The 55,672-nt window shown below is 70.5% G+C and carries 57 protein-coding genes (2 of these 57 running past the window's edge); 29 read left to right on the forward strand and 28 right to left on the reverse strand.

The annotated features are described in order from the left end of the window. The 6 genes from H7694_RS16400 to H7694_RS16425 form a co-directional block, all read left to right on the forward strand. A protein-coding gene (locus tag H7694_RS16400; RefSeq protein WP_193597492.1) for a lactonase family protein crosses the window boundary here: on the forward strand, positions 1-33 show its final stretch. The gene continues 1,065 nt to the left of window position 1, outside the view; the window shows 33 of its 1,098 coding nt (coding positions 1,066-1,098); its start codon lies off the left edge, out of view; its stop codon occupies positions 31-33. Between the two features lie 240 nt (positions 34-273). Beyond that, a complete protein-coding gene (locus H7694_RS16405) occupies positions 274-1,683 on the forward strand; it encodes a dihydrolipoyl dehydrogenase family protein (protein ID WP_193597493.1) in 1,410 nt (469 codons plus the stop codon). Between the two features lie 183 nt (positions 1,684-1,866). Then, the gene (locus H7694_RS16410; RefSeq protein ID WP_193597494.1) at positions 1,867-2,841 is read left to right on the forward strand and encodes an ABC transporter ATP-binding protein; all 975 of its coding nucleotides are present in this window, start codon (positions 1,867-1,869) and stop codon (positions 2,839-2,841) included. Next, positions 2,838-3,539, forward strand: coding sequence for an ABC transporter permease (locus H7694_RS16415; protein ID WP_193597495.1), 702 nt, complete (start codon positions 2,838-2,840; stop codon positions 3,537-3,539). Before H7694_RS16410 ends, H7694_RS16415 begins: the two co-directional genes overlap by 4 nt. After that, entirely contained in the window at positions 3,536-4,285 is a 750-nt protein-coding gene (locus H7694_RS16420; RefSeq protein ID WP_193597496.1) for an ABC transporter permease, read from the forward strand. The genes H7694_RS16415 and H7694_RS16420 overlap by 4 nt, the downstream gene beginning before the upstream one ends. Positions 4,286-4,330: 45 nt before the next feature. Further along, complete coding sequence (locus H7694_RS16425) at positions 4,331-5,251, forward strand: ABC transporter substrate-binding protein (protein WP_193597497.1); 921 nt, start codon at positions 4,331-4,333, stop codon at positions 5,249-5,251. 30 nt (positions 5,252-5,281) lie between these two features. Here H7694_RS16425 and H7694_RS16430 read toward each other — a convergent pair whose 3' ends face one another. Continuing rightward, positions 5,282-6,514, reverse strand: coding sequence for an AI-2E family transporter (locus H7694_RS16430; RefSeq protein ID WP_193597498.1), 1,233 nt, complete (start codon positions 6,512-6,514; stop codon positions 5,282-5,284). 70 nt (positions 6,515-6,584) lie between these two features. Between H7694_RS16430 and H7694_RS16435 the strand changes: the two genes are divergently transcribed. Further along, positions 6,585-6,908, forward strand: a complete 324-nt coding sequence (locus H7694_RS16435; protein ID WP_193597499.1) for a chorismate mutase — start codon at positions 6,585-6,587, stop codon at positions 6,906-6,908. A gap of 254 nt (positions 6,909-7,162) precedes the next feature. Here H7694_RS16435 and H7694_RS16440 read toward each other — a convergent pair whose 3' ends face one another. The 4 genes from H7694_RS16440 to H7694_RS16455 all read right to left on the reverse strand — a co-directional run bounded on the left by H7694_RS16440 (position 7,163) and on the right by H7694_RS16455 (position 12,550). Continuing rightward, positions 7,163-9,544, reverse strand: coding sequence for a CHAT domain-containing protein (locus H7694_RS16440; protein WP_193597500.1), 2,382 nt, complete (start codon positions 9,542-9,544; stop codon positions 7,163-7,165). Between the two features lie 171 nt (positions 9,545-9,715). Further along, complete coding sequence (locus H7694_RS16445; protein WP_193597501.1) at positions 9,716-11,323, reverse strand: S8/S53 family peptidase; 1,608 nt, start codon at positions 11,321-11,323, stop codon at positions 9,716-9,718. A 103-nt stretch (positions 11,324-11,426) separates the two neighbouring features. Further along, positions 11,427-11,954, reverse strand: coding sequence for a hypothetical protein (locus H7694_RS16450; protein ID WP_193597502.1), 528 nt, complete (start codon positions 11,952-11,954; stop codon positions 11,427-11,429). Further along, complete coding sequence (locus H7694_RS16455) at positions 11,951-12,550, reverse strand: RNA polymerase sigma factor (protein ID WP_227468191.1); 600 nt, start codon at positions 12,548-12,550, stop codon at positions 11,951-11,953. The genes H7694_RS16450 and H7694_RS16455 overlap by 4 nt, the downstream gene beginning before the upstream one ends. 174 nt (positions 12,551-12,724) lie before the next feature. Between H7694_RS16455 and H7694_RS16460 the strand changes: the two genes are divergently transcribed. The 5 genes from H7694_RS16460 to H7694_RS16480 all read left to right on the forward strand — a co-directional run bounded on the left by H7694_RS16460 (position 12,725) and on the right by H7694_RS16480 (position 17,526). Further along, positions 12,725-13,618 carry an SIS domain-containing protein gene (locus H7694_RS16460; protein ID WP_193597504.1) on the forward strand — a complete coding sequence of 298 codons (894 nt, stop codon included), beginning with the start codon at positions 12,725-12,727 and terminating at the stop codon, positions 13,616-13,618. A 4-nt stretch (positions 13,619-13,622) separates the two neighbouring features. After that, positions 13,623-14,609, forward strand: coding sequence for an ROK family protein (locus H7694_RS16465; RefSeq protein ID WP_193597505.1), 987 nt, complete (start codon positions 13,623-13,625; stop codon positions 14,607-14,609). 175 nt (positions 14,610-14,784) lie between these two features. Next, on the forward strand, positions 14,785-15,843 hold the full coding sequence (locus H7694_RS16470; RefSeq protein WP_193597506.1) for a 1-phosphofructokinase family hexose kinase: 1,059 nt from the start codon (positions 14,785-14,787) through the stop codon (positions 15,841-15,843). Continuing rightward, entirely contained in the window at positions 15,840-16,745 is a 906-nt protein-coding gene (locus H7694_RS16475; RefSeq protein ID WP_193597507.1) for a class II fructose-bisphosphate aldolase, read from the forward strand. Before H7694_RS16470 ends, H7694_RS16475 begins: the two co-directional genes overlap by 4 nt. Positions 16,746-16,749: 4 nt before the next feature. Continuing rightward, positions 16,750-17,526 (forward strand): DeoR/GlpR family DNA-binding transcription regulator, encoded by a 777-nt coding sequence (locus H7694_RS16480; protein ID WP_193597508.1) that lies wholly within the window; start codon positions 16,750-16,752, stop codon positions 17,524-17,526. Positions 17,527-17,588: 62 nt separating this feature from the next. Here the strand turns inward: H7694_RS16480 and H7694_RS16485 are convergent, their stop codons facing one another. Then, positions 17,589-18,128 (reverse strand): Lrp/AsnC family transcriptional regulator, encoded by a 540-nt coding sequence (locus H7694_RS16485; RefSeq protein ID WP_227468192.1) that lies wholly within the window; start codon positions 18,126-18,128, stop codon positions 17,589-17,591. A gap of 108 nt (positions 18,129-18,236) precedes the next feature. Between H7694_RS16485 and H7694_RS16490 the strand changes: the two genes are divergently transcribed. Next, positions 18,237-19,460, forward strand: a complete 1,224-nt coding sequence (locus H7694_RS16490; protein ID WP_193597510.1) for an NAD(P)/FAD-dependent oxidoreductase — start codon at positions 18,237-18,239, stop codon at positions 19,458-19,460. 231 nt (positions 19,461-19,691) lie between these two features. Here H7694_RS16490 and H7694_RS16495 read toward each other — a convergent pair whose 3' ends face one another. Next, complete coding sequence (locus H7694_RS16495) at positions 19,692-21,047, reverse strand: MFS transporter (RefSeq protein ID WP_193597511.1); 1,356 nt, start codon at positions 21,045-21,047, stop codon at positions 19,692-19,694. A gap of 89 nt (positions 21,048-21,136) precedes the next feature. Here H7694_RS16495 and H7694_RS16500 point away from each other — a divergent pair, with 89 nt between their 5' ends. Further along, positions 21,137-21,730, forward strand: a complete 594-nt coding sequence (locus tag H7694_RS16500; RefSeq protein ID WP_193597512.1) for a winged helix-turn-helix domain-containing protein — start codon at positions 21,137-21,139, stop codon at positions 21,728-21,730. A 21-nt stretch (positions 21,731-21,751) separates the two neighbouring features. On the opposite strand, the gene H7694_RS16505 is transcribed toward H7694_RS16500, so the two are convergent. Beyond that, positions 21,752-22,222 (reverse strand): SRPBCC family protein, encoded by a 471-nt coding sequence (locus H7694_RS16505; RefSeq protein WP_193597513.1) that lies wholly within the window; start codon positions 22,220-22,222, stop codon positions 21,752-21,754. A gap of 16 nt (positions 22,223-22,238) precedes the next feature. Between H7694_RS16505 and H7694_RS16510 the strand changes: the two genes are divergently transcribed. After that, entirely contained in the window at positions 22,239-22,568 is a 330-nt protein-coding gene (locus H7694_RS16510) for an ArsR/SmtB family transcription factor (RefSeq protein ID WP_193597514.1), read from the forward strand. A gap of 89 nt (positions 22,569-22,657) precedes the next feature. Here the strand turns inward: H7694_RS16510 and H7694_RS16515 are convergent, their stop codons facing one another. The 7 genes from H7694_RS16515 to H7694_RS16545 form a co-directional block, all read right to left on the reverse strand. Then, positions 22,658-23,344, reverse strand: a complete 687-nt coding sequence (locus tag H7694_RS16515) for a hypothetical protein (protein ID WP_193597515.1) — start codon at positions 23,342-23,344, stop codon at positions 22,658-22,660. Beyond that, on the reverse strand, positions 23,344-24,300 hold the full coding sequence (locus tag H7694_RS16520; RefSeq protein ID WP_193597516.1) for an ABC transporter ATP-binding protein: 957 nt from the start codon (positions 24,298-24,300) through the stop codon (positions 23,344-23,346). The genes H7694_RS16515 and H7694_RS16520 overlap by 1 nt, the downstream gene beginning before the upstream one ends. Then, entirely contained in the window at positions 24,297-24,692 is a 396-nt protein-coding gene (locus tag H7694_RS16525) for a GntR family transcriptional regulator (protein ID WP_193597517.1), read from the reverse strand. Before H7694_RS16525 ends, H7694_RS16520 begins: the two co-directional genes overlap by 4 nt. Positions 24,693-24,884: 192 nt before the next feature. Next, on the reverse strand, positions 24,885-26,810 hold the full coding sequence (locus tag H7694_RS16530) for a DUF5107 domain-containing protein (RefSeq protein WP_193597518.1): 1,926 nt from the start codon (positions 26,808-26,810) through the stop codon (positions 24,885-24,887). 56 nt (positions 26,811-26,866) lie between these two features. After that, a complete protein-coding gene (locus H7694_RS16535) occupies positions 26,867-27,925 on the reverse strand; it encodes an IS110 family transposase (RefSeq protein ID WP_193597519.1) in 1,059 nt (352 codons plus the stop codon). Positions 27,926-28,153: 228 nt separating this feature from the next. Further along, positions 28,154-28,954 carry an ABC transporter permease subunit gene (locus H7694_RS16540; protein ID WP_193597520.1) on the reverse strand — a complete coding sequence of 267 codons (801 nt, stop codon included), beginning with the start codon at positions 28,952-28,954 and terminating at the stop codon, positions 28,154-28,156. Further along, the gene (locus H7694_RS16545; RefSeq protein ID WP_193597521.1) at positions 28,951-29,916 is read right to left on the reverse strand and encodes an ABC transporter ATP-binding protein; all 966 of its coding nucleotides are present in this window, start codon (positions 29,914-29,916) and stop codon (positions 28,951-28,953) included. Before H7694_RS16545 ends, H7694_RS16540 begins: the two co-directional genes overlap by 4 nt. A gap of 171 nt (positions 29,917-30,087) precedes the next feature. Between H7694_RS16545 and H7694_RS16550 the strand changes: the two genes are divergently transcribed. The 5 genes from H7694_RS16550 (at position 30,088) to H7694_RS16570 (ending at position 35,107) form a co-directional block, all read left to right on the forward strand. Beyond that, a complete protein-coding gene (locus H7694_RS16550; RefSeq protein ID WP_193597522.1) occupies positions 30,088-30,339 on the forward strand; it encodes a DUF4242 domain-containing protein in 252 nt (83 codons plus the stop codon). A gap of 22 nt (positions 30,340-30,361) precedes the next feature. Beyond that, on the forward strand, positions 30,362-31,531 hold the full coding sequence (locus H7694_RS16555) for a class I SAM-dependent methyltransferase (RefSeq protein ID WP_193597523.1): 1,170 nt from the start codon (positions 30,362-30,364) through the stop codon (positions 31,529-31,531). 328 nt (positions 31,532-31,859) lie between these two features. Beyond that, positions 31,860-33,182: a quaternary amine ABC transporter ATP-binding protein gene (locus H7694_RS16560; RefSeq protein ID WP_193597524.1), complete on the forward strand. Its 1,323-nt coding sequence runs from the start codon at positions 31,860-31,862 to the stop codon at positions 33,180-33,182. Further along, the gene (locus H7694_RS16565; protein ID WP_193597525.1) at positions 33,182-34,114 is read left to right on the forward strand and encodes an ABC transporter permease; all 933 of its coding nucleotides are present in this window, start codon (positions 33,182-33,184) and stop codon (positions 34,112-34,114) included. Before H7694_RS16560 ends, H7694_RS16565 begins: the two co-directional genes overlap by 1 nt. A gap of 72 nt (positions 34,115-34,186) precedes the next feature. Then, on the forward strand, positions 34,187-35,107 hold the full coding sequence (locus H7694_RS16570; protein WP_193597526.1) for a glycine betaine ABC transporter substrate-binding protein: 921 nt from the start codon (positions 34,187-34,189) through the stop codon (positions 35,105-35,107). A 129-nt stretch (positions 35,108-35,236) separates the two neighbouring features. Here H7694_RS16570 and H7694_RS16575 read toward each other — a convergent pair whose 3' ends face one another. The 4 genes from H7694_RS16575 to H7694_RS16590 are packed head-to-tail and all read right to left on the reverse strand — an operon-like array spanning position 35,237 to position 38,039. Further along, entirely contained in the window at positions 35,237-35,686 is a 450-nt protein-coding gene (locus H7694_RS16575) for a rhodanese-like domain-containing protein (protein ID WP_193597527.1), read from the reverse strand. Beyond that, complete coding sequence (locus tag H7694_RS16580; RefSeq protein WP_227468193.1) at positions 35,683-36,297, reverse strand: bifunctional 4-hydroxy-2-oxoglutarate aldolase/2-dehydro-3-deoxy-phosphogluconate aldolase; 615 nt, start codon at positions 36,295-36,297, stop codon at positions 35,683-35,685. The genes H7694_RS16575 and H7694_RS16580 overlap by 4 nt, the downstream gene beginning before the upstream one ends. A 43-nt stretch (positions 36,298-36,340) precedes the next feature. Further along, entirely contained in the window at positions 36,341-37,261 is a 921-nt protein-coding gene (locus H7694_RS16585; protein ID WP_193597529.1) for a sugar kinase, read from the reverse strand. 55 nt (positions 37,262-37,316) lie between these two features. Continuing rightward, complete coding sequence (locus H7694_RS16590) at positions 37,317-38,039, reverse strand: transcriptional regulator (RefSeq protein WP_193597530.1); 723 nt, start codon at positions 38,037-38,039, stop codon at positions 37,317-37,319. Between the two features lie 92 nt (positions 38,040-38,131). On the opposite strand from H7694_RS16590, the gene H7694_RS16595 reads away from it, so the two are divergent. The 5 genes from H7694_RS16595 to H7694_RS16615 all read left to right on the forward strand — a co-directional run bounded on the left by H7694_RS16595 (position 38,132) and on the right by H7694_RS16615 (position 43,857). Continuing rightward, complete coding sequence (locus H7694_RS16595) at positions 38,132-38,641, forward strand: hypothetical protein (protein WP_413782946.1); 510 nt, start codon at positions 38,132-38,134, stop codon at positions 38,639-38,641. Between the two features lie 61 nt (positions 38,642-38,702). Then, positions 38,703-40,157, forward strand: a complete 1,455-nt coding sequence (locus H7694_RS16600; protein WP_227468194.1) for an alanine racemase — start codon at positions 38,703-38,705, stop codon at positions 40,155-40,157. A gap of 8 nt (positions 40,158-40,165) precedes the next feature. Further along, complete coding sequence (locus tag H7694_RS16605; protein WP_193597532.1) at positions 40,166-41,761, forward strand: N-acyl-D-amino-acid deacylase family protein; 1,596 nt, start codon at positions 40,166-40,168, stop codon at positions 41,759-41,761. A gap of 44 nt (positions 41,762-41,805) precedes the next feature. Next, entirely contained in the window at positions 41,806-42,189 is a 384-nt protein-coding gene (locus tag H7694_RS16610) for a RidA family protein (protein WP_193597533.1), read from the forward strand. Positions 42,190-42,342: 153 nt separating this feature from the next. Beyond that, positions 42,343-43,857, forward strand: coding sequence for a lipase maturation factor family protein (locus H7694_RS16615; protein ID WP_193597534.1), 1,515 nt, complete (start codon positions 42,343-42,345; stop codon positions 43,855-43,857). A gap of 80 nt (positions 43,858-43,937) precedes the next feature. On the opposite strand, the gene H7694_RS16620 is transcribed toward H7694_RS16615, so the two are convergent. The 5 genes from H7694_RS16620 to H7694_RS16640 form a co-directional block, all read right to left on the reverse strand. Beyond that, a complete protein-coding gene (locus tag H7694_RS16620; RefSeq protein WP_193597535.1) occupies positions 43,938-44,882 on the reverse strand; it encodes a Gfo/Idh/MocA family protein in 945 nt (314 codons plus the stop codon). A gap of 75 nt (positions 44,883-44,957) precedes the next feature. Next, positions 44,958-45,794, reverse strand: a complete 837-nt coding sequence (locus H7694_RS16625; RefSeq protein ID WP_193597536.1) for a hypothetical protein — start codon at positions 45,792-45,794, stop codon at positions 44,958-44,960. Between the two features lie 73 nt (positions 45,795-45,867). Then, positions 45,868-46,488: an NADPH-dependent F420 reductase gene (locus H7694_RS16630; RefSeq protein WP_193597537.1), complete on the reverse strand. Its 621-nt coding sequence runs from the start codon at positions 46,486-46,488 to the stop codon at positions 45,868-45,870. After that, positions 46,485-47,717 carry an FAD-dependent monooxygenase gene (locus H7694_RS16635; protein ID WP_193597538.1) on the reverse strand — a complete coding sequence of 411 codons (1,233 nt, stop codon included), beginning with the start codon at positions 47,715-47,717 and terminating at the stop codon, positions 46,485-46,487. The genes H7694_RS16630 and H7694_RS16635 overlap by 4 nt, the downstream gene beginning before the upstream one ends. Before the next feature lie 36 nt (positions 47,718-47,753). Then, complete coding sequence (locus tag H7694_RS16640; RefSeq protein WP_193597539.1) at positions 47,754-49,130, reverse strand: MFS transporter; 1,377 nt, start codon at positions 49,128-49,130, stop codon at positions 47,754-47,756. Between the two features lie 151 nt (positions 49,131-49,281). On the opposite strand from H7694_RS16640, the gene H7694_RS16645 reads away from it, so the two are divergent. Then, entirely contained in the window at positions 49,282-50,214 is a 933-nt protein-coding gene (locus H7694_RS16645; RefSeq protein ID WP_193597540.1) for a LysR family transcriptional regulator, read from the forward strand. Between the two features lie 38 nt (positions 50,215-50,252). On the opposite strand, the gene H7694_RS16650 is transcribed toward H7694_RS16645, so the two are convergent. After that, complete coding sequence (locus H7694_RS16650) at positions 50,253-50,957, reverse strand: SGNH/GDSL hydrolase family protein (RefSeq protein ID WP_193597541.1); 705 nt, start codon at positions 50,955-50,957, stop codon at positions 50,253-50,255. Positions 50,958-51,095: 138 nt separating this feature from the next. Beyond that, positions 51,096-52,334 carry a D-mannonate dehydratase ManD gene (gene manD / locus H7694_RS16655; protein WP_193597542.1) on the reverse strand — a complete coding sequence of 413 codons (1,239 nt, stop codon included), beginning with the start codon at positions 52,332-52,334 and terminating at the stop codon, positions 51,096-51,098. 101 nt (positions 52,335-52,435) lie between these two features. On the opposite strand from manD, the gene H7694_RS16660 reads away from it, so the two are divergent. Next, entirely contained in the window at positions 52,436-53,140 is a 705-nt protein-coding gene (locus H7694_RS16660; RefSeq protein ID WP_193597543.1) for a GntR family transcriptional regulator, read from the forward strand. A 114-nt stretch (positions 53,141-53,254) separates the two neighbouring features. Here the strand turns inward: H7694_RS16660 and H7694_RS16665 are convergent, their stop codons facing one another. Both H7694_RS16665 and H7694_RS16670 read right to left on the reverse strand, forming a co-directional pair. Then, positions 53,255-53,614 (reverse strand): TraR/DksA family transcriptional regulator, encoded by a 360-nt coding sequence (locus H7694_RS16665; RefSeq protein WP_193597544.1) that lies wholly within the window; start codon positions 53,612-53,614, stop codon positions 53,255-53,257. A gap of 44 nt (positions 53,615-53,658) precedes the next feature. Then, on the reverse strand, positions 53,659-54,246 hold the full coding sequence (locus H7694_RS16670; protein ID WP_193597545.1) for an NADPH-dependent FMN reductase: 588 nt from the start codon (positions 54,244-54,246) through the stop codon (positions 53,659-53,661). A 187-nt stretch (positions 54,247-54,433) separates the two neighbouring features. Here H7694_RS16670 and H7694_RS16675 point away from each other — a divergent pair, with 187 nt between their 5' ends. Next, on the forward strand, positions 54,434-54,847 hold the full coding sequence (locus H7694_RS16675) for a helix-turn-helix domain-containing protein (protein WP_319805259.1): 414 nt from the start codon (positions 54,434-54,436) through the stop codon (positions 54,845-54,847). Positions 54,848-54,932: 85 nt separating this feature from the next. Continuing rightward, on the forward strand, positions 54,933-55,672 hold the 5' portion of the coding sequence (gene gnd / locus H7694_RS16680; RefSeq protein ID WP_193597546.1) for a phosphogluconate dehydrogenase (NAD(+)-dependent, decarboxylating). It continues 316 nt past the right edge of the window; only the first 740 of its 1,056 coding nucleotides appear in the window; the start codon lies at positions 54,933-54,935; its stop codon lies beyond the right edge, outside the window.

Here is a 55,672-nt window from a genome sequence, read left to right on the forward strand (position 1 = left end):
CCGACGCCGACGGTCATCCTGCCCATGCGCTGAGGCGGGTTCGCCGGCGACCGCGGTCGGGCGCGATCAGGCCCCGCGGATGGAAAACGCATATTCCCGGCACCCCGTGGCGACGTTTTCGATCCGTGAGCTCGCGCCGCGGATGCAGAACGCATGCTCGCGGCATCCCGTGGCGGCGTTTTCCATCCGTGACGGCGTGCAGCACCGGAGCATCCCAGCACCCTGCGCCCCCGCGCCCGGCCCCCGCACGAGTCGGCGCGTAGGCTCGGCCGCATGAGCGACGAATACGACCTGATCGTGCTGGGAGCGGGACCGGTCGGCGAGAACGTGGCCGACCGGGCGGTGCAGGGCGGGCTGACCGCCGTGATCATGGAGAGCGAGCTGGTCGGCGGCGAATGCTCGTACTGGGCGTGCACGCCGTCGAAGGCGCTGCTGCGTCCGGCGCAGGCGCTGCGCGCCGCCCAGCATGTGCGTGGCGTCACCGGCGGCGAGCTCGACCCGTCCGCCGTGCTCGCCCGCCGTGACTCCTTCACGGCCGGATGGTCGGATGCCGGGCAGGTCGACTGGCTGCGCAGCGCCGGGATCGACCTGGTGCGCGGTCACGGTCGCCTGACCGGGGAGCGCGAGGTCACGGTCGCCACCGACCAGGGCGAGCGGATGCTGCGTGCCCGGCACGCGGTCGCCGTCTGCACCGGCACGGATGCCGCGATCCCCGGCATCCCGGGCCTGGCCGAATCCGCACCGTGGACGAGCCGCGAAGCGACCAGCGCCGAGGAGGTGCCCGAATCGCTCGTGATCATCGGCGGGGGAGTGGTCGGGGTCGAGATGGCCACCGCCTACGCCGGACTCGGCTCAGCTGTCACCCTGCTCGCCCGCGGCGGGCTGCTCGAGCGCATGGAGCGCTTCGCCGGCGAACAGGTCGCCGAGGGACTGCGCGACCTCGGCGTCGACGTGCGCCTGCACACGACGACCGCCGAGGTGCGGCGCGACGCTGACGGCGTGACGGTGACCACCGGCGACGGCGAGTCGATCACGGCATCCGAGGTGCTCGCCGCCACCGGCCGCACCCCGCGCACCGGTGACATCGGGATCGAGACCGTGGGGCTGGAGCCCGGCCGGTCGATCGACGTCGACGACACGCTGCGGATACCCGGGGTGGACTGGCTGTACGCGGTCGGCGATGCTAACGGGCGCGCGCTGCTGACGCACCAGGGCAAGTACCAGGCCCGCGCGGCGGGCGATGTGATCGCGGCGCGCTCGCGCGGCGAGGTGATCGCCGACGACGCGTGGGGCCGGCACGTCGCGACGGCCGACCACTCCGCCGTGCCGCAGGTGGTCTTCTCCGCCCCGGAGGTCGCCTCGGTGGGGATGACGGCGGATGCTGCGCGCGAGGCAGGCCGTGCGACCGAGGTCGTCGATCACGACCTGGGCTCGGTCGCCGGTGCCGGACTGCACGCCGACGGCTACCGCGGCCAGGCGCGCATGGTCGTCGACACCGAGCGCGAGGTGGTGCTGGGCGTCACCTTCGTCGGAGCCGACGTGGCCGAGCTGCTGCAGGCGGCCACGTTCGTCGTCGCCGGCGAGGTGCCGATCAGCCGGCTCTGGCACGCGGTGCCGGCCTATCCGACGATGAGCGAGATCTGGCTGCGGCTGCTGGAGCGGTACGGGCGGCAGTCGGCCTGAGCGATCCGCTTCGGCGAGATCGGGGGTGCCGGGAAGTTTCCGCGATCCTCTCCGGTTGTCGGAGGAGTCCCCTACGCTCGAAGGGATGCCAGGAGGTACGTGCATGAGAGCTGTACTCGCAGCAACCGGGCCGTCGCGCGTTCGACACGCCCGCCCACAGTCGGCAGGCGCCGCGCAGAGCTGATGATCGAGTTCACTTCGGTTTCGAAGCGTTTTCCCGACGGCACCGTCGCCGTCGAGGACTTCAGCCTGGTGCTGCCTTCACGGAAGACGACGGTGCTGGTCGGGTCGTCCGGATCGGGCAAGACGACGCTGTTGCGCATGATCAACCGCATGGTCGAGCCCACCTCGGGAACGGTCGCCATCGACGGCGAGAGCGTGCTCGGCCGAGACCCCGTCGAGCTGCGCCGCGGCATCGGCTACGTGATGCAGAACTCCGGTCTCATGCCGCACTTCACGGTGATCGACAATGTCGCCACGGTGCTGCGGCTCAACGGGGTGAGTCGCCGCGATGCGCATGCCCGTGCCCGTGAGCTGCTCGACACTGTGGGCCTGGAGCACGGGCTCGCCGAGCGCTACCCGAGTCAGCTCTCCGGCGGACAGCAGCAGCGCGTCGGCGTCGCCCGCGGACTCGCCGCCGACCCGAACATCCTGCTGATGGACGAGCCGTTCGGCGCCGTCGACCCCATCGTCCGCGCCGACCTGCAGCAGGAGCTGATCCGCCTGCAGGTCGAGCTCGACAAGACCGTCGTGTTCGTCACACACGACATCGACGAGGCCTTCCTACTCGGCGACCAGGTCGTCATCCTCGACAAGGCGGCACGGATCGTGCAGGTCGGCAGCCCGAGCGAGATCATCGAGAACCCCGCCGACGAGTTCGTCGAGGCGTTCATCGGATCCGAACGCGGGCGGCGGGCGCTCACGCTCAAGCAGACGCCGCGCGGCACCGTCGTCGTCGACTCCGAAGGACGCACGCAGGGGGTACTGCGGGATGGTGTCGGGGCCCTTCGAGAGCCTCAGGGACCCAGCTCGAGCCAGGCGGCCGACTCGGCTGGGGCCCTTCGAGAGCCTCAGGGACCCAGCTCAGGCGAGGCGGCCCTTCGACAGGCTCAGGGACCCAGCTCGGCTCAGGGGTCCGGGGACGGCGGCTTGACGTGATCTGGGTCGGCGACAATCTGGATCTCATCCTGGAGCTCGCGCTCGTGCACCTGCGGCAGAGCGTGATCCCGATCGTGCTGGGACTGCTGCTGTCGATCCCGCTCGGCTGGGTCGCCTGGCGCTTCCGCCTGGTCCGCGGTCCGATCATCGTGCTCACCGGGCTGCTGTACACCATCCCCTCGCTCGCGCTGCTGATCCTCATGCCGGCGGTGATCGGCTACTCCGCCACCGAAGAGCCGAACCTCGTCATCGCTCTGACCATCTACGCGATCGCCATCCTCGTGCGCGCCGTCGCCGATGGGCTCGACTCGGTCGACGCCGACGTGCGACAGGCCGCCACCGCCATGGGCTACGCCGCCCCTCGCCGCTTCCTCGCCGTCGAACTGCCGCTCGCCGGCCCCGTGATCCTCGCCGGCCTGCGGGTCGCGGCCGTCAGCACGATCTCGCTGGCCACCGTCGGCATCCTGATCGGCGTCTCGAACCTCGGCTACCTGTTCACCAACGGGCTGCAGCGGCGCATCATCGCCGAGGTGCTCGCCGGGGTCGTCGCGGTGGTCGTCATCGCCCTGGTCGTCGACGGCCTGCTCGTGCTGCTCGGGCGGATGCTGATGCCCTGGACCCGCGCGACAGCCGGAGCTTCACGGCAGACGAGCGGAACCGCGAACTCCCGCCGGGCCGTGGTGAGGGCAGCCGCATGAACCTGTTCGCCGACGCCCTCGCCTGGCTGTTCTCCCCCGAACGGCTGCAGGGCCAGTACGCCCTGCCCGTGCTGCTCGGCGAGCACCTGTTCTACACCGTCATCTCCGTGGCCGTCGCCGCGGTCATCGCGCTGCCGGCCGGCTGGCTGATCGGCCACACCGGCAAGGGCCGCGAGATCGCCGTCGCGATCTCGGGCGCCGCCCGCGCGGTGCCGTCGTTCGGCCTGCTCGTGTTGCTGGTGCTCGTGCTCGGCGTCGTGCGCACCCCGCTGGCCGGGGTGATCACCTTCGTGCTGCTGGCGATCCCGTCACTGCTGGCCGGCGCGTACACCGGCTTCGAGGCCATCGACCGCCGCGTCATCGACGCCGCGAGAGCGATGGGCATGACCGAATGGCAGATCTTCACGAAGGTCGAGCTGCCGCTCGGGATGCCGCTGCTCGTCGGCGGCATCCGCTCGGCCCTGCTGCAGGTCATCGCGACCGTGACCATTGGCGCCTACGTCAATCTCGGCGGCCTCGGCTGGCCGATCATCCAGGGCATCCCGCTGCGCCGCTTCGACCAGGTGCTCGCCGGGGCACTGCTGGTCGCGCTGCTCGCCCTGATCGTCGACCTGCTGCTCGCGCTGGCACAGCGTGCCGTCGTCCCCGCCGGCATCGACACCGGTCCCGCCGGCGGCGACACCGGCGCCGCACCGACCCGCTCCGAACGGCGCGCCGCCCGCTCGGCGGCATCCGCCATCGCCTGACCGCACCGTCCCCAAGACGACACCGTCCCCAGAGAGAGGCACACCATGATCATCGCAAGGAAGTCCCGACTCGCCCTTGTCACCGGCGTCGCGCTGGCGGCGACGCTCGCGCTCGCCGGATGCGGCAGCAGCAACCCGCTCGAGGAGCCGACCGGCGACGACGGCGGCGACACCGCCGGTGACACGATCGTCGTCGGCTCGCAGGCCTACTACTCCAACGAGATCGTCGCCGAGGTCTACGCCCAGGCGCTCGAGAACGCCGGGTACACCGTCGACCGCAAGTTCAACGTCGGTCAGCGCGATGCGTACATGCCCGAGGTCGAGTCCGGCGCGATCGACCTGTTCCCCGAGTACACCGGCAACCTGCTGGAGTACTTCGACGCCGAGGCGACCGCCACGAGCCCCGACGACGTGTACGCGGCGCTGCAGGAGGCGCTGCCCGAGGGCCTCACCGCACTCGACTACGCCGAGGCCAGCGACCAGGACACCTACACGGTGCTGAAGTCGTTCGCCGACGAGAACGGCCTGGCCAGCATCGCCGACCTTTCGAAGCTGACCACCAAGCCGGTGCTGGGTGGCGCCCCCGAGCTCGAGCAGCGCCCGTATGGGCCGGCCGGCGCGAAGGAGATCTACGGCGTCGACCTGGGCTTCTCGGCCACCGCCGAGGGCACGCTCGACGCGCTGCTCGCAGGACAGGTGCAGGTGGCCGACATCTACACCGCGAGCCCCGCGTTCCAGACCGAGGAGATCGTCGCCCTCGAAGACCCCGAGAACATGATCCTCGCCTCGAACGTCGTGCCGATCGCCTCGAGCGACGTCGCCGACGGGATCGCCGAGGTCATCAACGCGATCAGCGCCCAGCTCGGCGCCGACGACCTCGTGGCGATGAACGTGCAGAGCACGGTCGATCAGGCCTCTGCCGAGGACATCGCCGCGCAGTGGCTGGAGGACAACGGCCTGCTCTGATCCGCATTACCCGCCAGGGCGCCGGGGTGCTCAGACCCGGGCGTCCTGGCGGGGGATGAAGATCTTGTTGATGATGATGAGGATCGACGCGGTCGCCGGCACGGCCACGAGCGCGCCGAGCAGGCCCAGCAGCGTGCCGCCGGCCAGGGCGCCGATCACGACGAGCAGCCCGGGCACCGAGACCGTGCGGTTCATCACCCGCGGGGTGAGCACGTACGCCTCGACCTGGATGTAGATCAGGTACACCACCCCGAAGATCAGGGCGTGCAGCGGGTTCGCGAGCACCGCCGTCAGCGTGCCGATCGCGAGGAACACCAGCGGCCCGACCAGCGGGATCAGCGTGACCAGGAACGCCACCACCGCCATCAGCGGCGGGAACGGCAGCCCCAGGATCAGATAGAGGATCAGCGCCATGACGGCGTTCGCGAAGGCGAGGATCACCATGCCCTGCACGTACCCGCCCACAGACTCGGTGATCTGGTCGACGATCTCGCGGATGCTCGTGCGGTGACGCGCGGGCGCCAGCCGCAGCATCGACGACGTGATGCCCGGCAGCCCGACGACGAAGTACAACGTCAGCACGAACACGATCACGAACGCCGAGATGCCCGCCGCGATCGACGTGCCGACCTTCAGCGCACCGCCGCCCAGAGCGGTCAGCGTCTTGCCGTCGGTGAGCAGCTTCTGGGCGTCGACGAGCAGCGAGTTGATCTGATCGCCGAACTGCTGCGTCAGGAACGCGTACAGATCGGTGAGCATGAACTCGTTCACCACCTTGGGCACCGACTCGACGAACGCGGCGATCTGCGAGATGACCAACGGCACGATCATGCCCAGCACCAGCCCGACCACCGCCACCAGCGCGACGATCACGATCGTGACGCTGAGTCCGCGTGACAGGCCACGACGCACCAGCAGCCGCACCGCCGGGTTCAGCCCGAGCGCGGCGAACAGGGCGAAGGCGACGTAGATCAGCACCGTCGACAGGCTCGTGAGCGCCAGGGCGAGCAGGAACGCCGCCAGACCGCCGAGGGTCAGCAGGAAGCCGAGCCGGAACGGCCGGTCCATCCGGGTCCAGATCGAGCGCCGCGGGCGCGGCGCATCCGACGGTGCGCGCGGCGCGTCGGCATCCGGCTCCACCACATCCTCAGTCACGTCCGTCACCGCATCCTCAGCCGCGTCGACCGACGCCGATTCGTCTGACGAGACCGTCACGGTGTCATCGGCCGGTTCGTCCGGCTGCGGGGAATGGTCTGCGCTCATGCGGAACACTCTATGGCCGCACACCGCCCGCACCCCGGCTATCGTGTAAACGCCGATCGACAGGAGGATCATGTCCGACGACGCCCCCGCGGAGCCGACCCGCGCCGACGAGGCACGCGCCGAGCTGCTGCGCCTGCGCGCCAGCATCGACAACATCGACGCGGCGCTGATCTTCCTGCTCGCCGAGCGGTTCCGCGCCACCCAGCAGGTCGGCCTGCTGAAGGCGACGCACCGGATGCCGGCATCCGATCCCGGTCGTGAGGAGCAGCAGGTCGCGCGCCTGCGCGCGCTCGCCGAAGACGCCCACCTCGACCCCGAGTTCGCCGAGAAGTGGTTCAACTTCGTCGTCGCCGAGGTCATCCGGCACCACACCGAGGCCGCCGAAGGGCGCTGACAGGCCGGCGCTGACGAGCGGATGCTGAGAGGCGGGGCGCCGCGATCCCCTCATCGCGGCACCCCATGACGGCGCCCTCCGTGCTCCCCAGTTGCCCGGACTCCGGGAAGGCCCCTGCCTCCCGTTCGCCTCTCATCCCCAGCGAAAGACTTGTCTCGGGCGCCGTCTATGGATCAGGAGCGGGCACCCCGCATCCTGATACATCCCCGCCGAAGAAATCTTGAGAAGTCTGCGTGACCCGGCGACCGGTGGGGTCAGAAGCCGTCGCCGTGGCAGTGCAGCGGCACGCGGATGCCGGTGTCGGCGGCGGCGTGGGCGAGCGCGACCGCCGGTGCGTCACCGGCGGCGATCCGCCCGTGCACGGCCGGCAGCAGCTGCGCCGCCTCGTCATCGGGCAGCAGCACGGGCGAGGCGATCACGCAGCGGGTTCCCGCATGCAACCACACCCGGGTCATGCCGAGCGCCTCCTCGTGCCAGCGCACCGTCGAGCGCCCGAGCTCGCAGGCCGAGAGCACCACGGTGTCGGGCGCCGTGCCGATCAGGTCGACGTCGTAACCGAACAGCACGCCGTCGGCGAGCTCGAGCCCCGAGAACATCGGGTTGTCGGCGCTGTGCCTGCCGTGCGCCGCGACGTGCAGCAGGTCCACGCCGCCGGCCAGGGCCGTGGCGGCGTCCACCGTCGCATCGGCGCCTGTGAGCACGGTCGCGTCGCGGTGCACGCCGGCGACCGCGCGGGCCTCGTCACCGGCGCGCGCGACACGCGGACCGACGATCACGCCGGTGCGGCGCAGCGGCCGCGCAGTCGCATCGAGCCACCGCGTCGCCGAGGCCGCGAGGGTGAACGGGATGCCGTGCAGGCTGGGCAGCAGCGCCCAGGGGATGCCGGTGAGCAGCCCGGGCACGCTGAGCACGAGCCGGCGTGCACCGGGGGCGTGCTCGAGAAGCGGCCGCAGCAGCTCGTCGTCGAGCCGCGCCAGCCGCTCGTCGAGCGCACGGCCGACGACCGCGGCCATCGGGGTGCCGCGGGTCATGGCCGAGGCGTTCAGATCGGCGCGCAGGCCGTCCAGCAGCGGCCGCACCCGGTCGCCGTTCAGCCGCACCAGTTCGGCGGCATCCCGGGTGGCGACGACCGCGCACAGCGCATCGCCGGTGTGCACCCAGGTGAGCGTCGCGACATCGGGGTCGAGCCGTCCGCGCAGCTCGGTCAGCGTGGTGCGCCGCCCCGCGCCGGTTCCTGCGGTCGAGCTCCACTGCCGCTCGCGCACCCGGTCGCGCACCGCGCGCACGCGAGGGTCGGTCATCCAGTCCGCGCCGGCGAGGTCGGCGCGCAGCATCCGCAATTCGGCGAGATCGGATGCCGCTGCGGGGTCGTGCGGCGGCCGCACCGGCACCACCTGCAGGCTGAGGTGGCGGGCGCGCTCGCCCCACTCGAACAGCACCGCCGGGTCGTCGGAGCAGTTGGCGGCGGCCAGCCCCGCGGCCAGCAGCCCGGTGCCGTGCATCGTGACGGACGCCTGCAGGTCGAGCGCCCCGAAGGCGCCCTGCCACGAGTCGAACAGGTCGAGCCCCTCGGCGGACAGGCGCCGGGCCACGGCGGGCCGGTCGGCGGCCAGGGCACGCGCGGCGCGCACCTCGAACGACCTCAGCCGGATCGGCGTCGGAGCGTCGGTGCGGATGCGCAGCGGCGGTCGGCTCGGATCGGCGAGCTGGGCGCCCAGCGCGGCGCCGGTCGCCTCGGCGCCGAGCCCGACCGCGCGCAGGCGGCGGGCAGCGTCGTCGTAGTCCTCCGCCGACGGGATGCGGCCGGCGAGCCGGCGCGCCTCCAGCTCGACGGATGCCGCGCGCGCGGCCCAGCCCTCGCTGTTCAGACCCTCGAACCGGCGTCGTGACAGCCGTGCGGTCCGCAGCGCCGCCGCCGGATCGTGCCGCAGCTGCGAGCGGGCGAGCTGGAACTCGGCCTCGCCGCGAGCCTGCCGCATCCGCTGCGCACCGAAGCGTGCCGCCACCTCGGTCAGCAGGGCTTCGGCCTCGTCTGTCAGACCGGCATCGCGCAGCACCTCGGCCCTGTCGAGGTCGGCGATCGCGGTGCTGAGCGCGCTGGTCTCGACGAACACCGGCCGCGAGCGCATCATCAGCGCCAGAGCGGTGACCAGGTCGCCGCGCAGCAGGGCGGTGTAGCCGAGGTTGTGTCGTGCCTCGGCCGCGGCCTCGTGATCGCCGAGCCCGTCGTACAGCGCGACGGCGGTCTCGAGGTCGGCGGTCGCGCCGTCGAGGTCGTGGCGCTGCATGCGGGCCATGGATCGGCTCATGAGGCACGTGGCCTGCTCGGCGGGGGAGTCGTGCATGCCGGTGATGGCCTCGGTGAGCCAGGATTCGGCGTCGTCGACCCGGCCGGCGTGCATGAGCAGCGTTCCCAGCTGTCCGGCGAGCACGGCACGCGTGCCGTCGCTGAGAGAGGGATGCTCGAGCGCCTCACGGCACATCCGCTCGGCGGCCTCGGGCTCGCCGGTCTGACCGAGCACATACGCGAGGGTGCCCGCGATGCGGCCGCGCAGGTCGGCGTCGTCGGTGCGCGCCGCCGCGGTCGTCAGGGTGCGCGTCGCGCGCGCGAAGTGGCGACGATTCGCCTCGTCCACTCCCCGCCGATGGAGCTCTGCCGCATCCCCACGCACCCTCTCAGCATGTCGTGCGCGCATCGCGCACGCCACCTCGATTGCGAAGCGTGCGTCATGGGGATGCGGTAGGCCGCCACCCGTGCCGGCGGGCGCCGCCGTCAGCGCACTGTCGGACGCCGCCCGGTGCCGGTGTCAGCGCACCGGATCGGGCAGCCCGTCGAGCACCTCCGTGACCGCGCGGCGGATCGCCTTCTGCGACGGACTGCCGCCCTTGGCCATCAGTGGACCCAGCTTCGCGGCGATCCGCCCCGCGACGAACGGTGCCGCGAACGAGGTGCCGCTCCACACCGAGAACCCGCCGCGGTAGTCGTCGGGATCGACGGTCTCGCGCGGCAGTCCGTCGAAGTCCGACCGGGTGGCCGCCTGCGTGCCGCCGGTGAACGGTGGCGTCGTGCTGACCACCAGCGTGCCCGGGGCGTACACGCGCACCCACGGTCCCAAGTTCGAGAACAGGGCGACCGAGCGACCGGACGGGTTCAGGGCGCCGACCGACACCAGCGGTGCCGCGTCGTCGCGGCCGATTCCGTTGTCGCCGCCCGGCCACGCCCACAGTGAGGCGGGGAACGCCGGACGGTCGATCGCGTCGTTGCCGGCCGAGCACACCACGACCACGCCCAGCTCGCGGGCGCTGCGCAGCAGCTCGTAGAGAGTGCGCGAGAACAGTCCGTCGGTCGGGGTCTCGTGGTAGTAGCCCAGCGACAGGCTGAGCACGTCGATCGGATGCCCGGTGCGAGAGTCGGCGGTGTTGCGCCGCTTCAGCTCGATCACGTCGCTCAGTGCGAGCAGGAACGCGCTCTCGTCCACGACGCCGAGTGACCCTGCCACCCGGATCGCGAGGATGTCGGCATCCGGGGCCGTCTGCCTGACCAGCCCCGCGATGAAGGTGCCGTGACCGGCGACCGCGTCGATCTCACCGTCGAGCTGACCGTACAGATCGGGGTAGCGCTCGGGGTCGTCATGGCCGGTGAGCCCGATCGGCACGCCGTCGAGCTCCACGTGCCGGTTGACGATGTCATCCGGCAGCCAGTCGTGCTCACTGCATCCGGTGTCGAGCACCGCGACGACCGGGCGCCGCCCGCGCTTCGGGTCCGCACCGCGGGCCGGCGCGGCGCCGATCCAGGCGACCGGCTGGCGGGCACCCCGGCCCGGCTCGAGGTAGTCGTCGGTGCCGACCGGGCCCTGCCCGCGAACCGGGTTGGTGCGGCTGAACGGGTTCGTGCGGCTGAAGGGATTCGTGCGGCTGAACGGGTTGAGTCCGACCGGGTCGACCGCCAGCACGTGCTCCAGCCCGGCGCGCGGCATCGTCGTCTGCGAGATGCGGCGCGCTCGCTGCAGCACCCGCCACGCGTCCGGCGGGGCCGGCGACTCGCCGCGCCCCGCCTCGTCGGGCGTCGTCAGCAGCACACGCAGCAGGCCCGGCACCCCCGGCGCGAGCTCACGGGCGCCGCGTGCGTCCACGCGGCGCCCATCGGCGTTTGCGGTCTTCGCCGCGGGATCGGCCGGCACGACCTCGATCCGCCAGCCGAACGAGCCCGCCGCCTCGGCGATCGTCTTCAGGTCGCGATCCATCGCCTCGTCGTCACCGGACTCCGCGGCCGTCAGCAGCAGCCGGTCCGGCAGATACGCCGTCGGATACGCGCGCACGCCGGGCATCGGATCGACACTCGGATCCAGCGCCGCGCCGCGCGGAATCGATCCCTCCGCACGGTCCTGCCACGTCCACCCTGTGGGCTGCTCCATCGTCCACCCTCCTCCCGGGCCGCCGCGGCGGCACCGTCATGACCCCGTCGCGGCCGCGACGTCGTCCCTCTCCGCTTGCGGGCATCCTCTCCGCTTGCGCGGATCACACCTCGAACTGCGGGGTGGCGAAGACGCGCTCGCCGTCGTCACCCGACACGGTCAGGCGCACCCGGCACAGGCCGGGCGGTACCCCGTCGAACGCGAACCGGCCGTGCTCTCCCGGCTCGGCGGACCGCGATCGCTCACCCTGCTCCAGCACGATGCCGGTCACCGCCACGTCGACCCAGCCGTCCACGCGTCGCTGCCCGTTCCCCGGCCCGGCCCCCGACCCCTTCCCCGAGCCGGACCCCTTCCCCGAGCCGGACCCCTTCCCCGAGCCGGAGATGTGCAGCAGCACCGTCATCCTGCCGTCGCTGAACTGCAGGATCATCGTCTCGGCATCGCCGCGCACGGCCGCCGTGGCGTCCTCGACGAGGGTGAGCAGCGCGTACTCCCGGGCGATGTCGTCGGATGCCACCGCCGCGACCATCCGGTCGACCAGGTCGGCCGGCACCGGGTCGTGCTCCTCCCACGTCGTGCGCAGGGCGGCGATCAGTGCGTCGTCGTCGAGGTCGCGCTCCGATCCGCTCATGTCGCCACCTCCTCGAGAAGTCCGCGCAGCTTGGTCAGGCACCGCTTGCGGGTCGGTCCGATGCTGCCCACCGGCATCGCGAGCTCGCCGGCCAGGCGGGCGTAGTCGGGGCGATCGTCGAAGGCGACCACGCGCAGCAGCCGCTGGCAACGGTCGTCGAGTCGCTGCACGGCCGACCAGAGCCGGTTGCGCTGATCGCCGGCGACCGCGGTGTCCTCGGCCGAGGGGGCGACGGGGAGCAGCGGCTCCAGGCTCGTGTCGTCGACGGCATCCGCCCGGCGCTGCGCGCCGCTGGTGCGCCAGGCCTCGCGACGTGCGGTGGTGGTCAGCCAGGCGGCGACCGCCGCCGGCTCCGAGATCGCGTCGCCGGTGCGCACCAGCCGAAGCCAGGTGGTCTGGATGACGTCCTCTGTCAGGGCGCGGTCGATGCCCGCGGCGCGCACCACGTGCCAGAGCACGGGGGTCATCAGACGGACGAGGTCATCCATCGCCCGCGCGTCGCCATCGCGCCACGCACGGAACAGGTCCGCCGCACGCTGCCACCGGCTGCGCGCGGGGGTCTGCTCGGCGCTGCCATCGGGAGTGGCCTCGCTCATGGAGATCATTGTCGTCACACTTGACAGGAGCGGGCAAGCATCCGGGTGATACATGACCGCGCGCAGCACTCGACAGTCCGACGAATGGATGCAATAATTTGAGCGTTATCGTCAGATAACGATCAAAAGAATGCAGTCGGTTTCCCGCCCTGCGATCCCGCCCGAGGAGCAGACATGACCCACGCCGCCGGCGCGCACATGCGCGCGGAACTCACCTCCCAGCCCGAGACCTGGGCCCGCGCGGCCGGAATGGGCGCCGAGCAGGCGCTGCTGCCGGCAGCAGGATCCCGCATCGCCGTCGTCGGCTGCGGCACCTCGTGGTTCATGGCGCAGTCCTACGCCGCGCTGCGCGAGTCGGCCGGGCACGGCGAGACCGACGCGTTCACGGCATCCGAGTTCCCGTTCGGACGCGAGTACGACGCGATCGTCGCGCTCACCCGTTCGGGCACGACCACCGAGGTGCTCGAGCTCACCGAGCGGGTCAAGGGCAGCATACCCGTGGTCGCCGTGCTCGGCGATGACACCTCTCCGCTGGTCGACCTCGCCGACAGCGTCATCGCGCTGCCGTTCGCCGACGAGAAGTCTGTCGTGCAGACCCGGTTCGCGACCACCGCGCTGGCGCTGTTCCGCGCCTCGCTCGGCGAGTCGCTGGATGCCGCGATCGCCGACGCGCAGGCCGTGCTCGACGGCGAGGACGACGCAGCGCTCGGCGAGGCCGAGCAGTACAGCTTCCTCGGCCTGGGCTGGACCATCGGTCTTGCCCATGAGGCGGCGCTGAAGATGCGTGAGTCGTCGCAGTCGTGGACCGAGTCGTACACCGCCATGGAGTACCGCCACGGTCCGATCGCCATCGCCGCGCCCGGTCGCATCACCTGGCAGTTCGGCCGTGCGCCCGGGGGGCTCGAGGCGCAGGTGACCGCCACCGGAGCGCGCTTCGTGCAGCACCCGATCGACCCGATGGCCGACCTGGTGTGCCTGCACCGCGTGGCGCTCGACCGCGCCGTGGGCCGCGGGCTCGACCCCGACCAGCCGCGCAACCTCACCCGCTCGGTCATCCTCGACGACTGACGTCATGACCGAGCACGGCAGGAGTCCGGATGCCGCGGACGCGCCCGATCGCCCGGCGGCGATCGGCGCCGGTGCGCCGGTGCTCGCCTTCGATGTGGGCGGGACCGACATCAAGTCGGCGCTGTTCGACGCGGACGGCACAGCTCTCGGGCTGCGCCGCACGGCCACTCCGGCGGGCGGCGCCGACAGTCCGGCGCGGCTGATCCGGCGCCTGGCCGAGCTGGCCGACGAGCTGCGGGCGCAGCATCCGGACATCGAGCCGCAGGCCGTCGGGGTCGTCGTGCCCGGGATCGTGGATGCCGAGAACGGGATCGGCGTGTTCAGCAGCAACCTGGGCTGGCGCGACGCGCCGATGCGCGACCTCATCGCCGACCGGTTCGGGCTGCCTGTCGCCTTCGACCACGACGTCCGCTCGGCCAGCTGGGCCGAGCACGCGCTCGGCGGCGCTCGCGAGTACCGCGACCTGGTCGTGATGATCATCGGCACCGGCATCGCCGGCGCCATGCTCGTCGACGGCCGCCCCTACACCGCAGGCGGGTACGCCGGTGAGGTGGGCCACTCGCCGATCGGGGAGTGGCCGTGCCCGTGCGGCGCCCGCGGATGCCTCGAGGCCATCGCCTCGGCCGGCGCGATCGCCCGCCGCTACACCGAGGCGACCGGCACGCCCGTCGCCGGGGCGCGCGAGGTCATCGCCCGCGCAGGCGAGGGGGATGCCGCCGCCCGGCGCGTCTGGGACGAGGCGCTCGACGCGCTCACACTGTCGATCGCGCAGCTGACGGCCGTGTTCGCGCCGCAGGCGGTCGTGATCGGCGGCGGGCTGTCCCGCGCCGGCGGCGCCCTGTTCGACGAGCTGCGCTCACGGCTCGCGGAGCGGCTCAGCTTCCACCGCATCCCCGCACTCGTGCCGGCCGAGCTCTCCGGCGACGCAGGGCTGCTGGGATCCGCCCTGCTCGCACGCGCGGCGGCGCGGGCCGCGGAGGAGCACGCATGAACCCTGCGCACGTCCGTCGGCACAGTCTCGCGCGCGGCCGTCGGAACAGTACGGCGCACGCCCGTGGCCACAGTACGGATGCACGACCCGGGAACGGATGCAAGACCGGCTGGGCGAATGCATCGTGCATCCGTACCCGCATCGTGCAGGTGCGCCGAGCGCAGGCAGGCGCGGCATGATCATCACCGTCACCCCGAACCCGGCTCTTGACCTCACCTGGCACGTCGCCGAGATCGTGCACGGCGGCACGCACCGCGCCGAGGCCGGTCGGGCGCGTGCCGGTGGCAAGGGCCTGAACGTCGCCCGCGTCGCGCACGCCCAGGGCGCGCCGGTCACGGCCATCACCACCGCCGGCGGCGCGACAGGCGAGGAGTTCGCGGCAGAGCTGGATGCGGCCGGAGTGCCGCATGTGCTCGTGCCGGTCACGGCATCCACCCGCCGCAGTATCGCCCTCGTCGACGAAACGCGCGGCGACACCACCATCGTGAACGAGTACGGTGTCGCCCCGTCGGATGCCGAATGGGGTGCGTTGCAGGATGCCGTCGGCGACGCGCTGGCGGATGCGGCGGGGGTGCTGGTCATCTCGGGCAGCCTGCCGCCCGGTGCACCTGACGGCCTGCTACCGGCGCTCATCGCGCAGGGCCGCGAAGCCGGGGCGATCGTGATCGCCGACACCTCGGGGCCCGCGCTGCTCGCGGCGGCCGATGCCGGAGCATCCGTGCTCAAGCCGAACGAGCACGAACTGCGTGAGGCGACCGGCTTCGAAGACCCGGTCGACGGCGCCCGCGAACTGCTGCGCCGCGGAGCCGAAGTCGTGCTGGTCTCGCTCGGAGCCGAGGGGATGCTGGCCGTCTCCGCGGCATCCGGATCTCCCGCGCCGGAGGTGCGCGTGCTGCACGCCCGCCTGCACACGGCACTGGCCGGCAACCCGACCGGCGCCGGCGATGCCGGGGTCGCCGCGTGCGCGGTGCTGATGGATGCCGGCATCCGCGACCCCGAGCAGATCCTGCGCCGTGCGACGGCCTGGTCGGCCGCTGCCGTGCTCATGCCGCTCGCCGGCGACATCCACCCGACCTGGCCCGACCTCGAGGCCGCCGTGACCGTCACCACCGTCCGCCCATCCCGCGAGACTTCTCATTGCGCACGAGACAGGGTCCCTGGCGTGCAGTCTCATGCTGAAGCAGAAGTCTCGGCGGGCAGCCGCCCCGCATCCGACCCGAAGGATTCCCGATGACCCTCGTCTCCGCCCGCGACCTCATGCGCGCGTCCGCCGCCGCCGGCACCGGCATCGGCGCGTTCAACGTGATCCACCTCGAGACGGCCGAGGCGCTGGTGGCGGCATCCGAGCGCGCGCAGCTGCCGGTCATCCTGCAGATCTCGCAGAACTGCGCCGACTACCATGGCGGCCTCGAGCCGATCGGATGGGCCACCCTCGCGATCGCCCGCCGCGCCGCCACCCCCGTCGCCGTGCACCTCGACCACGCCGAGCGCCCTGAGCTGGTCGACGAGGCCATCGCGCTCGGCTTCGGATCAGTGATGTTCGACGGCGGCAGGCTCGACTACGAGGAGAACGTCGCGCTCACCGCCGATGTCGCCGGCCGCGCCCGCGCCGCCGGGGTGTACATCGAGGCCGAGCTCGGCGAGGTCGGCGGCAAGGACGGCGCCCACGCGCCCGGCGTGCGCACCGACCCCGACGAGGCGCGCGCCTTCGTCGAGGCCACCGGCGTCGACTCGCTCGCGGTCGCCGTCGGCTCATCGCACGCGATGCTCGACCGCTCGGCATCCCTCGACATCGAACTGATCGGCCGGTTGCGCGACGCGCTGCGCGGCGTCGGTCGCACCGGTGGCGACGTTCCGCTGGTGCTGCACGGCTCGTCGGGCGTCGCCGACGGGGTGATCGTGGATGCCGTTCGCGCCGGGATGACGAAGATCAACGTGTCCACGCACCTGAACGGGTTCTTCACCCGTGCGATCCGGTCGACGCTCGAGGCCGACGAGAAGCTCGTCGACTCGCGCAAGTACCTCCGTCCCGCCCGCGAGGCGGTCGCCGTGGAGGCGGCCCGGATGCTGCGCCTGTTCGCGCTCGCCGACGCCGGTGGCGACGTCGCGGCCGCCGCGCGTACCCACCAGAATTGAATCGATGAACCGCGCCGGCCGTCTCACCGCCATCCTCGATCTGCTCGCCGAGCAGGGCGAGGTGACCGTCGAGCAGCTCGTCGACCGGTTCGGGGCATCCGCCGCCACCACCCGACGCGACCTCGACAGCCTCGCCGAGCGGCGTCTGCTCACCCGGACCCACGGAGGCGCCGTCGCGCAGTCGGTCGCCTACGAGCTGCCGATCCGCTATCGCAGCCACCTCGGCACCGGTGCGAAGGAGCGGATCGCGGCTGCGGCATCCGCTCTGGTCTCGCCGGGTCAGGTGGTCGGACTCTCCGGCGGCACGACGACCAACGCGATCGCGACGGCGCTCGCCGCCCGCGATGATTTCGCTGTGCACGGGCTCACCGTCGTCACCAACGCCGTGAACATCGCCGCGCAGCTGGCCATGCGTCCGGAGTTCAAGGTCGTCGTCACCGGCGGGGTGATCCACCCGCGCAGCTTCGAACTCGTCGGACCGTTCGTGGAGCAGCTGCTGCGCGGCATCCGGCTCGATGTGGCGTTCATCGGCGTCAACGGACTCTCGGCGGAGTCGGGCGCGACCACGCACGACGAGGCCGAGGCGGCCGTGAACCGCATGATGGCGCAGCGCGCCGAGCGTGCGTACGTGGTCGCCGATTCCTCGAAGCTCGGTCGTGCGGCGTTCGCGCACGTCGGCGGGCCCGAGCTGTTCCCGACGGTGCTGACGGATGCCGGCGTCGCCGACGCCGACCGTGCCGCGCTGACGGATGCCGGCTATGAGGTGCGCGCGGACGACTGACGCGTCGTCGGTGAGTCGGCGCGAGGAGACGGCGCGAGACGGCGCAACGAGGCGTAGCCGAGCTAGAGGCCTCGCGACCCCGCCGCCTGGGCGAAGATCAGGCTCGTGCTGGTGGATGCCACCTCGGGCTGCAGGCTGATCGTGTCGGACACCAGTTCGCGCAGCGCGCCGGCATCCGGAACCGCGACGTGCACGAGGAAGTCCCGGTCGCCGGCGAGGAAGTACACCCGCTGCGTCGCCGGCAGCTCCTCGAGGTAGGTCTGGAAGCGGCGCAGGTCGCCGCGGGCGTGCGCATGCAGCCGGATCGTGATCAGCGCCTCGAGGTGCAGCCCGATCGCGGCCAGCGAGATCTCGGCGTGGAAACCGACGATGACACCCTCTGCCTGAAGGGCTCGCACCCGCTTCAGGCACGTCGATTCGGCGATGCCGGCGCGCGCCGCGAGCTCGGTGTTCGAGAGCCGTCCGTTGCGGCTGAGCTCGGAGAGGATCCGCCGGTCGACGGCATCCAATCCGGCCTCAGAGCCTGAGGGCCGAGAGGGGGTCGAAGAATCGGATACCGGCATGCTCTCTTCCTCGGTTTTCGCGCAGATTCTGCGGGTCAAGCGCCAATTCTATGTAGGATCTTCGGCGCTGCATCCGCAGGCACTCGGGATCTGCATAATCGGGAGTAGGAGGGGCCTTTGCGCGCCCCGCTGTCACAGGAGGTCGCAATGACGCGCACCATCGTCGTCGGAGCCGGCATGGTCGGACTCGCCACGGCGTGGCATCTGCAGGAGCGCGGTGTCGATGTCACCGTCATCGATCGCGTCGGCGTCGCCGCCGGATCGTCGTGGGGCAACGCCGGCTGGCTCACACCAGGCAAGACGATACCGCTCGCCGACACCGGCCTGTGGACCTACGGACCGAAGGCGCTGCTCGACCCGGATGCCGCCCTGCACGTGCCGTTCCGCGTCGACGCCGGCCTGTGGTCGTTCCTCGCCCAGTTCGCCGCGCACGGCACCAACCGTGCGTGGGATCGCACCATGGCATCCCTCACCCCGATCGACAAGATGGCGCTGGAGTGCTTCGACGAGCTGATCGAGGGCGGCGTCGAGTCGTGGACCCGCGAGGGTCCGTTCGTGATCGGCTTCAAGGAGAAGGATCACGCGAAGGGCTTCCTGCACGAGATCGAGGGCGTCATCCGCCACGGCCAGGACGTCCCGTTCGAGCCGCTGGAGAACCCGCGCGAGCTGGCGCCGGTGCTCTCGGATGCCGTGCGCCACGCCTACCGTCTCGATGGGCAGCGCTACTTCGAGCCGGCGCCGTTCGTCGAGGCGCTCGGCCAGGCGGTCGTCGACCGCGGCGCCGAACTGATCACCGGCGTCGAGGTCACCGACGTCTCGTCGACCCGGATGCCCGTGGTCACCCTGTCGAACGGCGAGCGGATGCAGGCCGACTCGGTCGTCATCGCCACCGGAGCCTGGATGCCGCGCCTGGCACGGCGGCTCGGAGTGCGCACCCGCGTGCAGGCGGGCCGCGGATACTCGTTCACGGTCGAGACCGAGAAGCCTCAGGAGCACCCGGTCTACCTGCCGTACCAGCGCATCGCCTGCACCCCGTATCAGGGGCGCTTCCGCATCGCCGGCACCATGGAGTTCCGCCGCCCGGACGAGCCGTTCCAGCCGCGCCGCATCCAGGCGATCATCACCCAGGCGCGTGAGCTGTTCCAGGGGATCGACCTCGACGACCGTCAGGACGAGTGGGTCGGGTCGCGTCCGGTCACGCCGGACGGGCTGCCGCTGGTCGGCGCGACGCAGGCGCCGAACGTGTACGTCGCCGGCGGTCACGGCATGTGGGGCATCGTGCTCGGCCCCGCCACCGGCAAGCTGCTCGCCGAGCAGATCGTGACCGGTGACGTGCACGCTGCGATCGCCCCCTTCGACCCGCTGCGCTGAGCGCCGCCTGCCGCGGTGCTGCCCGCGGTGCGCCGCGCGGATGGAAACCGCCGGTTCCCGGGCATCCGGGCCGACGTCTTCCATCCGTGAGGTGATCGGGACCCACGCAGGCCGTCGACGCCCCGCTCCCCGGGATCACCCGCCCCTCGCTCCCGTATGAGTTTGTGCCGCCCGATCTCGATCCACGCGGCACAAACTCATACGGGAGCAGTAGGCGGTTCGCGTCGGACGTCAGGCGAATCGGCGCGCGTGCGCCGACCAGCCGGCCTCGGCGGGCAGAGCACGAAGACCGGCGGTGGCGCCGGCGAGCAGCACCGAGACGAGACACAGCGCGGATGCCGTGATCAGCGTGCCGTCGCGTCCTGCCCACGCGAGACCGAACCCGGCGATCAGCGGCGCCACCGGCAATGCACCCATGCCGAGCACGGCGCTCGCGCTGTTCGCACGGCCCAGCAGCTCGGTCGGCGTCGCGACCATGAAGTATCCGACCAGGGCGGCGTTCACCGCGGGGATGAAGAACACCGTCACGCCCAGCACGATCGCGAGCGGCAGCGGATCGTGCACGGGGATCATGCCCGTCACCCCCGCCGTCGACACCGCCAGCCCGGCGATGATCACGACACCGGCACGCACCCTCGCCACCAGCATCGGGGCGATCAGCGCACCGACGAGCATCGCGATGCCGGCGCCGGTCGAGAGCAGGCCTATCGTGATGGTCGACTGACCCGCCTGCTGCAGGGCGTAGATCACGCAGGTCAGCGCAGTGCTGAAGCCGAGGTTGATGATCGTCGCGACGAACAGCGCGCCGCGCAGGTCGGGACGTGAGAACAGCCACACGAAGCCCTCGCGCACCTCACGCAGGGCATTCGGTTTTCCGACGGCGACGGCAGCCGCGACGATGCCGACATCGGATGCCGCGGCATCCGCTGATCCGTCCGGGGCGTCGCTGTCGACCGGTGCCGCGCCTGTGCCTGCCGGCGCCGCGTCTTCACCGGACGGCGCGGAGCGCTGCAGCATCCATGCCGCGACGGCCGCGATCGTGTGGCACACGGCCATCGCGATGCCGATCATCCAGGCTCCGGCTGCGAGCAGGACGCCGCCGAGCGGACCGCCGGCGAGCTGCAGCACGGCGTCCCGACCCTGGTTGGCGGCTTGCGCGCGACCCATCGCCTCGTCAGGCACGATCTCCTTCAGCGCGCTCTCTCCGGCGATGTCGAAGAGGCCGGTGCGGGCCGCGAGCAGTGCGTCGACGACGAGCAGGGTCACGAAGGTGAGCGCGTCGCCGAGGGCGAGCATCGTGAAGGCGGCGGCGAGAGCGATGCCGATCGCCGAGCCCAGCACCATCATCGCGATGCGGCGGTGCCGGTCGGCGAGCACGCCGCCGTAGATGGTCGTGAACAGACGCGTCGTCATGCCGACGGCGCTGATGATGCCCGCCTGCGCCGGGTCGTTCGTGACGAACAGGGCGACGAGCGGGATCGCGAAGCCGAACAGTGCACTCGCGAGTCCTTTGGCAGTGTCGCTGATCAGCCAGCCGATGTAGCGGCCGTTGCGAGCGAGGCTGTGCGCCGGGGCGATCGTGGCCATGACGTCGATGCTAGATGCGCACGATCAGTTGCGCAAGTAACCGTGCGCAATCAATGGTGCGCGATTTCCAGCGCGGATATGATCGGGGCATGGCCGACGAAGAGACCGCGAAGCGTGGGCGCCACGACGAGAAGCACGCGACGACCGCGATGCTCAGGGCCTACTCCCACCCGCTGCGTCGCCGGCTGACGCGCGCCGTCGCGGCACGCGGCCACGCACGCGCCGCCGACCTGGCCGCCGACCTCGGCGTTCCCGCTAACAGCGTGAGCTTCCACCTGCGCGTGCTGGCGGACGCCGGGCTCATCGAAGAAGCTCCCGAGTACGCCCGCGACAAGCGCGACCGGGTCTGGAAGGGCGTCGAGGGGGCGTGGACGGTCGGGTCGCCCGAGCATCCGGTCGAGGACGAGGTGCTCGGTACCGCGCTGATGGCCGCGCTGGCCGAAGATCACATCGCGATGATGCGACGGGTGGTGGCGTGGGCCGCCGAGTACGTCTCGGGTCGGGATGCCGCGACGCACGGCGAGTTCTCGCAGCGCAACCTGCGGCTGACCGAGGCCGAGTTCGACGAGCTGATCCGCCGCGTCAATGAGGCGATCGCGGAGATCACCGAGGCGCACGATCCCGAGGATCCCGACTCGCGGTTGTGGAGCCTCGACATCGTCGCCGCCGACGACACGATCTGATCGGAGGCCGGCGCGGGTCTCCTACTTGTAGAACCCCTCGCGCAGGTTGATGCCGTGCTCGACCCACGCCTTCAGTGCGGCGAGCATCCCGGTCCAGCCCTCGCAGTTGCCGAACGCGCTCTTCGCGCCGGCATCCGTCGCCTGCCACGAGCTCTCGGTGATCGTGACGAGGGTGCGTGCCCCGTCGTCGATCGGCGCGAACTCGAAGATCGTGCGCGTGCGGCCGCTCTCGGAGGCGGTGTGCTCGCCACTCCACTCGATCACGATGCGCCGGGACGGGTCGGCCTCGACGACGGTGACCGGGAAGCGCCCGGGGAAGTCGGCGAAGTCCCAGGTGACATCGGCGCCCGGTTCGAGTCGGCCGCGGGCGCCCCCGGTGGTGAAGTAGCGCGAGAGCTGGGCGGGGTCGGCGACGGCCTCGTACACCTCTGCGGCGGGGCGGGCCACGCGGCCCGACACGGTGAAGGCCAGTTCGGTGAGCTGGTCAGACATGTTGTAAGATTACAACATGTCATCGCAGGAGGGAACAGCCGACGACGATCTCGTCTTCAAGGCCCTGGCGGCTCCGGTGAGAAGACGGATGCTGGATGCGCTGCGTCCAGGCGAGCTCACCACCGGCGACTTGTGCGCGCACTTTCCCGAACTCGACCGCACCACGGTGCTGCAGCATCTGCGCGTGCTCGAGCGTGCCGAACTCGTGATCGGCCGCCGCGTCGGCCGGGAGCGCCGGCTGTCGCTGGCGCCGCTGCCGATCAAGCGGATCTACGACCGCTGGATCGGCGACTACGCGCGTGCCGCGGTCGAACTGCTCGACGACCTCGACCGGCGAGACGCCTGAGACCTCAGCATCCGGATCCGCCGCATCCGCCCCACGACGCAAGGAGGACGTCGGCGCAGGCCGACGTCCTCCCCTCACAGCATCCGGAATCAGGGGATCGTCCTCCGGAACGTGAGGAACGAGACGCCCATCAGTACGGCGATCCCGAGCAGGCCCCACAGCGCCAGGCCGAGTGCGCCGAGGGAGTTCAGTGCCGTGCCGACCTCGGCCCACAGCTCGAGCCGGTTGATCAGGAACAGCAGGCCGACGAGGATGAGCCCGAGTGCGACTCCGATGATCGTCAGGGTCAGGGCGCCCCAGCGCTTGTAGATCGTCGCGCCCGTGAACCCGATCACGAAGAAGAACAGCGCGAGGGTGAAGTAGACGACGAAAGCGACGAAGGGGCCCGCCGCCCACACCCACGGCAGGTGGAACATCCAGCCGTTGATGCCGTAGCCGTCGGTGAGCAGCTCGATGCCCCCGCCGATCACGAACAGCACGCCCATGAAGGCGCTGCCGAGAACCGCCGCGAGCATCGTGCCGATGAAGAACTCGCGGCGGGTGATGCTGATCGCCTGTGAGAAAGGGAAGGTGAGGGTCATCGCCGACATCCCGACCGCGAAGAACACCCACAGCGGCGCCTGTCCGCCGCCGCCGTACTTGGGGGTGTCGACCGGGATCAGCGCGTAGATCAGCACCGAGACCAGCGTGGCGCCGGCGAGCACGATCAGCGGCACCCAGATGAAGGTGGCGCGGTTGATGAGCTGCAGCCGGACGACGTTCAGTGTGCGCCGCATCAGCGGACCTCCTCGGTGACGGCGGTGTCGGATTCGACGGCATCGGATGCCGCCGGCGCGGCGTTCTGCTGCGCAGCATCCTGCTTGCCGGCGTTCTGGGTGAGCCGCACGATGAGCTGCTGCAGCGAGACGGTCGCGACGTCGAGATCGGCCGCGGCGATCGCGGCGCGATCGTCGGCGGTCAGATGCCCGAGTACCGTGATCGACGCGACGCGGCCGAGCTGCTCGCGGTGGATGATCTCGCGCCCGGCGGCCCAGGCCTCGACGCGGGCGGCATCCCCGACGATGGTCGAGGCGCGGCCGCGGACGGCGTCGGTGTCTTCGTCGAGCAGGATGCGGCCCCCGTCGATCACGATGATCTTCTCGATGAGGTTCGACACCTCGTCGATCAGGTGCGACGACAGGATGATCGTGCGCGGGTGCTCGGAGTAGTCCTCGAGCAGCCGGTCGTAGAAGATCTGCCTGGCGACCGCGTCGAGTCCGAGGTAGGGCTCGTCGAAGAAGGTGATCTCGGCGCGCGAGGCGAGGCCGATGATCACGCCGACCGCCGAGAGCTGGCCGCGCGAGAGCTTCTTGATCGGCGTCTTCAGCGGCAGCTGGAAGTCGGCGATCAGCTGCTCGGCGAGGGTCTGATCCCAGTTGCGGAAGAACAGCCGCGCGGCGCGGAACGCGTGCGTCGGCGTCGCGTCGTCGGGGTACTTCTGGCTCTCGCGGACGAAGCAGATCCGGCTGAGCACTCCGGCGTTCTCGTACGGCTGCTCGCCGAAGACGAGCGCCTCGCCCGAGGTGGCGAAGTTCTGGGCGGTGAGGATCGACATGAGCGTGGTCTTGCCGGCGCCGTTGCGTCCGAGCAGTCCGTAGATCGTGTCCTTCTCGATCGACAGCGAGACGCCGTCGAGCGCGACCGTGTCCTTGTAGCGTTTGGTGAGGTTGCGGACCTCGATGACGGAGGTCATACGGGGCTCCCTTCGGTTGATGCTGAGCGCGAGACGATCCCCGAGCGCTCGCGCAGCAGTGTGGTCAGGTCGTCATCATCGAGCCCCAACGTGTGGGCTTCGGCGATGAGGGGGTCTATGTAGCGTTCGGCGAACGCGGTGCGGCGCTCGGCGAGCAGGATGCCGCGGGCGCCGGGCGCCACGAACATGCCGATGCCGCGGCGCTTGAGCAGCACGCCCTTGTCGGTGAGGCGGGCGACGCCCTTCGCGGCGGTCGCCGGATTGATCCGGTAGAACGCGGCGAGCTCGTTGGTCGAGGGGGCCTGGCCGTCCTCGGCGAGGGTGCCGTCGAGGATGGACTCCTCGATCGCCTCGGCGATCTGGATGAACAGCGGCCTGCCCTCGTCGATCACGATGCCTCCGGTTAGGTGGTTAGTTACTCGACTAACTAACCAGGTAACCGGGTCGGTGTCAACCCCGGGGTCACCCGCTGCTCGGTCCCGTATGAGTTCGTGCCGCGTCGCGCGCGTTCAGGCGGCACAAACTCATACGGGAGCAGGGGACCGGCCGCGCGGATCGCGACCTGGAGAGCCGCCCGCGAGCGACTACTTCATCGTGAAGTCGTAGCGCTCCGGCACGGGACAGTCGGGGAACGCCTCGCGCCACAGATCCGACATGCTCAGCTCGCCCTCGCGGATGTCGGGCACGTCGAACTCGTCCGTCAGCATCCGTCCGGCCGCCTCGCGATCACCGTCGGCCAGCGCCGCACGGATCGCGAGCACGCGGAACCGTCCGAGCTCGCGCATGTCCGCCGGAAGCGAGGCCACCAGGCCACGGGCGTCGGCCGCGCGACCGGTCGCCAGCAGCGCCTCGCCGAGCTCGCGCGCGAGCGGCACGACCGACGGCGCCAGCGAGCGTGCATCGGCGAGGTGGCCGAGGCCGGCATCCTCATCCCCGGTGGCGAGCAGCGCGAGCCCGAGCCCGCGCAGCGCCCAGGCCGAGCGGCGCTGCCGCACCGATGCCTGATACCCCGAGATCGCCGCAGAAAGATCCCCGCGCGCGTGCGCCATCACGGCGCGGTGGTAGTTGGTCATCCACGTCGACGGAGCCTCGGCGAGCAGCCGCTCCCATCGCGGCCCGGCCACGTACGACGGCGGCGCGACATCAACGTCGACCGCCGCCGCTTCGTCGCCGGAAGCCGCCGCCGCGAGACCGAGAAGCCCGCGCCAGTACGCGGCATCCTCACCGGCATCCGCGTCGAATCGCACCCCGGGCAGCCCGTCGAACCGCATCCCGAGCCGCTCCGACAGCGCCTGCTCCAGCGCACCCCACGGCGACCCGTTCGACAGCATCCGCTCGGGGGCGAGACCGGCGGCGGCTGCCAGCCGCACCGGTCCGTCGGATGCCGCGGATGCCGCCTTGCGCAGCGCCGTGCCGACGCGCTCGCCGGCCTCCGTCCAGTCGCCGGACGGGTCGTCGATGTGCAGCGGCAGGAACGACTCCTGCCATTCCCAGGTCGCTCCGGCGGGCATCGGCAGGTGCTCGTACTGCGTCGTGGCGAGCCCGCCCTGGATCTCGAAGTAGGCACCGGTCTCGCCGCCGAGCCAGTCGCACCAGTGCCTGCCGCCGGTGGTGTCGCCCCACACGAAGAGCTTGCGACCCTTCAGTCGCGCTGTCGACACGTGCCCGAGGCCCGAGCCGTCGGGTTCGACGGCGGCGATCCACGGCTTCTCACCGTCCGGCAGATCGTGGAACCAGTCGGCGGCGGCCGGAGCGGATGCCGGGAACGACACGTCCTCTGCCGTGAGGTCCACCCGCGACAGCGACCCGTCGTACCCGGTCTTGTACGCGTGGGTGGCGGCGGTGAACACGCGTGAGCCGGGCGTCTGGGCGACGGCGATGTTCGTCCACCAGTAAATGCCCGTCTCGACCGGATGCGGATTGCGCACCCGCACCTGCACGTGCAGCGCGGGAACTGCCGCGTCGAGCGTCGCGTCGATCTGCGCGATGAGCCCGCGGATGCGCTCGTACTCCCACATCCGCAGCACCGGCTCGCCGTCGGCGCCCGTCACCTCGGCGGCGTACAGCGTGTCGCAGGTGAGCGGCCAGTGCCCGCGCATGCCGATGTTCCACTCGACGCCGCCCGAGAACCAGGCGTTGCGCAGCGCAAGGTTCGCCGGCTGGAACATCGCGTTGCGGTACACGAGGTCGCGCCCGGTCGTCTTGTCGAAGAGCCGTACGATGCGCCCGCCGAGGTCGAGGGCGAACTCCGCGCGCAGGTGGTCGTTCTCGAGCACGGCCAGCCGCATCGGCGCCGGGGTGCGCTCGCGGGAGTATGCGTCCTGCAGCAGATAGGGGTGGATGCTGGTGACCTGGCCGTACGCGATGTTCGCGGCGATGTCGTCGGGTAACCCCCTGGTCGACGCCCGGTAGGGCGGCTCGGGCATCGCGGCCACGGCGGGCAGCGGGTTCCGCGCGCCGACGGGCGCGGACGGCAGGACCTGATGGGCGATCGACAGTGAAGCGGCCATGCCCCACCGTATCGGCCCCCGCGCCCCCGGGGCGGGACGGGATGCTCCTATGGATGTCAAGTCCGGATCAGGGTGTAGTAGATCTCTCGGGCGATGAGGCGTTTGAGGCAACGGATGATGTCTTTCTTGGTGAGGCCTTCTTCGGTGCGTCGGCGTGCGTAGGCCTGGGTTCTCGGATCCCAGCGCAGACGGCAGAGGACGATGCGGTAGAGGGCCGCGTTCGCTTGTCGATCGCCGCCGCGATTGAGTCGGTGTCGGTGGGTCTTCCCGGACGATGCGGGGATCGGAGCGGCCCCGCAGAGCATCGCGAACGCGGCCTCGGAGCGGAGACGGTCGACGTTCTCCCCTGCAGTAACGAGCAGCTGCCCGGCGACGTCAGCACCGACGCCGTTCAGCTCCAGCAGGGCGGGGTTGATCGCGGTGACGAGGGGTTCGATGATCGCGTCGAGTTCGACGATCTCCTCGACCAGCGAGGCGTGCCGTCGCGCCAGCGCGCGTAGGGCGATCTTCGTCGCCTGCTCAGGCTCGCCCGCACGGGCCGTGTCGGGGCGTAGCGCCGCGCAGGTGCACAGCAGCTCCCGATCCGAGAGGTGCCGAAGACGCTCGCGGAGCTCGTCGGGTGCAGTGACCAGCAGGGTCTTGATGCGCCGGGTGCAATCAGCGCGCTGGTCGACCGCACTCCGTCGCGCGACACGCAGATTTCGGAGCGCTTCGACCTTCCCGGTGCGGTCTTTTGGAACTCCGGTGCGGACCCGAGCCAGCCCTGCACGGGCTGCAGCCTCCGCATCCAGCGGGTCGGACTTCCCCGCGAACCGACGGGCCTTCCGGTCAGGCCGGTCGATCTCCAACAGATCAACCCCAGCACCGCGCAGATACCGGGCAAGCCCGGCACCGTATGCGCCGGTGCCCTCGATCGCTGCCAGCAGCACGACCCCGAACGCCACGGCCCAGCTCAGCAGCGCCGCATACCCAGTCATGTCAGCAGGGAATTGCTGGCAACCCAGCAGCCGGCCAGTCGTATCGATCACCGCGGCCGTATGCGTGTCCCCGTGGGTATCGACTCCGACAGTTACCTCGATCTGGTCATCTTCGACTTCTCGTGCGATGGTGGTCATCGCCGTTCCTCTCACTCAATCGGACAGAACGGCACGCACCGCCGAGAGCGAGTGGACAAGACAGTGATGGGTGCCTGCTGGCACAGGCTCCTATGAGGTCACAACCCTCGCACGGTGAGTGCAAGGCAGCCCCGCAGCGAACGACCGACAGATCCCGTTCAAGACCCGAAGTCAGTCAGACGCAGAGTCAGGACGACCGCTGCGGGGCTCCCACCACCATCATCACTGTCAGCCGCGCAGGTCGCGGCGCGCGAGCGCGAAGGCGGATGCCGCAGCCAGCGCCACCGCGATCCCCCACGTCAGCAGCAGGGCGGGCACATCGACGCCGTCGCGCAGCGGCGGCTGCCGGTACACCCAGGCGTACGGCGACAGCGCGTTCAGCCACTCCAGGTCTTCGGACTGCTTCGCCACGGCCTGGAACACGTACCCGAGCACGGCGATCCCCGCGGCGACACCGGTCGCCCACGCGCGCCGGCCGGTCAGCGCCCCGGCCAGCAGCCCGGCCGCGGCGCTGAGGAACGCCAGCCCGGTGAGGGCGAGGACGGCGCCGACGATGTGCGGCGGGTGGATGCCGAGCTCGGCCGGCTCGTTCAGCGCGAGCACGATCACCCCGGAGACCGCGCCCAGCCACAGCAACCGCAGCAGCACCGACACCGCGGACTCCGCGGCGTACTGCATCCGTCCAATGCCGTGGGCGAGATCCAGCTCGAGCCGCCCCGATTCCTCGGCGCCCGCGATGGCCGCCGACCCCCACAGCACGGCGGCGATGGTCAGCAGCAGAAAACCCATCAGCCCGTAGAACGTGCTCTGCGCGTAGCCCGCACCGGTGGCGATCTGGTCGTATCCGAGGGTCTGGACGAGCTCCTTCGGCAGCGCGCCGATGATCGCCTCGAGCTGCCCGTTCGCCCCGAAGCTCGGGTACAGCGGCAGGTACAGGAACAATACGGCGGCGATGCCGAGGCTCCAGCCGATCAGGCTGCGCCAGGATTCCCGGATGCTGCGCCGGAGCACCGGCAGCGCCGCACTCATCGCGTCCCTCCCCGCTCTCCCCCGCCGAGACCGGAGCCAGGCGAAGAAGACGCTGACGTACGGCCGTACAACCGCAGCACACTCTCCTCCAGATCCGGCTCCTCGACGGTCAGCTCGTGCACAGTCATCCGGGCGAGCGCCTTCACGAGCGGATCGATCGCCCCCTCGACGGTCGCGCTCAGCTGCACGATGCCGTCCCGCGGCTCGACCACGAGCTCCGTCACCCCGGGCATCCGATCGAACAGGGCGCGCACGCCGGCGGCATCCGCTCCCTCGATCGCGGCACGCACCCGGCGCACCGATCCGAGTCGCAGCGACGACACGTCGCCCTCGGCGACGATCCGTCCGCTCGCGAGCACCGACACCTGGTCGGCCGTCTGCTGGATCTCGCTGAGCACGTGCGAGCTGAGCAGCACGGTCTGACCGGCATCCCGCGCCTCGCGCGCCATCGCCATGAACTCGCGCTGCATGAGCGGGTCGAGGCCGCCCGTCGGCTCGTCGAGGATCAGCAGCTCGGGCCGGTGCATGAACGCCTGGATCAGCCCCAGCTTCTGCTTGTTGCCCTTCGACAGGTCGCGCACCGGACGCGACAGGTCGACTCCGAGGCGTTCGGCGAGCTCGGCCGGGTATCCGCGGGCGACGGGTCCCGAGACGCCGGCGTAGAAGGACAGCATCCGGTGCCCGGTGACCCGGCCCTCCAGCCGCAGCTCACCCGGGACGTATCCGATGCGGCGGCGCAGGCGCGCGCCGCCCCGCCGCGGATCCTCAGCCAGTACCCGGATGCTGCCGGCCGTCGGCCGGATGATGTCGACGAGTGTGCGCAGGGTCGTCGTCTTGCCCGCGCCGTTCGGCCCGATCAGGCCGTGGATCGACCCCTGCTCGACCCGCATGTCGAGCCGCTGCACGGCCACGTGCGAGCCGTACTTCTTGTGCAGGCCGGAGATGTCGATGACGACGCTCATGATGCCTCCCTCTTGGCACGGTAGACACCGCGCGGCGGGCCGGTCAAGAGCGCGCGCAAGGTGGTGTTCCGCGGCGTGGCGGGTGGGCGTAGCATCCTGCTATCCGGCCGCTGGGGCGCCCTCGATCGATCGTGCCGATTTCGCGGTCCGCGACGAGAGAGGAATGGGATCATGCCGCTGTACATGGACGTCCACACGCTCGGCGACGCCGTGAAGCTGGAGGACGTCGCCAAGGCGCACGCCGCCGACCTCGAGCACCAGGACGAGCACGGGGTGAACTACCTGAAGTACTGGGTCGACGAGGACGGCGGGAAGATCTTCTGCCTCGTCGACGCACCGGATGCCGAGGCCGCCAACACCGTCCACCGCGAGGCGCACGGGCTGGTCGCGGACGAGATCCACCTCGTGCGGGAGGGCGCCTAGCCGCGGCGGATAGTGTGAGCGGGTGCCCGAGTTCGACTACAGCCGCCTGCGGCGGTTCCCCGACGTCGAGGCGCCGAACCTGCAGGCGTGGGATGCCACCGACGAACTGCTCGTGCAGCACGCGCTCGATGCGGGCGTGCCCGGCGCCGAGATCGCGGTGATCGGCGACGAGTACGGCGCGATCACGCTGGCACTGGCGGATGCCGGCCTGCACGGCATCCGCGTGCACCAGGACCTCGTGACCGGGCGGCGGGCACTCGCGAACAACGTCGCCGAGTTCGGTCTCGGGACGTCGTCGTTCGCGGCACACGAGCTCGACGCGAACCTGCTGTCGGGTGCGCGGCTGGTGCTGCTGCAGCTTCCGAAGACCCTCGCGGCGCTCGACGAGATCGCGGATGCCGTCGCCCGATGGGCCGCACCGGATGCCGTGCTGGTCGCCGGCGGGCGCGTCAAGCACATGACCCTCACGCAGAACGACGTGCTCGCGCGTCACTTCGGCGCGGTGCAGCCGCAGCGCGCCGCGCGCAAGTCGCGTCTGCTGGTGGCATCCGATCCACTCCGCGACCGCGAGAAACCACTTCCGGCGCCGGAAACCACGACACACGTGATCTCTCGTGACGGAAGTGGTTTCTCACCGGGGGAGTTCGTGCTGTGCGCGTACGGCGGGGCGTTCGCGGGGTCCAAGCTCGACATCGGTACGCGGGTGCTGCTGGATGCGATGGGGAGTGGGGCCCTTCGCGCGTCTCAGGGGGCTGGCGTCAGGGTGATCGACCTGGGGTGCGGGACGGGGGCGCTCGCGGCGGCGTTCGCGCTGCAACATCCGGATGCCGTGGTCATCGCGACCGACCGATCGGCCGCGGCCGTCCGGTCGGCCCGGGCGACCATGGTCGCGAACGGCCTCGCCGACCGGGTCGAGGTCACGCTCGACGACGCCGGTTCCGAGCTGCCGGATGCCGGCGCCGACCTCATCCTGTTGAACCCGCCGTTCCACCTCGGTGCGAGCGTGCACGAGGGTGCGGGCAGACGCCTCATCCAGGCCGCGGCGCGGCTGCTGCGACCGGGCGGAGAGGTGTGGACCGTGTTCAATTCGCACCTCGATCACCGGCGCGCGCTGACCCGCGATGTGGGGCCCACCGAGCAGGTCGTGCGCACCCCGAAATTCACCGTCACACGCAGCATCCGGCGCGGTTGACGGCGTATCCTGCCCCGACGCGACACGCCGAGAACCCCCGGTGAGACCGCGAAAACCGGCGAGGGATTTGCCACCGGATCAGCCATTCGTTAGCGTGGACAGGTGGTCGAGGGACCACAGAACCAGTCCGCGGCCGCGTCCTTCTTTCGACCCGAGCTGTGCACCGAAGAGGCGCGGGCGTACGGTCGATGCTTCTTTGCGGGGATCCGAAATCCCCGACCGCGCCGTCAGTACAGCGTTTGTCGAAACGGCCTTGTGATCATCACCCGGACGTTACCGAAGCAGGCCCGCCGAGACCCTGGAAACAGGTGAGCCTGCCGGGGGAAACGTGTCCGATACCGCTCTCGAAGCGCACCATCTCTACAAGGTCTTCGGCCGCAATCCGCAGCAGGCGGTCAAGCGGCTGAAGGCCGGCGAAACCCGAACCGACGTGCTCGACGCCGGAACCGCCGCCGTGATCGACGCGAGCTTCACCGTGAACCGCGGTGAGATCTTCGTGATCATGGGCCTGTCCGGATCAGGCAAGTCCACCATCATCCGCATGCTCAACGGTCTGCACGACGTGACCGACGGCACCATCACCATCGCCGGTGACGAGATCACCGGCATCCCCGCCTCGCGACTGCGCGAGATCCGCCGCGACCGCGTGTCGATGGTGTTCCAGCACTTCGCGCTGCTTCCGCACCGCACGGTCGCAGCGAACGTCGCCTACCCGCTCGAGCTCAAGGGCATGTCCAAGGCCAAGCGCCTGCGCAAGGCCGAGGAGATCCTCGCGCTCGTCGGCCTCGAGGGCTGGGGCGACAAGCTGCCCAGCGAGCTCTCGGGCGGCATGCAGCAGCGCGTCGGCATCGCCCGCGCGCTCGCCGCCGACACCGACATCCTGCTCATGGACGAGGCCTTCAGCGCCCTCGACCCGCTGATCCGCCGTGAGATGCAGGAGCAGCTGGTCGAACTGCAGGCCAAGCTGCAGAAGACCATCGTCTTCATCACCCACGACCTGAACGAGGCCATGTTCCTCGGCGACCGCATCGCCGTGATGCGAGACGGCCGCATCGTGCAGATCGGCACGCCCGAAGACATCCTCACCGACCCCGCCAACGACTACGTCGAGCAGTTCGTGCAGGACGTCGACCGCGCCCGCGTGCTCACCGCGGCGAACGTCATGGAGCGTCCGCGTCCGGTCATCGCCGAGACCGCGGGCCCCCGCACGGCCCTGCGCCAGATGCGCGACGCGTACATGTCGGCGACCTACGTCGTCGGTCGCGATCGCAAGCTCATCGGCATCGTCACGGACCGGGATGCCGTGAAGCTGGTGCGCCGCGGCGAGACCTCGCTCGCGTCGATCCTGAAGCCGGCCACCCAGACCGTGAACGAGGACGACGTGCTGATGAACCTGTTCATCCCCTCGGTCGAGTCGCCGCTGCCGCTCGCGGTGACCGACGACGACGACCGGCTCGTCGGCGTCATCCCGCGTGTCACCCTGCTCGCCGCGCTCGGCCCCGGGCCCGGCGCGACCGGCGAGCTCACCCTGCCGCTGAACCCGATGCCGCAGGCGGTCATCGACGAGGTGCTCGCCGAGGCCTCGGCGGCGGTCGAAGAATCAGCGGATGCCGAGACCGGCACCGCCACGAACGCAGAGGAGGTGCGTTGATGGAAGGATTCCGCATTCCCATCGGTGAATGGGGCAAGTTCGTCGTGGACTGGATCCGCGACAACCTCGACTGGCTGACCGACGCGATCTCGGCGTTCGTCGGCTTCCTCGTGAACGGCCTCGCCGAGATGCTCGTCGCGCCGCCCGCCTTCGTCATGATCGCCGTGTTCGCGCTCATCGCCTGGGTGGTGCGCTCGTGGCAGCTCGCCGTCGGCACCGCCCTGATGTTCTTCGTCATCCTCGGCATCGACCAGTGGGAGACGTCGATGCAGACCCTGGCGCTGGTGCTCATCGCCACGCTCGTCACGGTCGCGATCGCAGTGCCGCTGGGCATCTGGGCGGCACGCAACGACGCCGTCAGCACGGTCATCAAGCCGGTGCTCGACCTCATGCAGACCATGCCCTCGCTGGTCTACCTGATCCCGGTGATCATCTTCTTCGGTCTCGGCTTCGTGCCGGGCGTCATCGCCACGGTGATCTTCTCGCTGCCCCCGGGTGTGCGACTCACCGAGCTCGGCATCCGCGGTGTCGACGCCGAGACGGTCGAAGCAGGGCATGCCTTCGGCGCACGCCCGGGACAGATCCTGCGCGGCGTGCAGCTGCCGCTGGCGATGCCGACCATCATGGCCGGGGTCAACCAGGTGATCATGCTCGCGCTGTCGATGGCCGTCATCGCTGGTATGGCCGGCGGTCCGGGCCTGGGCAAGGAGGTCGTCGCCGCGCTGTCGACGATCAACGTGGCCCTCGGCATCGAGGCGGGCCTTGGCGTCGTGTTCATCGCGGTCTTCCTCGACCGCGTGACCGCGGCGCTGGGCAACCCGGCGGGAGCGCGCTCGTCGCTGCTCGGCATCCTGCGCCGTCGCCGTGAGGACGCACGGCGCGTCGCGGCCACGGCATCCGCCCGGATCCCCGAGACCGCCGCCGCCATCTGACCAGCAGTACCCCTCCCACACAGCAGTACATACGGAACGCGTGAGACATACGTGAAGAAAGAAGGAAGCACCATGAACAAGAGGCACCTGACTGCAATCGCGGCGCTCGGCGCTGCGGCATCCCTCGTCCTGACCGGCTGCGCCGGCGGCGCGGGCTCCGGCTCCGACGATGGCGGAGCGGCTCCGACCAGCGACGAGAAGGGCACGATCACGATGGGGTTCCTCCCCGCGTGGACGGATGGCCTGAGCACGGCGTACCTGCTCGCCGACCAGCTCGAGAAGCTCGGCTACACGGTCGAGATGGAAGAGGTCGTCGACGCCGGCCCGCTGTACACCGCGCTCGCGCAGGGTGACATCGACATGTACCCGTCCGCCTGGTCCGAGGTGACGCACGCCTCGTACATGGAGGAGTACGGCGACAAGATCGAGGACCTCGGCACGTACTACGAAGGTGCTGTGCTGACACTGGCCGTGCCGGAATACCTCGAGGACATCAACTCGATCGAGGACCTCAAGGGCAACGCCGAGATGTTCGACGGCAAGATCGTCGGCATCGAGCCGGGTGCGGGACTGACCAAGCAGACGCAGGAGGTCGCGATGCCCGAATACGGGCTCGACGACTACGAGCTGGTCACCTCGTCGACCGGCGGCATGCTCGCCACGCTCGACACCGCCGTCGCCGCCGAAGAGCCCGTCGTCGTGACGCTGTGGCGTCCGTTCTGGGCCAATGACGCGTGGCCGCTGAAGGACCTCGAGGACCCGAAGGGCGCCATGGGTGAGACCGAGGGCCTGCACTTCCTGGGCAAGCAGGGCTTCGCCGAGGAGTTCCCCGAGGCCGCCGAGTTCATCGAGAAGATCAAGCTGACCGACGAGCAGTACGGCGCTCTCGAGAGCCTGGTCACCTCGGACGAGTACAAGGACAAGTCGGCGGATGCCGTCGACACCTGGCTCGAGGAGAACGGCGACTCGATCGACTGGCTCGTCACCGAGTAACCCCTCCCCTTCCGCCGAAACCCCTCGTGGTTGTCGAAACCCCTCGTGATTCGCGTGATTCACGAGGGGTTTCGGCGCTGGTGAGGGGTTTCGGCGGTCAGAGTTCGGGATGCTGCGGGGGCGCGGGGGTCAGGAGGGGGCGGCGGTCACCAGGGGGTCGGGGGTGGGGTGGGTGAGGGTGCCGTGGGTCTCGGTGGGGAAGCCGTTGCGGACCCAGTACTCGTAGCCACCCAGCAGCTCGCGCACGTCGAGGCCGGCGGCGAGCAGGATGCGGGCGGTCTCCGTGGCACCGTTGCATCCCGGCCCCCAGCCGTAGACGATCAGCGTGCGATCGCGGGGCAGGTCGTCCAGGCGATCGTCGATCGCCGTCTTCGGCAGGTGCAGGGCACCGGCGATGTGCCCGTGCTCCCACGACTCCAGGCGCCGAGTGTCGACGAGCACTGCGGCGCCCGCCGCCACCTCGCGCTCAGCGGCGACGATGTCGATGTCGTACGCGAGACGCGCGTCGACGACGGCGAGCCTGGCCGCGATCACAGCATCCAGCTCGGCACCACCGCGACTCGCGCCGGACCCGGTCACTTCCGCCCCGTGCCCTCGAGCAGCCCGGCGAGCAGCGGCAGCTGCGCGGCATCTTCGAGGGCCGATCCCACCGCGACCACGCTGGCGCCGCCGCGCAGGTACTCGCCGGCGTTCGCGGCGTTCATCCCGCCGGTCGCGACGAACCGCGCCTGCGGGAACGGCCCGCGCATCGCCCCCAGCCACGGCACACCCAGCACCGAGGCGGGGAACGCCTTCAGCCAGGTCAGCCCGGCTTTCATGGCCAGCTGCACCTCGGTCGCGGTGCCGACGCCCGGGATGCTGAGCATCCCGGCCTCATGCGACGCGCGCACGACGTCGAGGTCGAGGCCGGGGCTGACGGTGAAGGCCGCGCCCGCGGATGCCGCCTGGGCGACGTGCTCGGCGGAGACCACGGTCCCCGCGCCGACGACCTTGCCTCGTTCCCTGCCCGCGGCCGCGACGACGCGCAGCGCCTCGACGTCGTCGGGGGTCTGGATGGGCAGCTCGACGACGTCGATGCCGAGATCCCACGCCGTGGTCGACACGGCGAGGCTCCGCTCCGCGCCCATCCCGCGCAGGATCGCCATCAGCGGCGCGCCGGCGAACAGCTTCTCGAATCCGGAATTGTCCATGAGCATCCTTCTCCCTCTATGCGGTGTCATTGAGTGCGGGGCGTCAGTCCGCGGCATCCGCGACGGCTTCCGCGACACCGACGACGTCCTCGGTGGACTGCAGCACGAGGTGGGCGCGCCGGTGACCGCCCTGCAGACGCTCCTCCGCTTCACCTCCGGCGAGCCGGGCGGCGAGCCAGCCGGCCGCGAACGCGTCGCCGGCGCCGACGGCCTCGACGACGTGCGTCGGGATCGCGGGCACGAACGTCGCGCCCGCGTCCGAGAATTCCGTGGCGCCGACGTCGCCGTCCTTGACGATCAGGTGCGCGGGCGCGGGGATCAGCTGCCGCACCTCGTCCGGCGTACTGCAGCCCCACAGCGTCTGCGCCTCGTCGAGGCCGACGAACACGATGTCGGCGCGGTTAGCGAGATCCCGCAGCACGGGTGCGGCGACGGATGCCGGCCACAGGGCGGCGCGATGGTTCACATCGAAGCTCAGCGCGGTCGCATCCGTGGCGGCGACACGGTCGATGACCGCGTCGATCATCGCCGCGCACTGCGGCGAGAGGGCGGGCGTGATGCCCGAGACGTGCACGATCGCGGCCTGCTCGAGCGGCACGGCGGCGAGGCTCTCCGGAGTCATCCGCGAGGCCGCCGACCCGGCGCGGTAGTAGTGCACGCCGTGGCCGGGGTCCTTGAAGTAGACGCCGGTCGGCGCCTCGGGGTCGAAGACGACCCAGCGGCCGTCCACGCCCTGGCAGGTGATCGTGCGGTGCACGCGGTGCCCGAGCACGTCGTCGCCGAGGGCGCTGACCCACGCGGTGCGATGGCCGAGGGATGCCACGTGCGCGGCCACGTTCGACTCGGCACCGCCGACGGTCACCCGCACCTCCTCGGCGTCGGCGAGCCGGGTGGCGTCGCGGGGTGTGAGGAGCGTCATCGTCTCGCCGATGGCGAAGAGCTCGGGGGCTGCGGTGTGATCCATGCTGTCCATGATGTCGAGTGCGGCATGCCCTGGGTCGGGCCCGCCTGGGTGGGATCTACCGGCGGGCCCGCGCCTCGTCGAGGTAGCTGTACGCGGTCACGCGCGAGATGCCGAGCCGCTTGGCGATCGCCTCGACCGACTTGCGCATCTGCGTCGCACCGCGCTGGTCGAGGCGCTCGAGCACGGTGATCTTGTCGTCGCGCGACATGTTCTCCACCGGCCGGCCGATCTCGCGGATCGCGTCGCTGATCATCGAGTCCATCACCGCGACGAGGTCGGTGCCGAAGTGCTCCTTCGGGGCGTCGACGGGCTGCTCGGTGGCGGGCAGGATCGCGGCGAGCATGTTGCGCGCCTGCTGCAGCGGACTGAGGTCGACGTTGATGCACAGCGAAGCGATGATGTCGCCGTCGGCGTTGCGGAAGTACACCGATGAGCAGCGCAGCTCGCGCCCGTCGCTGGTGTAGGCCGTGTAGCCGAAGGCGTCGTGATCGCCGCGCCGGTCCTTCATCACGTCCAGCCCCAGCGAGGTCGAGGGTCCGCCGACCGTGCGGCCGGTGACGTGACCGTTCTCGATCGCGACGATCGTGTGGCCGAGGTCGACGTCGGCGCCGTCGAGGTTGTGCAGCACGACCTCGACGGTCGGGCCGGCGGCGGTCGCGAGCGCGCGCATCACCGGCCGGTACAGGCGTTCGACCTCTTCGGCGCTCTCGTACGTCTGACGGGAGATCTCGCCGGCGAGAACCTCGGCGGCGTCTTCGACTGGGGTGCTGATCGTCATCGCTCATCCATTGAACAAAAAATTCGGTCGATAGACAGATTGTCTATTTCAATGCTAGCTTAGCGTCGCCCGACCCGAGACGTCGAGGCCGCATCGGCCGTCGCACGGTCTACATCATCGGATGCCTCGGATTCGCGGCCATGGTGTACCCCGCGTTCGCGCTGTTCACCACCGGCAACATGTGGCTGATCTGGCTGGGTCAGATCCTCGGGTTCGTCGTGTTCGGCGTCGCCATGCAGGCCACGCTCGCCACGATGCTCGCCGAGATGTTCGACGCCGAGGCGCGCACCACCGGCGTCAACATCGGCTACCAGATCTCCAACACGCTCGGTGGCGGCCTCGCGCCGTTCATCTGCACCGCGCTGGTCGCCGCCGCAGGTGGCGCGTTCTGGCCGGTGGTCGTGTACGCCGCGGTCATCGCCGTGGTCGGAGTGATCGCCACGATGCTCGCCTCGATCCGCCCCGACGTCGAGGGTGCGGGCCGGCTGCACGAGCTGGCCACCGCGACGGTCCGCACCGAGCCCGTCGAGCCGGGGACCCCGGCCTCTCCGGCCGTCCCTGGCGTGGCGGCCGCGCCGAGCGTCGGCGCGGACCGAGGCTGAGATCACGCCCGGCGGCGACGCCGGAATGAACACCGGAAAGATCTGAGAGAAGGAGCCTGACGTGGTCCACGTCGACGACACACCCCTGACCGCACGGGACAAGGGCCTGCCCGCCAGGGCGGCCGGCACCACGGCGGCGGAGTTCCTCGCGACGGGACCGCGTCTGGCCGAGTTCTGGACCCCGCTCATCGCCCTCGATGACGCGGCCATGAACGCCAACATCGCGACCATGGCCGCGTGGTGCGCCGAGCGGGGTCTGGACATCATGCCCCACGGCAAGACCACCATGGCGCCCGCCCTGTGGCAGCGGCAGCTCGACGCCGGAGCCACCGGCATCACGCTGGCGACCATGGGGCAGGTGCGCACCGGCCGCGACCTCGGCCTCGACTCGATCATGCTCGCCAACGCGGCAGTCGACCCGAGGTCGCTGGCGTGGCTCGCCGGTGAGCTGACCGACCCGCAGTTCCGGTTCACCAGCTGGGCCGATTCCGTCGCGACGGTCGAGGCGATGGAGCACGGACTGCTCGCCGCCGGCGCCCCGCGTCCGGTCGACGTGTGCGTCGAGCTCGGCGCGGCCGGCGGCCGCACCGGCGCGCGCTCGATCGACCAGGCGGTGCGCATCGCCGAGCGCATCGCCGCATCCCCCGCGCTGCGGCTCGCGGGGGTCGCCGGGTACGAGGGCAGCCTCGCGCACGACCGCTCGCCGGCCGCGCTCGCGGCGGTGCGCTCGTACCTCGAGGCTCAGCTCGAGCTGCACGCGGCACTCGCCTCGCTCTACGACGACGGCGAGGTGCTCGTCACGGCTGGGGGCAGCGCCTATTTCGACGTCGTCGCCGACGTCTGGGCCGGTGCCGTCAGCACCGGATCGGATGCCGTGAGCGGCGGATCGGATGCCGCGAGCGGCGCCACCCGAGCTGCCGGCGATGCCAGCGGATCGGATGCGGCGAGCGGCGCCACCCGCGCAGCCGGCCTTGCCGGCCGGACGCGCTTCACTCTCCGCTCGGGCGCCTACATCGTGCACGACGACGGCTTCTACCGCGGCATCTCCCCGTTCGACGAGGGAGCGGCCGTGTCCGAGGCCGGGGCCGCCGGCACGGCATCCGGTGCCGCGGCATCCCCGCGCTTCGTCAACGCCATGCACGGCCTCGCCCGGGTGGTGTCGAGTCCCGAGCCGGGGCTGGCGCTGATCGACGCGGGCAAGCGCGACCTGCCCTACGACGAGGGGATGCCGATCCCGCGCGCCTGGCGGACCGAGGCGACGCCGACGCAGTCCGGCTCGCCCGCGGCATCCTGGGGTGCGCTGACCGGCGCGCCCTGGCATCCGCTCGAGGGTGAGATCTCGGCGATGAACGACCAGCACTCCTACCTGCGCACGACCGAGCCGCTCGCGATCGGATCGGTCGTGCGGCTCGGGCTCTCGCACCCCTGCACGGCCTTCGACAAGTGGCGGGTGCTGCCGGTGGTCGAATCCGCCGAGTCCGACCTCGTCGTCGACCTCATCCGCACCCACTTCTGAGGCCGGCCATGACGAGCAGAACAGTCATCCGCGGCGGTGCCGTGGTCACGGCATCCGGTCCGGTCGCCGCCGACGTCGCGATCGACGCCGGCGAGATCACCGAGGTCGGTCACGTCGATCCGCTGCCCGGTGACGAGGTGGTGGATGCCGCCGGCCGCCTCGTGCTGCCCGGGTTCATCGACGTGCACTCCCACGCCGACGGGCTGCTGTCCGACCCCGACGTGACCCTGACCCTGCTGCGTCAGGGCGTGACGACCGTGATCGCCGGGCAGGACGGCGTCTCATACGCACCCGGCGACGGTGCCTACGGCTCGGAGTACTTCGCCGCGATCAACGGTCCGCATCCGACGTACCACGGCGGAGGGGTGGCCGCGTATCTGGCATCCGTCGACGGCGCCTCGGCGATCAACGCCGGCTTCCTCGTGCCGGCGGGCACCGTGCGGTTCGAGGTGTGCGGCCGGGCCGATGGCCCGGCGACCGATGAGGAGCGGCAGCGCATGGCCGCACTCGTCGCGAAGGGCATGGATGACGGCGCCCTGGGGCTCTCCACCGGGCTCGACTACGTGCCCGGGATCTTCCAGGACGCCGGCGAGATCGCCGCACTGTGCGCACCGGTCGCGCAGGCCGGAGGGGTCTACGTCACGCACATGCGCGGCGGATACGAGGCGAACACCGCCGCCGGCATCGCCGAGATCGCCGAGATCGCGCGCCTGGCCGGCTCCGCGTCCGGGGCGGGGCCGGGGCCGGGGCTCGACGTGCACATCTCGCACTTCCACGCCGACGCCGACATCGTGCTCGGCCAGCTCGACGCGCTCGAGCAGGCGGGGGTGGATGCCACCTTCGACGCATACCCGTACATCCGCGGCTGCACGCTGCTGGGCATGCCGCTACTGCCGCCCGAGGTGTCGATGCTGCCGCAGCGCGAGGCCGTCTCCGTCATCGCCGATCCCGCCCGTCGCGCGGCGCTGCGCGAGGCCTGCACCGCCAGGGCCGAGCAGAGCGCGAGCCTCGGACCGGACTGGCCCGACATGATCACCCTGGCGCACGTCGCGGCGCCCGAGCTGGACTGGGCGCACGGGCTCACCCTGCACGCGGCCGCGGCCCGCGCGGGCGTCCCGCCGATCGACTTCGCCCTCGACGCGCTGGTCGCGTCGCGGATGGAGTGCAACGCCGTGATGGCGGTGCGCAGCCCCCGCCCCAGCACCGAGCTGGCCCGCATCTTCGCGCACCCGGCCCACACCGGCGGATCCGACGGCATCTTCATCGGCGCCCATCCGCACCCGCGTGCGGCGGGCACCTTCGCCCGGTACCTGCGCGAGTTCGTGCGCGAACTGGGCACCTGGAGCTGGGCCGACGCCGTGCACCACCTGTCGGCGCTGCCCGCCCGGCGCTTCGGGCTCGGCCGCCGTGGCGCCGTCGAGGTCGGCGCGGTCGCCGACCTGGTGCTCGTCGACCCGGATGCCGTCGCCGACGCCGCCACCTATGAGAACCCCACGGCGCGCGCCGTCGGAATCGACGACGTGTTCGTCGCCGGCGTGCGCGTCCTCACCGGGGGCGCACTGACCGGAGCACTTCCCGGGCGCGGGCTGCGCCGCAGCACCTGAGCCCCGCTCCCCACAGACCTACCGCCAAAAGAAAGGAAAGCAATATGCCGAAGAACGGTTTCCACACTGAGGGCGTGCCCGCGCCGGCCGGCCCCTACAGCCACGCGGTCGTCGCCAACGGATTCCTCTACACGGCGGGCTTCGGCCCGCAGGATGCGGCGAACGGCGATGCCGTCGCCGACAACGTCGCGGATCAGACCCGTCAGGTGCTGCGCAACATCCAGACGGTGCTCGCCGTGCACGGCCTGACGATGGATGACGTCGTCAAGTCGACGGTGCACCTGCAGGACCTCGCCGACTTCGCCGAGTTCAACGCCGCGTACGAGGAGTTCTTCACCGCCCCGTACCCGGTGCGCACCACGGTCGGCTCGCAGCTGGCGAACATCCTCGTCGAGATCGACGTCGTCGCCGCCTTCCCGCAGGCCTGAGTTTTCTTCAGCATCCGTCCGCCGAAACCCCTCAGGGGCGTCGAGACCCCACCGCAGATACGTATCTCAGGTGGGGTCTCGACGCTCAGGAGGGGTTTCGGCGTGCAACGGAAGGGGGCTTGCGGGAAAGGGCGTCGAGGGTAGCCTGCGGGCATGGACGGATTCGCCGCCGTCGAGTTCGGCTTCGCCCGCGAGGTCCTGCAGCGGGGCATCGCGGCACTGTACGTGGTCGCGTTCCTGTCGACGCTGAACCAGTTCCGCCCGCTGCTCGGGGAGCGCGGGCTGCTGCCCGCCCCCGATCTGCTCGCGTGGGCGACGTCGTCCAAGATCAGAACGCGGATGCTGCGCCCCACCCTGTTCTCCCGCATCCGCTACACCGACCGCCGGCTGGTGGCGCTGTGCTGGGCCGGGATGGCGATCGGGGCGCTGCTCGTCGCCGGCATCCCGCAGCTGGGGCCGCCGTGGCTGCCGATGATCGGTTTTCTGCTGTTGTGGCTCGGCTACATGTCGATCACGAGCATCGGGCAGACCTTCTACTCGTTCGGGTGGGAGATGCTGCTGCTCGAGGCTGGGTTCCTCGCCGCGTTCCTGGGCTCGGCGGATCAGCCGCCGCCGACCGTGGTGATCGCGCTGTTCTGGTGGCTGCTGTTCCGGCTGGAGTTCGGCGCGGGCATGATCAAGATCCGCGGCGGACGGGAATGGCGCGACCTCACCGCACTGATGTACCACCACGAGACCCAGCCGATGCCGGGGCCATTGAGCAGGCAGGCGCATCTGCTGCCGAAATGGTTCCACCGCGGAGAGGTCGTCGGCAACCACTTCGCGCAGCTGGTCGTGCCGTTCTTCCTCTTCGTGCCGCTCGTGACCCTCTTGGCCCCTGCCCTTCGACAGGCGCAGGGACCCATCCAGTCCGTGCCGCTGCTCATCGGCACGGTCGCCGCGACGATCGTCATCCTCACCCAGCTCTGGCTGATCGTCACCGGCAACTTCGCGTGGCTGAACTGGGCCACGGTCGTGCTCGCCTTCTCCGCCTTCGCCCTGCCGGCCTGGGTCTTTGGGATGGCCTGGGTCCCTGAGCCTGTCGAAGGGCCCCAGCTCAACGGCATCCCCCTCTACTGGATCATCCTCACCTCGGCCGTCGGCATCCTGTACCTCGTGCTCAGCTGGCCGGCGCTGCGCAACCTGTTCGCGCGCCGTCAGCTGATGAACGCAAGCTTCAACCGCTGGCAGCTCGCGAACGCGTACGGTGCCTTCGGCACCGTGACCAAGCGGCGCGTGGAGTTCGTCGTCGAGGGGACGCGAGATGTGGATCCGGATGCCGCCGACTGGCAGGAGTACGAGTTCCGGGGCAAGCCGGGTGATGTGCGCCGCATCCCGAGGCAGTTCGCGCCCTACCATCTGCGGCTGGACTGGCTGATGTGGTTCCTGCCGCTGGGGCACTCGCTGGACGACTGGTCCACGGTGTTCCTCGTGCGGCTGCTCGAGGCCGACCCGCCGACCCTGCGGATGCTGCGCCACGACCCGTTCGCCGGGCACCGCCCCCGCTGGGTGCGCGTGGTCACCTACCGGTACCGCTTCGCGACCCGCGCCGAGCGCCGGGCGGAGGGCATCGTGTGGGTACGCGACCAACGGCGGGTGCTCGCGCGCCCGCTCGGCTATGAGCGCTGACGCGTCGTCAGGTCTGAAGGACGGCTGGAACTCTGAAGGATGCTGGGTGCCGAGGCGTCCTCCAGAAGTGCGATCTTCCTTCAGAGTTGTGCGAGCACGACCGGATGCCCTGAGGCGAGCGACGCGTAGGCGGCATCCACCACCGCGACGGCCGCGACGCCGTCCTCGGGAGTGACGCGCGCCGGGGCGCCGGTGCGGATCGCCTCGACGAAGTCGGCGAGCTGCGCGCGGTACGGGTCGTTGCCGGGTGCCGACGCCGGGCTCCCCTCGCCCGCCAGCTCGGACGTGTCGACCGACAGGGTGCCGCGATCGCCGACGATCTGCACCTCGGAGTGGAAGGGCACCTCCGACCCGGCCCAGTCGCCACGCACGTGGCTGACCGCGCCGTTCGCGTGCCACAGCGTGACGTGCGCCGACACGGGCGGCTGCACGGTGTCGTCGACGGCCGGTGGATCCTGCGTGGCCGACACCTCAACGACGGGGCCGGCGAGCCACAGCGCCTGGTCGAGATCGTGGATCATCAGGTCGCGGATGAGCCCGCCGCCGGCATCCTGCGAGTAGAACCAGGCCGACGCCGGGGCCGCGACCGTGCGGCGGAACGTGAGCTCAGCCATCGTCCCGACTGCTTCGCGCTGCTCGTACAGCCGCCGGTACCCCTCGAAGTAGCGCACCACGTGCGCCGGGAACAGGCGCACGCCGGCCGCGACCGCGGCATCTGCCATCTCCTGCGCCTCGGCGGCGGTGACCGCCAGCGGCTTCTCGCACACGACGTGCCGGCCGCGGACGAACGCCTCGCGGGCGACGCTCACGTGCGTCGCGGTCGGACTGACGATGTCGATGACGTCGGACGCGTCGATCAGGTCGCCGAGATCGTCGACCACGCGGATGCCGTACCGGGCGGCGAGGTCGTCGGCGCCGGTGCGCCGCAGGATGCCGATCTCGGCGCCGAGCGCCAGCCAGCCCTCGATGTGCGGCGGGGCGATGCCTCCGGCCCCGACGATGCCGACGCGCAGCGTGGTGTCCATGCCGCCGAGCCTACGCTCCGCCCCCTCTCGCCGAGACCCCTCGTGGTTGCCGAGACCCCTCCGCATTTGCGCGAATCAGGAGGGGTTTCGACGCTCAGGAGGGGTTTCGGCGGAAGTGGTGGGGTAGGGCGCGGCGGGGGACGCGGCAGGGGTGGGGGCAGCGGGGAGGGCGCCGGCGACCTGCTTCTCGAGCACCTGCACCGCCTCGTCCGAGAGCAGGATCAGCCCGTCGAGCTCATCGCGCACCCGCTTGTACGCCAGCTGCCGCTCGGCCTGGGTGGCCGACTCGTCGAGCGCGACCTTCAGCATGTGCTGGGCGCGGTCGAGGCGCTTGCGCTCGTCCTCGCTGAACGACGAGTCGCGCAGCCGCCTGGCGTCGCGCTCGGCGATCTCGAAGGCGACGGCGTAGGCGCCGACGGCATCCAGGTACTCCGACACCTGCTTCTCGGTGACCTTCGCGTCCGCCGATGCCGGGCGCAGCGCGTCGGCCGTCTTCTTGGCGCGCAGGAACGCGGCGGTGAGCGGCTGGCGGCCGTCGCTCATCGCGGGGAACGCGATGAGCTTGCCGACGTCGAGTTCGTAGTCCAGCCAGCGTGCGGTGATCTCGTCATGGTCCTGGAACAGCCGGGTGAGCAGCTCGTTCGAAGGGACGGGTGCGGGGGTGTCCTGCGGAGCCGGATGCTGACCGCCGCGCCCACTCCTTCCTCGCCCGCCGCCGTTGAGCGCGCGAGCCTCGATCTCGGCGGTCTTCAGCTGCGTCTTCAGGCGCAGGGTCTCGAGCCGCCGCTCGTGGCGCCGCTTCGCGGCGCGCTCCCACGACTTCGCGACACCGCCGGCGACGCCCATCAGCGGGAACACCAGCCACCAATAGTCACCGGCGAACCCCCACAGTCCGCTGAAGAATGCATCCATGATGCCCTCAGCCTAATGATCGGATGCTGATTCCGGCGGTGCGAATTCTGCTGCCGGCGGCGCCAGCGCGCGATCACTGCAGCAGGGCGAATCCCGACTCGTAACGCGTCCGGCCGAGCGCCGCCATGATGATCTGCAGGAAGCCCATCGCCTCGAGCTCGCGCGCGCGAGTGAGCGGACCGGCGTCGACCGCCCGCATCCCCGCCGCCTCGATCAGCTGTGCGACCGCGATCTTCGCGTGCGCGTAGTCGCCCGCGAACAGGACCGTCGTGGTGGTCGTGCCGTTCGTGCCGGTGACGAGCGTCTCGCCGAGGTTGACGTTGAACGCCTTCACGACCGCCGTCCCCTCGGGAAGCAGCTTGGCGAGCTCGGCGGCGGTCGACGAGTCGGCGGGCGAGCGCAGCTGGTCGTAGGTGGTGAAGTCGATCGGGTTGCTGATGTCGATGACGACCTTGTCGCGCAGCTGGTCGCGGTAGTGCTCGAGGATGCCGGGGTACGCGCTGTAGGGCACGGCGAGCACGACGAGATCGCCGGTGAGTCCGTCGCCCATGACGCCGTACTCGAAGCCCGGCCGCGCGGCCGACATGCTCGTGGCGCTGCGCTTGATGATCTGGACGGAGGCGCACGCTCGGGTGGCGACCTCGGCGATCGCTGCGCCCATCCTGCCGCTGCCGATGATGCTGATGGACGTCATGCGACCTGAACCCTTCTGAATCGATTGAGCGCCTGCTCGGCGACCTTCTGAGCGTCGTAGTCGAACACGGCGCTGCGGCGGAAATCGCGGCCGACGCGGATGTCGGCGTCGCGCTTGCCGAGGTCCGCGAACTCGTACTGCGCGTCGAACATCGCCCCCGCCCGGCGCGAGCCGTTCTGCAGGATCGCGGTGCGCTGCATCCGCACCGCCGGGTACCGTCGGAACGCCTCGGGGATGTCGGCGAGGCTGTCGGCCGCCGCGAGGAAGGTGGCCAGGGCCATGCTGTCCTCGATGGCCTGGCTCACCCCCTGACCCTGGTGCGGCAGCATCGTGTGCGCGGCGTCGCCGAGCAGCGTGATCGGCCCGCGTGACCAGTCGGTGAGCGGCTCATGGTCGAACAGGCCCCACCAGAACGTCTTGTCGATCAGCCCGATGAACTCCTGCAGCCGGGGGTCCCAGTCGTCGCCGGCGAACTCGGCGGCGAGCTCAGCGACCTCCGCCGGGCCCGACCAGGCGCCCTGCAGCGGCCGGTCGCTCGGGATGCCGGCGACGAAGTTGATCAGTTTCCGCTGCTGCAGGGGGTAGCACATGAAGTGCCGCTTGTTCCCCATCCATACCTGGCTGATCATCGGCCAGTCGGCGGGCAGCCGCGAGGCGTCGACCACGCCGCGGTAGACGAGGTAACCGGAGTAGACGGGTTCGGGGAACTGCCCGACGGCCTTCCGGACCGCCGAATGGATGCCGTCGGCGCCGACCACCGCGTCGAACACGTCGTGTGCGCCGTTCTCGAACTCGACGCGCACGCCCGGCATCCCCTCTCGGTCGATGATCTCGACCGAGGTCAGGCGGTGCCCGAGGCGGATCGTCTGGGGATCGACCTGCTGTGCCAGGGCGTCGATGAGATCCGGCCGGTACATCCCGATGTTCTGGTACTGCTTGGCCGAGTCCTCCCAGGCGGCGTCGGTGACGATCTCGCCCCTGGCGTTCTGGTAGACGCCGTGTCCGTCGGGAACCGCACCCACGCGCTTGATCTGATCGAGCACACCGAGGCGGTCGAGCACGCGCGCGGCATTCGGTGCGACGGTCACGCCCGCGCCGACCTCACCGAGCTGGGAGGCCTGCTCGAAAACGGTCACCTGGACCCCGGCGATCTTCGTGAGAGCGATCGCGGCGGTCAGCCCGCCCATCCCTCCGCCGATGATCGCGACCCGGGTACTGCTGCTTACCATTTCTTCTCCTTGACTGACTGCGCGAGGGGCTCTGTGCTACCGCGTCACTGCGAGTTCACCTGTGTGCTCGCTCGGGACGAACATCGTGGATCCGCTCGCCTGCTCGGCTTCGTTGTCCGGACCGAGTGCGATGCCGGTGCGGTCGCGCAGGCACAGCGTCGCGCCGGCGCCGAGCAAGGTGGCGAGGAGGAGGTAGGCGGAGACGGCCGCGGTCGTGCCCGTGGCGCCCAGCAGCAGTTGGGCGATCATCGGCGAGAACGCGCCGCCTAGCACCGCCCCGACCGCGTAGGTGATCGAGACGCCCGAGAAGCGGATGGATGCCGGGAAGATCTCGGCGTACCAGGCGGCCAGCGGGCCGTAGGTGAGGCCGAGTCCGGTGGAGATCAGCAGCAGCGCGACGTAGAGCCCTGTCAGTCCGCCGGCGTCGACGAGCCAGAAGATCGGGAACACGACGATGGCCTGCAGTGCGAAGCCGATGAGGAAGGTGATCCGCCGGCCGATCACGTCGGCCAGGTAGCCGGCGAGCAGCGTCGAGAAGAACCAGATGACCGCCGCGAAGACGGCTGCGACGAGCACCGAGGTGGTGTCGAGGCTCTGCACGCTGATCGCGTAGCTGTTGAGGAAGCCTCCGGTGGTCATGTAGCCGAGGGTGCCGTTGCCGACGAACACGAGTGCGGCGAGCAGCACGAGGTGCCAGTGGCGGCGGAACAGCGAGACGATCGGGATGCTCGCCTGCTTTCCGCGCTCGGCGATCTCGGCGAACACGGGGCTCTCCTCGACCGAACGGCGGATCACGAAGCCGACGACGATCAGCACGATGCTCAGCAGGAACGGCACGCGCCAGCCCCACTCCCGGTACGCGTCACCGGGGGAGATGACACCGGTCATCAGCGCCGTCACGCCGGATGCGAGCAGGAATCCGAGCGGAACGCCGAGCTGGGGCCACGAGCCTGCGCGGCCGCGCCGGTTCGCCGGCGCATGCTCGACCGCCATCAGCACCGCACCGCCCCACTCGCCGCCGGCGGAAAGGCCCTGCAGGATGCGGAGCACGAGCAACATGATCGGCGCGGCGATGCCGATCTGGGCGTACGTGGGAAGGGTGCCGATGAGGGTCGTCGCCGCACCCATCAGCACGAGCGTGGCGACCAGCATGGCGCGACGCCCGATGACATCGCCGAAGTGCCCGGCGAGGAAGGCGCCGAGTGGTCGGAACAGGAACGAGATGCCGACCGTGGCGAACGAGAACAGCAGCCCGATCTCCTTGCCGGCGGGCTGGAAGAAGAGCTGGGCGAACACGAGCCCTGCGCTCGTGGCGTAGATGAAGAAGTCGTACCACTCGATGGTGGTGCCGATGATCGTCGCGAAGGCGATCCGGCGCTGTGAGGTGGGAGTGCCGGTCGTGGCGGAGCTCATGGTTGTCCCTAACGTCATTGTCGTGGCCCTCCGGGTTGAGGGTCGGGAATCGATGCATCCATGGTGCGCCGGAGTTCACTGCGTGTAAATCACAGTTCTTCGTGGATATAGTTCGGTTGAACCGAAGAAGCCGGATGCGCAGGGAGCAGTCATGGTCGACGTGAGCCTGAGGCAGCTGGAGCTCTTCGCCGCCCTGCCGAACTTCAGCACGCTCAGCGCGGCCGCCGCTCATCTGCACATCTCGGAGTCGGCGCTCTCGCAGGCGATCACCAGTCTCGAGACGGCCGTCGGCGAGCAGCTGTGCGTGCGTCGCAAGGCGCGGGGGCTCACCCTCACCGCGACGGGTCAGCAGTTCGCCAGGCAGGCTCGCCAGATCATCGCCGACACGCAGGAGCTCGTCGTGGGGGCGGGGCGGGGGCAGGAGCTGCGGGGTCCGGTGAAGCTCGGATGCTATTCGAGCTTCGCCACGAACGTGGTGCCCGAGCTTCTCGAGGGCTTCCCGAAGCGGCATCCGGGCGTGACCATCGAGATCATGGTGGGCACCAACGAAGAGCTGCTCTCCGCCCTCGAGGCGGGGCGGCTCGACGTCGCACTCGTCTACGACGTCTCACTGCCGGTCGGGTACCGCCGCCGCCGGATCTACGCGACCGCGCTGCAGGCGCACCTGCATCCCGACCATCCGCTCGCCGCGGCCGAGACCGTGGATCTCGCCGAACTCGCCGACGAGCCGTACATCCTGTACGACGCGACTCCCGGCATCCGCAACGTCACCGACGCCTTCACCGCGCGCGGCCTGGAGCCGCGGATCCAGGCCAAGGTCACCCAGATCATCCTCGTCGAGGCGCTGGTGGGACGGGGGCTCGGGTACGGCCTGCTCATGTCGCGGCCGAACGCGGTGCCGATGAGCATCGAGGGCCGGCCGATCGTCATCCGGCCGTTCGATCCGCCGGTCACGGTCTCGCACGTCGTGGGGATCTGGCCCGCTGACATGAAGCTCACGCCACGAGCATCCGCTCTTCTCGACTTCGCGGCCGAGAAGCTCGGCGGTTACGGGAGTGCGGAGGAGGATGTCGTGACGGGCTGATGGCCTGACGGCTGCCGGCGGCGGTCCTGACGGGCCGGTCAGCGGGCGACGAGCACCTGAGACCGCAGGTGGGCGAGCACGCGGTCGCGCGCGGGCTCGGGCTCGAGTCCGAGTTCTTCGGCGACGCCGAGCGCGATGAGCGCGTGGCCGGCGGCGTTCGGGTGGAACGGGTCGTTCAGCAGCCCCCACGGCACCTCGCCCCGTTGGTCGACGCCCATCTCGGCGAAGCGGTCGAAATGGTCGATCAGGATCGTGCCCTGAGCGTCGGCGACGTCGCGGATCGCCTGTGCGAAGTCCGCGATGCGGGCGCGCTCGGGAGCGTTGCGCACATCGATCGCCGGCTGCGTCTGCAGCACCGGGATCGCCCCGAGATCGCGGACCCGGCCCACGAACTCGGTGACGGATGCCGCGAACTGCGGCGGTTCGATCGTCTTGAACGCGCCTGCGGTGGAGCAGTCGTTCGTGCCGATCATGAGGGTGACGATGTGCGGACGCCAGGTGGCGACGCGGCGGTCGAAGTCCTTCAGCAGCTGGGCGATGCGCCATCCGCTGATCGCCGTGTTGATCAGAGCGTCCTGCGTGCGGGCGAGGTCACCGCGGATGAGCTCGTGCAGGTGCTCGGCGTAGGTGCGGGCGCCGTGGGTGTGGGTCAGGCCGTGGGTGATCGAGTCGCCCGTGAGCACCCAGTTCAGGGGCGTGTCGTCGTCGAGCAGAGAGCGCAGGCGGGTGAGGTCGGCCGTCATGCCTCCATCTTCGCGTACCCGGATGCTGAGCTTCGCGAGCGGGCCCCTGAGCTTGACTTGGGTTGCTCAGGACCCAGACACCTCAGGAGCTGGGTTGCTGAGCCTGTCGAAGCACCCGGCCCAGCGACGGCGCGTCGCTCACCAGTCGTGGACGGTGCCGTCGAGCAGGCGGTTGTACGGCAGGTAGGCCTGCTCGTACGGGTACTTGCCCGCCTCGTCGACGTTGAGCTCCACACCGAGGCCCGGCTTGTCGCTGGGGTGCAGGTAGCCGTCGGTCCAGGTGAAGGACTGTTCGAAGACCTGGTCGGTCCTGGCGCCGTGGCGCATGTACTCCTGGATGCCGAAGTTGTGGATCGATAGGCCCAGGTGCATCGCCGCGGCCATGCCGACAGGCGAGATGTCGGTCGGGCCGTGCATGCCCGACTTGATCTGGTACATTGCCGCGTAGTCGAGCGTCTTCTTCAGCGGGCTGATGCCGCCCATGTGCGTGACGGCACCGCGCACGTAGTCGATGAGCTGGTCGCGGATGATGTCCTTGAAGTCCCACACCGTGTTGAAGACCTCGCCGATGGCGAGCGGGGTGGTGGTGTGCTGGCGCACCAGGCGCAGCGCCTCCTGGTTCTCGGCCGGCGTGCAGTCCTCGAGCCAGAACAGGTCGTAGGGCTCGAGGTCCTTGCCCAGTCGAGCGGCCTGGATCGGCGTCATGCGGTGGTGACCGTCGTGCAGCAGCGGGATGTCGGGGCCGAACTCGTTGCGCACGGCCTCGAAGACGCCCGGCAGGTGGTTGAGGTACGCGCGGGTGTCCCAGTCCTCCTCGACCGGCTTCGCTCCGCGGCGGGCGGGCTCGTGGTCGTAGCGCACGGTCGCATCTCCCACGTCGGCGCCCTGCGCGGCGATGCCGTAGATGGCCTTGAGCGTGGGAACGCCGGTCTGCACGCGGATGGCCTTGTAGCCCTGCTCCTGGTGCGCGCGGATCGAGTCGAACAGCTCGGGCAGCTCCTTGCCCGAGGCGTGGCCGTAGGCCATCAGCCCGTTGCGCGACGCGCCGCCGAGCAGCTGGTAGACGGGCATGCCGGCGGCCTTGCCCTTGATGTCCCACAGCGCCATGTCGACAGCGGCGATGGCCGCCATCGTCACCGGTCCGCGGCGCCAGTACGCCCCGCGGTACAGGAACTGCCAGGTGTCCTCGATGCGCGACGCGTCGGCGCCGATCAGCAGAGGCACGACGTGCTCGGTGAGATAGGCCACGACCGCCAGCTCGCGCCCGTTGAGGGTCGCGTCGCCGAGACCGGTGTGCCCCTCGTTCGTGGTGATCTTGAGGGTGACGAAATTCCGGTCCGGGCTGGTGACGATGACCTCGGCCTTGTCGATCCGCATGTTGCCTCCGTGATTCTCTGCGCGAGATGACCGGCGAAGCATGTCCGGCAAACGTCATGGAACCACTGCCATACAAGTTCTGTCAAGATATCGTGACGAGTATGCCCGCAGCCGAGCCGACCGCGCGTCCTTCGGCGCGTTCGCTCGCGTATGCGCGCATCCGCGACGACATCATCCGCGGACGATCCGCGCCGGGCTCACTCCTGTCGGAGAACGAGCTCGCCGCGAACCTCGAGATCAGTCGGCAGCCGGTGCGCGAGGCGCTGATGCTGATCGCCCAGGAGGGACTGGTCGAGGTGCGCCCGCAGAGCGGCACCTACGTCACGGCGATCGATCCTGATCGTGTGCGCGAGGCGCAGTTCATCCGCGAGGCGATCGAGCTCGCATCGCTGGCTGCCTGCGGTGCGCCGACGCCGGGGGAAGAGCGGATGCTGCGCGACATCCTGCGGCGCCAGCGCCTGGCCGGCGACCGGGACTCGTTCTACCCGCTCGACGAGGAGTTCCATCGCGCGCTGCTGGGCCTCGCGGGGCATGCGAATGCGTGGGCCGCGGTCAGCGCGGCCAAAGGACACCTCGATCGCGCGCGGTACGTGGGCATGAGCGCCACGCGCAGTGTGCAGGACTACGTCGACGACCACGAGCGGGTCGTCGACGCGCTCGCAGCGGGCCGCACCGACGACGCCATCGCCGCGCTGCGCGAGCACCTGCGCTTCGTGTTCGCCGACCTCGAGGCAGTCAGGGCGCAGCAGCCCGAGCTGTTCGGCAGTGCGCCGCCGGCTCGCACGGGCCGGCCGTCGCGGCGCTGACAAGCGCCGCCTCGTCACGGCCGATGCCGCCCAGCCCGATGCCGCCCAGCCCGATGCCGCCCAGCCCGATGGCGCCCACGCCCACCCGCCCACCGCTCATCGCGCGCCCGCCGCTCACCGCGCGGTCGCCTTCTCGGCGCACGGCACGCACAGCTCCGCGAACGGCAGCGCCTCCAGGCGCCCGGCGGGGATCGGCTTCCCGCACCGCGCGCAGACGCCGTAGCTTCCGGCATCCCACCGCGCCAGCGCGTCGTCGAAGCGGCGCACCTCGTCGGCCGCGGCATCCGCCAGCGCCGACAGGCGCGACCACTCCGACGACAGCGTGACGCCCTCGGGGTCGTGCTCGTCGTCGTCGTTGCTGCCCTGCCGGTCGTGCACGAGCGCGGCCAGGGCGGATGCCGTGGACTCGGCGCGCGCCACGGCATCCGCTCTCCTGCTCTCGAGGGCGGTGCGGCTCACGATGGACTCTCCCATCGACTCACCATAGGCCCTGCGTCGCAGGGTGAGCCGGACTCGGCTCAGGCCGCGACGCCGGCGAGGTCGGGCTGGCGCACCGATCGCATCGCGACGCTCCACGACTCGAGTTGGTCGAACATGGTGGCCGCGGACTGCGTGTGGATCTCGGCGGGCTTGAAGTCGGTGAACTGCTCGAAGTCGGTGAACACCGAGAAGGCGAGCGACTGGCGCACGTGCGCGAGCTGCAGCTCGGATGCCACGGCGCGCAGTTGCTCCACGGCGCGCGCGCCGCCCAGTGAGCCGTAGCCCACGAACGCGGCAGCCTTGTTGTTCCACTCGGCATACAGGTAGTCGAGCGCGTTCTTCAGCACGCCCGAGATGGAGTGGTTGTACTCCGGGGTGACGAAGACGAACCCATCGTACGAGGCGACCTTCTCGGACCAGGCCTGGGTGTGCTCGCCGGCGTACTGGCCATAGGCGGCGGGCATGGGCTCGTCGAGGTGGGGGAGCGGGAAGTCGGCGAGGTCGACGAGCTCGTAGGTGGCACCGTCGCGGCCCTGGGCCTGCTCGAGAACCCACTCGGCGACGGCCTGGCCGTTCCGGCCGGGGCGGGTGCTGCCGATGATGACGGCGATGCGGATGTCGGACATGCGGGGTCTCTCCTTCTGGGGGTGATGCAGGTACAGAACCTGCGTTAGTTACAAGCGGTAACTGAGCTACGATGAGTAAATATTCCGAGCCGTCGGCAGGCATTTCAATGTCACCTGGGCACATGGATGTGACCATTGGCAGGTGAGGGCGGCAGCGTGAGGCCGGCTCGGAGAAGGGAGGATCGCGATGGCGACCGATGAGACGACGGCGACGATTCCCGAGTCGAACATGAGCGAGCTGTGCGCGCGCGACGTGGAGGACTCCGAGCTGTTCCGCTCGGTGCTGTCGCGCATCGGCGACAAGTGGAGCGTCATGCTCGTGGGCATGCTGCTCGAGGGTCCGCTGCGGTTCACCGAGCTGAAGCGCACGACCCCGGGGATCTCGGGACGGATGCTGACCCACACCCTGCGCCAGCTCGAGCGCGACGGGCTCGTGGAGCGCGAGGTCTTCGCCGAGATCCCGCCGCGCGTCGTCTATCGCTCCACGCCGCTCGGCAAGAGCCTGGCGATCCCCGTCATGGCCATCGCCGAGTGGGCGTCGGCGCACCAGGACGAGATCGTCGCCAACCGCGACCGCTACGACGCGGCCGCCGACAGCTGATCCCCCTTGTCTCGCGCGAGCCAGTGCGTGACGATGGGGGACGACGACCCCGACACCCCCGACGACCCGACACGAGGAGACCGCGATGCAGCTTGCCATGATCGGACTGGGACGGATGGGCGCGAACATCGTGCGCCGCCTGATGCGCGACGGGCACGAATGCGTCGCCTACGACGTGAATGCGGATGCCGTTGCGGCGCTCGCCGAAGAGGGCGCCGTCGGCGCCGACAGTGTGGCCGACCTGGCTTCGAAGCTGCAGACCCCGCGGGTGGTGTGGCTGATGGTGCCGGCCTCGCTCACCGGCCAGGTGGTCGACGAGGTCTCGGCGGTGCTCGAGCCCGGCGATATCATCATCGACGGCGGCAACTCGAACTACCGCGACGACGTGCGTCGCGCGGCGGCGTTGCGCGAGAGGGGCATCGAGTACGTCGACGCCGGCACCAGCGGCGGCGTGTTCGGTCTCGAGCGCGGCTACTGCCTGATGGTGGGCGGGACGGATGCTGCGGTGCAGCACATCGAGCCGATCCTGAAGACGATCGCCCCGGGCGCGGGCGAGATCGAGCGCACGCCCGGCCGCACCGGCGAGCTGGCGCCCGAGGAGCAGGGCTACCTGCACACCGGGCCCGCCGGCTCGGGGCACTTCGTGAAGATGGTGCACAACGGCATCGAGTACGGCATCATGGCGGCCCTCGCCGAGGGCCTCAACCTGCTGGAGAACGCGGATGCCGGGGTGCGCGAGGCCGAGCACTCGGCCGAGATCGCGCCGCTGGAGGAGCCGGAGTTCTACCAGTTCCCGATCGACACGGCCAAGGTCACCGAGCTGTG

Origin of the sequence: Microbacterium sp. YJN-G (assembly GCF_015040615.1) — a bacterium.
In the GTDB taxonomy this organism is placed as follows: domain Bacteria; phylum Actinomycetota; class Actinomycetes; order Actinomycetales; family Microbacteriaceae; genus Microbacterium.

Bases quoted from the DNA above. Each gene is read 5' to 3' on its own strand.
- H7694_RS16405 (WP_193597493.1), top strand. From the start codon at position 274: ATGAGCGACGAATACGACCTGATCGTGCTGGGAGCGGGACCGGTCGGC.
- H7694_RS16410 (WP_193597494.1), top strand. From the start codon at position 1,867: ATGATCGAGTTCACTTCGGTTTCGAAGCGTTTTCCCGACGGCACCGTC.
- H7694_RS16420 (WP_193597496.1), top strand. From the start codon at position 3,536: ATGAACCTGTTCGCCGACGCCCTCGCCTGGCTGTTCTCCCCCGAACGG.
- H7694_RS16425 (WP_193597497.1), top strand. From the start codon at position 4,331: ATGATCATCGCAAGGAAGTCCCGACTCGCCCTTGTCACCGGCGTCGCG.
- H7694_RS16430 (WP_193597498.1), bottom strand. From the start codon at position 6,514: ATGAGCGCAGACCATTCCCCGCAGCCGGACGAACCGGCCGATGACACC.
- H7694_RS16435 (WP_193597499.1), top strand. From the start codon at position 6,585: ATGTCCGACGACGCCCCCGCGGAGCCGACCCGCGCCGACGAGGCACGC.
- H7694_RS16445 (WP_193597501.1), bottom strand. From the start codon at position 11,323: ATGGAGCAGCCCACAGGGTGGACGTGGCAGGACCGTGCGGAGGGATCG.
- H7694_RS16450 (WP_193597502.1), bottom strand. From the start codon at position 11,954: ATGAGCGGATCGGAGCGCGACCTCGACGACGACGCACTGATCGCCGCC.
- H7694_RS16455 (WP_227468191.1), bottom strand. From the start codon at position 12,550: ATGAGCGAGGCCACTCCCGATGGCAGCGCCGAGCAGACCCCCGCGCGC.
- H7694_RS16460 (WP_193597504.1), top strand. From the start codon at position 12,725: ATGACCCACGCCGCCGGCGCGCACATGCGCGCGGAACTCACCTCCCAG.
- H7694_RS16465 (WP_193597505.1), top strand. From the start codon at position 13,623: ATGACCGAGCACGGCAGGAGTCCGGATGCCGCGGACGCGCCCGATCGC.
- H7694_RS16470 (WP_193597506.1), top strand. From the start codon at position 14,785: ATGATCATCACCGTCACCCCGAACCCGGCTCTTGACCTCACCTGGCAC.
- H7694_RS16475 (WP_193597507.1), top strand. From the start codon at position 15,840: ATGACCCTCGTCTCCGCCCGCGACCTCATGCGCGCGTCCGCCGCCGCC.
- H7694_RS16480 (WP_193597508.1), top strand. From the start codon at position 16,750: ATGAACCGCGCCGGCCGTCTCACCGCCATCCTCGATCTGCTCGCCGAG.
- H7694_RS16490 (WP_193597510.1), top strand. From the start codon at position 18,237: ATGACGCGCACCATCGTCGTCGGAGCCGGCATGGTCGGACTCGCCACG.
- H7694_RS16495 (WP_193597511.1), bottom strand. From the start codon at position 21,047: ATGGCCACGATCGCCCCGGCGCACAGCCTCGCTCGCAACGGCCGCTAC.
- H7694_RS16500 (WP_193597512.1), top strand. From the start codon at position 21,137: ATGGCCGACGAAGAGACCGCGAAGCGTGGGCGCCACGACGAGAAGCAC.
- H7694_RS16505 (WP_193597513.1), bottom strand. From the start codon at position 22,222: ATGTCTGACCAGCTCACCGAACTGGCCTTCACCGTGTCGGGCCGCGTG.
- H7694_RS16510 (WP_193597514.1), top strand. From the start codon at position 22,239: ATGTCATCGCAGGAGGGAACAGCCGACGACGATCTCGTCTTCAAGGCC.
- H7694_RS16515 (WP_193597515.1), bottom strand. From the start codon at position 23,344: ATGCGGCGCACACTGAACGTCGTCCGGCTGCAGCTCATCAACCGCGCC.
- H7694_RS16520 (WP_193597516.1), bottom strand. From the start codon at position 24,300: ATGACCTCCGTCATCGAGGTCCGCAACCTCACCAAACGCTACAAGGAC.
- H7694_RS16530 (WP_193597518.1), bottom strand. From the start codon at position 26,810: ATGGCCGCTTCACTGTCGATCGCCCATCAGGTCCTGCCGTCCGCGCCC.
- H7694_RS16535 (WP_193597519.1), bottom strand. From the start codon at position 27,925: ATGACCACCATCGCACGAGAAGTCGAAGATGACCAGATCGAGGTAACT.
- H7694_RS16540 (WP_193597520.1), bottom strand. From the start codon at position 28,954: ATGAGTGCGGCGCTGCCGGTGCTCCGGCGCAGCATCCGGGAATCCTGG.
- H7694_RS16545 (WP_193597521.1), bottom strand. From the start codon at position 29,916: ATGAGCGTCGTCATCGACATCTCCGGCCTGCACAAGAAGTACGGCTCG.
- H7694_RS16550 (WP_193597522.1), top strand. From the start codon at position 30,088: ATGCCGCTGTACATGGACGTCCACACGCTCGGCGACGCCGTGAAGCTG.
- H7694_RS16565 (WP_193597525.1), top strand. From the start codon at position 33,182: ATGGAAGGATTCCGCATTCCCATCGGTGAATGGGGCAAGTTCGTCGTG.
- H7694_RS16570 (WP_193597526.1), top strand. From the start codon at position 34,187: ATGAACAAGAGGCACCTGACTGCAATCGCGGCGCTCGGCGCTGCGGCA.
- H7694_RS16580 (WP_227468193.1), bottom strand. From the start codon at position 36,297: ATGGACAATTCCGGATTCGAGAAGCTGTTCGCCGGCGCGCCGCTGATG.
- H7694_RS16585 (WP_193597529.1), bottom strand. From the start codon at position 37,261: ATGGATCACACCGCAGCCCCCGAGCTCTTCGCCATCGGCGAGACGATG.
- H7694_RS16590 (WP_193597530.1), bottom strand. From the start codon at position 38,039: ATGACGATCAGCACCCCAGTCGAAGACGCCGCCGAGGTTCTCGCCGGC.
- H7694_RS16605 (WP_193597532.1), top strand. From the start codon at position 40,166: ATGACGAGCAGAACAGTCATCCGCGGCGGTGCCGTGGTCACGGCATCC.
- H7694_RS16610 (WP_193597533.1), top strand. From the start codon at position 41,806: ATGCCGAAGAACGGTTTCCACACTGAGGGCGTGCCCGCGCCGGCCGGC.
- H7694_RS16615 (WP_193597534.1), top strand. From the start codon at position 42,343: ATGGACGGATTCGCCGCCGTCGAGTTCGGCTTCGCCCGCGAGGTCCTG.
- H7694_RS16620 (WP_193597535.1), bottom strand. From the start codon at position 44,882: ATGGACACCACGCTGCGCGTCGGCATCGTCGGGGCCGGAGGCATCGCC.
- H7694_RS16625 (WP_193597536.1), bottom strand. From the start codon at position 45,794: ATGGATGCATTCTTCAGCGGACTGTGGGGGTTCGCCGGTGACTATTGG.
- H7694_RS16630 (WP_193597537.1), bottom strand. From the start codon at position 46,488: ATGACGTCCATCAGCATCATCGGCAGCGGCAGGATGGGCGCAGCGATC.
- H7694_RS16635 (WP_193597538.1), bottom strand. From the start codon at position 47,717: ATGGTAAGCAGCAGTACCCGGGTCGCGATCATCGGCGGAGGGATGGGC.
- H7694_RS16640 (WP_193597539.1), bottom strand. From the start codon at position 49,130: ATGAGCTCCGCCACGACCGGCACTCCCACCTCACAGCGCCGGATCGCC.
- H7694_RS16645 (WP_193597540.1), top strand. From the start codon at position 49,282: ATGGTCGACGTGAGCCTGAGGCAGCTGGAGCTCTTCGCCGCCCTGCCG.
- H7694_RS16650 (WP_193597541.1), bottom strand. From the start codon at position 50,957: ATGACGGCCGACCTCACCCGCCTGCGCTCTCTGCTCGACGACGACACG.
- manD (WP_193597542.1), bottom strand. From the start codon at position 52,334: ATGCGGATCGACAAGGCCGAGGTCATCGTCACCAGCCCGGACCGGAAT.
- H7694_RS16660 (WP_193597543.1), top strand. From the start codon at position 52,436: ATGCCCGCAGCCGAGCCGACCGCGCGTCCTTCGGCGCGTTCGCTCGCG.
- H7694_RS16665 (WP_193597544.1), bottom strand. From the start codon at position 53,614: ATGGGAGAGTCCATCGTGAGCCGCACCGCCCTCGAGAGCAGGAGAGCG.
- H7694_RS16670 (WP_193597545.1), bottom strand. From the start codon at position 54,246: ATGTCCGACATCCGCATCGCCGTCATCATCGGCAGCACCCGCCCCGGC.
- H7694_RS16675 (WP_319805259.1), top strand. From the start codon at position 54,434: ATGGCGACCGATGAGACGACGGCGACGATTCCCGAGTCGAACATGAGC.